This is a genomic window from Micromonospora chokoriensis, assembly GCF_900091505.1.
Taxonomy (GTDB): domain Bacteria; phylum Actinomycetota; class Actinomycetes; order Mycobacteriales; family Micromonosporaceae; genus Micromonospora; species Micromonospora chokoriensis.
On sequence record NZ_LT607409.1, the window covers coordinates 629,629 to 686,705 of the forward strand.

General features: G+C 67.9%; 56 protein-coding genes, 1 tRNA gene and 1 pseudogene (2 of these 58 only partly in view). 45 read left to right on the plus strand and 13 right to left on the minus strand.

Features of this window, described 5'->3' with window-relative positions; translation table 11 throughout:
- On the minus strand, positions 1-531 hold the 5' portion of the coding sequence (locus GA0070612_RS02920) for a DivIVA domain-containing protein (protein ID WP_088986507.1). The gene continues 90 nt to the left of window position 1, outside the view; only the first 531 of its 621 coding nucleotides appear in the window; the start codon lies at positions 529-531; its stop codon lies beyond the left edge, outside the window.
- A gap of 154 nt (positions 532-685) precedes the next feature.
- Here GA0070612_RS02920 and folP point away from each other — a divergent pair, with 154 nt between their 5' ends.
- Complete coding sequence (folP, locus tag GA0070612_RS02925) at positions 686-1,555, plus strand: dihydropteroate synthase (protein ID WP_088991234.1); 870 nt, start codon at positions 686-688, stop codon at positions 1,553-1,555.
- A 67-nt stretch (positions 1,556-1,622) separates the two neighbouring features.
- Here folP and ndhC read toward each other — a convergent pair whose 3' ends face one another.
- Positions 1,623-2,000, minus strand: coding sequence for an NADH-quinone oxidoreductase subunit A (ndhC, locus tag GA0070612_RS02930; protein WP_088986508.1), 378 nt, complete (start codon positions 1,998-2,000; stop codon positions 1,623-1,625).
- 130 nt (positions 2,001-2,130) lie between these two features.
- On the opposite strand from ndhC, the gene GA0070612_RS02935 reads away from it, so the two are divergent.
- From GA0070612_RS02935 to GA0070612_RS02945, 3 genes are all read left to right on the plus strand, one after another.
- The gene (locus GA0070612_RS02935) at positions 2,131-3,528 is read left to right on the plus strand and encodes a hypothetical protein (RefSeq protein ID WP_088986509.1); all 1,398 of its coding nucleotides are present in this window, start codon (positions 2,131-2,133) and stop codon (positions 3,526-3,528) included.
- Between the two features lie 288 nt (positions 3,529-3,816).
- Positions 3,817-5,664: a 2-oxoacid:acceptor oxidoreductase subunit alpha gene (locus GA0070612_RS02940; protein ID WP_088986510.1), complete on the plus strand. Its 1,848-nt coding sequence runs from the start codon at positions 3,817-3,819 to the stop codon at positions 5,662-5,664.
- Positions 5,657-6,691 (plus strand): 2-oxoacid:ferredoxin oxidoreductase subunit beta, encoded by a 1,035-nt coding sequence (locus GA0070612_RS02945; protein WP_088986511.1) that lies wholly within the window; start codon positions 5,657-5,659, stop codon positions 6,689-6,691. Before GA0070612_RS02940 ends, GA0070612_RS02945 begins: the two co-directional genes overlap by 8 nt.
- A gap of 69 nt (positions 6,692-6,760) precedes the next feature.
- On the opposite strand, the gene GA0070612_RS02950 is transcribed toward GA0070612_RS02945, so the two are convergent.
- Positions 6,761-7,405, minus strand: a complete 645-nt coding sequence (locus GA0070612_RS02950) for an FMN-dependent NADH-azoreductase (protein ID WP_231924445.1) — start codon at positions 7,403-7,405, stop codon at positions 6,761-6,763.
- Between the two features lie 82 nt (positions 7,406-7,487).
- On the opposite strand from GA0070612_RS02950, the gene GA0070612_RS02955 reads away from it, so the two are divergent.
- Complete coding sequence (locus tag GA0070612_RS02955; protein ID WP_088986513.1) at positions 7,488-7,967, plus strand: MarR family winged helix-turn-helix transcriptional regulator; 480 nt, start codon at positions 7,488-7,490, stop codon at positions 7,965-7,967.
- A gap of 46 nt (positions 7,968-8,013) precedes the next feature.
- Here the strand turns inward: GA0070612_RS02955 and GA0070612_RS02960 are convergent, their stop codons facing one another.
- Complete coding sequence (locus GA0070612_RS02960) at positions 8,014-9,027, minus strand: potassium channel family protein (protein ID WP_088986514.1); 1,014 nt, start codon at positions 9,025-9,027, stop codon at positions 8,014-8,016.
- 176 nt (positions 9,028-9,203) lie between these two features.
- Between GA0070612_RS02960 and GA0070612_RS02965 the strand changes: the two genes are divergently transcribed.
- The 8 genes from GA0070612_RS02965 to GA0070612_RS02990 all read left to right on the plus strand — a co-directional run bounded on the left by GA0070612_RS02965 (position 9,204) and on the right by GA0070612_RS02990 (position 17,499).
- Positions 9,204-9,791, plus strand: a complete 588-nt coding sequence (locus tag GA0070612_RS02965) for a helix-turn-helix domain-containing protein (RefSeq protein WP_088986515.1) — start codon at positions 9,204-9,206, stop codon at positions 9,789-9,791.
- A gap of 136 nt (positions 9,792-9,927) precedes the next feature.
- Positions 9,928-10,527, plus strand: coding sequence for a ClpP family protease (locus GA0070612_RS02970; RefSeq protein WP_197699300.1), 600 nt, complete (start codon positions 9,928-9,930; stop codon positions 10,525-10,527).
- A 440-nt stretch (positions 10,528-10,967) separates the two neighbouring features.
- Positions 10,968-11,318 (plus strand): DoxX family protein, encoded by a 351-nt coding sequence (locus GA0070612_RS02975; RefSeq protein ID WP_088986516.1) that lies wholly within the window; start codon positions 10,968-10,970, stop codon positions 11,316-11,318.
- A gap of 1,284 nt (positions 11,319-12,602) precedes the next feature.
- On the plus strand, positions 12,603-13,274 hold the full coding sequence (locus GA0070612_RS31285) for a hypothetical protein (protein ID WP_157742407.1): 672 nt from the start codon (positions 12,603-12,605) through the stop codon (positions 13,272-13,274).
- Between the two features lie 255 nt (positions 13,275-13,529).
- On the plus strand, positions 13,530-13,691 hold the full coding sequence (locus GA0070612_RS31290; RefSeq protein ID WP_157742408.1) for a hypothetical protein: 162 nt from the start codon (positions 13,530-13,532) through the stop codon (positions 13,689-13,691).
- 630 nt (positions 13,692-14,321) lie between these two features.
- Positions 14,322-16,151 (plus strand): IS481 family transposase, encoded by a 1,830-nt coding sequence (locus GA0070612_RS02980; protein WP_197699398.1) that lies wholly within the window; start codon positions 14,322-14,324, stop codon positions 16,149-16,151.
- Between the two features lie 24 nt (positions 16,152-16,175).
- Complete coding sequence (locus GA0070612_RS02985; protein ID WP_088986518.1) at positions 16,176-16,754, plus strand: SMI1/KNR4 family protein; 579 nt, start codon at positions 16,176-16,178, stop codon at positions 16,752-16,754.
- A gap of 181 nt (positions 16,755-16,935) precedes the next feature.
- On the plus strand, positions 16,936-17,499 hold the full coding sequence (locus GA0070612_RS02990; RefSeq protein ID WP_088986519.1) for an HD domain-containing protein: 564 nt from the start codon (positions 16,936-16,938) through the stop codon (positions 17,497-17,499).
- Here GA0070612_RS02990 and GA0070612_RS02995 read toward each other — a convergent pair.
- Together GA0070612_RS02995 and GA0070612_RS03000 are read right to left on the minus strand one after the other, a co-directional pair.
- The gene (locus GA0070612_RS02995; protein ID WP_088986520.1) at positions 17,487-17,957 is read right to left on the minus strand and encodes an NUDIX hydrolase; all 471 of its coding nucleotides are present in this window, start codon (positions 17,955-17,957) and stop codon (positions 17,487-17,489) included. The two genes, GA0070612_RS02990 and GA0070612_RS02995, sit on opposite strands and share 13 nt — an antisense overlap.
- A 4-nt stretch (positions 17,958-17,961) precedes the next feature.
- Positions 17,962-18,720: an XRE family transcriptional regulator gene (locus tag GA0070612_RS03000; protein ID WP_088986521.1), complete on the minus strand. Its 759-nt coding sequence runs from the start codon at positions 18,718-18,720 to the stop codon at positions 17,962-17,964.
- Between the two features lie 176 nt (positions 18,721-18,896).
- Here GA0070612_RS03000 and GA0070612_RS03005 point away from each other — a divergent pair, with 176 nt between their 5' ends.
- The 15 genes from GA0070612_RS03005 (at position 18,897) to GA0070612_RS03075 (ending at position 28,319) form a co-directional block, all read left to right on the plus strand.
- Positions 18,897-19,214, plus strand: a complete 318-nt coding sequence (locus GA0070612_RS03005) for a hypothetical protein (RefSeq protein WP_088986522.1) — start codon at positions 18,897-18,899, stop codon at positions 19,212-19,214.
- 247 nt (positions 19,215-19,461) lie between these two features.
- Entirely contained in the window at positions 19,462-19,890 is a 429-nt protein-coding gene (locus GA0070612_RS03010) for a DUF3307 domain-containing protein (protein ID WP_088986523.1), read from the plus strand.
- A gap of 32 nt (positions 19,891-19,922) precedes the next feature.
- Positions 19,923-20,105, plus strand: a complete 183-nt coding sequence (locus GA0070612_RS03015; protein ID WP_088986524.1) for a hypothetical protein — start codon at positions 19,923-19,925, stop codon at positions 20,103-20,105.
- A 106-nt stretch (positions 20,106-20,211) separates the two neighbouring features.
- Positions 20,212-21,156 carry a hypothetical protein gene (locus GA0070612_RS03020; protein ID WP_088986525.1) on the plus strand — a complete coding sequence of 315 codons (945 nt, stop codon included), beginning with the start codon at positions 20,212-20,214 and terminating at the stop codon, positions 21,154-21,156.
- An 83-nt stretch (positions 21,157-21,239) separates the two neighbouring features.
- Positions 21,240-22,109, plus strand: a complete 870-nt coding sequence (locus GA0070612_RS03025; RefSeq protein WP_088986526.1) for an FtsK/SpoIIIE domain-containing protein — start codon at positions 21,240-21,242, stop codon at positions 22,107-22,109.
- Positions 22,106-22,315 carry a hypothetical protein gene (locus tag GA0070612_RS03030; protein WP_088986527.1) on the plus strand — a complete coding sequence of 70 codons (210 nt, stop codon included), beginning with the start codon at positions 22,106-22,108 and terminating at the stop codon, positions 22,313-22,315. The genes GA0070612_RS03025 and GA0070612_RS03030 overlap by 4 nt, the downstream gene beginning before the upstream one ends.
- 86 nt (positions 22,316-22,401) lie before the next feature.
- Positions 22,402-22,800 carry a DUF6197 family protein gene (locus tag GA0070612_RS03035; protein ID WP_088986528.1) on the plus strand — a complete coding sequence of 133 codons (399 nt, stop codon included), beginning with the start codon at positions 22,402-22,404 and terminating at the stop codon, positions 22,798-22,800.
- Positions 22,797-23,099 carry a hypothetical protein gene (locus GA0070612_RS03040; RefSeq protein WP_088986529.1) on the plus strand — a complete coding sequence of 101 codons (303 nt, stop codon included), beginning with the start codon at positions 22,797-22,799 and terminating at the stop codon, positions 23,097-23,099. Before GA0070612_RS03035 ends, GA0070612_RS03040 begins: the two co-directional genes overlap by 4 nt.
- Positions 23,100-23,119: 20 nt before the next feature.
- Positions 23,120-23,506 (plus strand): RRQRL motif-containing zinc-binding protein, encoded by a 387-nt coding sequence (locus tag GA0070612_RS03045; protein ID WP_088991236.1) that lies wholly within the window; start codon positions 23,120-23,122, stop codon positions 23,504-23,506.
- Entirely contained in the window at positions 23,503-23,799 is a 297-nt protein-coding gene (locus GA0070612_RS03050) for a hypothetical protein (RefSeq protein WP_088986530.1), read from the plus strand. The genes GA0070612_RS03045 and GA0070612_RS03050 overlap by 4 nt, the downstream gene beginning before the upstream one ends.
- Entirely contained in the window at positions 23,786-24,643 is an 858-nt protein-coding gene (locus tag GA0070612_RS03055) for a DUF2637 domain-containing protein (RefSeq protein WP_088986531.1), read from the plus strand. Before GA0070612_RS03050 ends, GA0070612_RS03055 begins: the two co-directional genes overlap by 14 nt.
- Complete coding sequence (locus GA0070612_RS03060; RefSeq protein WP_088986532.1) at positions 24,640-24,903, plus strand: hypothetical protein; 264 nt, start codon at positions 24,640-24,642, stop codon at positions 24,901-24,903. Before GA0070612_RS03055 ends, GA0070612_RS03060 begins: the two co-directional genes overlap by 4 nt.
- Positions 24,903-26,699, plus strand: coding sequence for a replication initiator (locus GA0070612_RS03065; RefSeq protein ID WP_088986533.1), 1,797 nt, complete (start codon positions 24,903-24,905; stop codon positions 26,697-26,699). Before GA0070612_RS03060 ends, GA0070612_RS03065 begins: the two co-directional genes overlap by 1 nt.
- A gap of 25 nt (positions 26,700-26,724) precedes the next feature.
- Positions 26,725-26,913, plus strand: a complete 189-nt coding sequence (locus GA0070612_RS03070) for a helix-turn-helix transcriptional regulator (protein ID WP_088986534.1) — start codon at positions 26,725-26,727, stop codon at positions 26,911-26,913.
- Complete coding sequence (locus GA0070612_RS03075) at positions 26,910-28,319, plus strand: tyrosine-type recombinase/integrase (protein WP_088986535.1); 1,410 nt, start codon at positions 26,910-26,912, stop codon at positions 28,317-28,319. The genes GA0070612_RS03070 and GA0070612_RS03075 overlap by 4 nt, the downstream gene beginning before the upstream one ends.
- A gap of 187 nt (positions 28,320-28,506) precedes the next feature.
- Here GA0070612_RS03075 and GA0070612_RS03080 read toward each other — a convergent pair.
- The 4 genes from GA0070612_RS03080 to GA0070612_RS03095 all read right to left on the minus strand — a co-directional run bounded on the left by GA0070612_RS03080 (position 28,507) and on the right by GA0070612_RS03095 (position 30,594).
- Positions 28,507-28,579: transfer RNA gene (locus GA0070612_RS03080), tRNA-Arg, on the minus strand.
- Positions 28,580-29,000: 421 nt separating this feature from the next.
- Positions 29,001-29,456: a SitI3 family protein gene (locus GA0070612_RS03085; RefSeq protein ID WP_088986536.1), complete on the minus strand. Its 456-nt coding sequence runs from the start codon at positions 29,454-29,456 to the stop codon at positions 29,001-29,003.
- A gap of 14 nt (positions 29,457-29,470) precedes the next feature.
- Positions 29,471-29,881: a CdiA C-terminal domain-containing protein gene (locus tag GA0070612_RS03090; protein ID WP_088986537.1), complete on the minus strand. Its 411-nt coding sequence runs from the start codon at positions 29,879-29,881 to the stop codon at positions 29,471-29,473.
- Positions 29,882-30,066: 185 nt separating this feature from the next.
- Entirely contained in the window at positions 30,067-30,594 is a 528-nt protein-coding gene (locus GA0070612_RS03095) for a DUF6244 family protein (RefSeq protein ID WP_088986538.1), read from the minus strand.
- 172 nt (positions 30,595-30,766) lie between these two features.
- Between GA0070612_RS03095 and GA0070612_RS03100 the strand changes: the two genes are divergently transcribed.
- Positions 30,767-31,636 carry a hypothetical protein gene (locus GA0070612_RS03100; RefSeq protein WP_231924446.1) on the plus strand — a complete coding sequence of 290 codons (870 nt, stop codon included), beginning with the start codon at positions 30,767-30,769 and terminating at the stop codon, positions 31,634-31,636.
- A gap of 215 nt (positions 31,637-31,851) precedes the next feature.
- On the opposite strand, the gene GA0070612_RS03105 is transcribed toward GA0070612_RS03100, so the two are convergent.
- From GA0070612_RS03105 to GA0070612_RS03115, 3 genes and pseudogenes are all read right to left on the minus strand, one after another.
- Positions 31,852-32,286 (minus strand): NUDIX hydrolase, encoded by a 435-nt coding sequence (locus tag GA0070612_RS03105; protein ID WP_088986539.1) that lies wholly within the window; start codon positions 32,284-32,286, stop codon positions 31,852-31,854.
- Positions 32,287-32,454: 168 nt separating this feature from the next.
- Positions 32,455-33,432 (minus strand): GNAT family N-acetyltransferase, encoded by a 978-nt coding sequence (locus GA0070612_RS33115; RefSeq protein WP_456299241.1) that lies wholly within the window; start codon positions 33,430-33,432, stop codon positions 32,455-32,457.
- 76 nt (positions 33,433-33,508) lie between these two features.
- Positions 33,509-33,712 (minus strand): annotated as a pseudogene (locus tag GA0070612_RS03115) (NUDIX hydrolase); the annotation flags it as partial.
- 74 nt (positions 33,713-33,786) lie between these two features.
- Between GA0070612_RS03115 and GA0070612_RS03120 the strand changes: the two are divergent.
- From GA0070612_RS03120 to dpdK, 16 genes are all read left to right on the plus strand, one after another.
- Positions 33,787-33,993: an A24 family peptidase gene (locus GA0070612_RS03120; protein WP_231924449.1), complete on the plus strand. Its 207-nt coding sequence runs from the start codon at positions 33,787-33,789 to the stop codon at positions 33,991-33,993.
- 432 nt (positions 33,994-34,425) lie between these two features.
- Complete coding sequence (gene queC, locus GA0070612_RS03125) at positions 34,426-35,130, plus strand: 7-cyano-7-deazaguanine synthase QueC (protein ID WP_088986540.1); 705 nt, start codon at positions 34,426-34,428, stop codon at positions 35,128-35,130.
- Positions 35,131-35,135: 5 nt separating this feature from the next.
- Positions 35,136-35,774, plus strand: coding sequence for a 7-carboxy-7-deazaguanine synthase (gene queE / locus GA0070612_RS03130; protein ID WP_231924450.1), 639 nt, complete (start codon positions 35,136-35,138; stop codon positions 35,772-35,774).
- A complete protein-coding gene (gene queD / locus GA0070612_RS03135) occupies positions 35,774-36,130 on the plus strand; it encodes a 6-carboxytetrahydropterin synthase QueD (RefSeq protein WP_088986542.1) in 357 nt (118 codons plus the stop codon). Before queE ends, queD begins: the two co-directional genes overlap by 1 nt.
- On the plus strand, positions 36,130-36,930 hold the full coding sequence (folE2, locus tag GA0070612_RS03140) for a GTP cyclohydrolase FolE2 (protein WP_088991237.1): 801 nt from the start codon (positions 36,130-36,132) through the stop codon (positions 36,928-36,930). The genes queD and folE2 overlap by 1 nt, the downstream gene beginning before the upstream one ends.
- Positions 36,931-36,944: 14 nt before the next feature.
- Positions 36,945-37,880, plus strand: coding sequence for a hypothetical protein (locus GA0070612_RS03145; protein ID WP_231924451.1), 936 nt, complete (start codon positions 36,945-36,947; stop codon positions 37,878-37,880).
- The gene (gene dbpB / locus GA0070612_RS03150; protein WP_088986543.1) at positions 37,880-39,022 is read left to right on the plus strand and encodes a DGQHR domain-containing protein DpdB; all 1,143 of its coding nucleotides are present in this window, start codon (positions 37,880-37,882) and stop codon (positions 39,020-39,022) included. The genes GA0070612_RS03145 and dbpB (GA0070612_RS03150) overlap by 1 nt, the downstream gene beginning before the upstream one ends.
- Positions 39,019-40,257 carry a tRNA-guanine transglycosylase DpdA gene (gene dpdA, locus GA0070612_RS03155; RefSeq protein ID WP_088986544.1) on the plus strand — a complete coding sequence of 413 codons (1,239 nt, stop codon included), beginning with the start codon at positions 39,019-39,021 and terminating at the stop codon, positions 40,255-40,257. The genes dbpB (GA0070612_RS03150) and dpdA overlap by 4 nt, the downstream gene beginning before the upstream one ends.
- The gene (gene dbpB / locus GA0070612_RS03160; protein ID WP_088986545.1) at positions 40,254-41,414 is read left to right on the plus strand and encodes a DGQHR domain-containing protein DpdB; all 1,161 of its coding nucleotides are present in this window, start codon (positions 40,254-40,256) and stop codon (positions 41,412-41,414) included. Before dpdA ends, dbpB (GA0070612_RS03160) begins: the two co-directional genes overlap by 4 nt.
- Positions 41,415-41,673: 259 nt before the next feature.
- Positions 41,674-44,940, plus strand: a complete 3,267-nt coding sequence (dpdE, locus tag GA0070612_RS03165; protein WP_231924452.1) for a protein DpdE — start codon at positions 41,674-41,676, stop codon at positions 44,938-44,940.
- Positions 44,933-47,515, plus strand: coding sequence for a protein DpdF (gene dpdF / locus GA0070612_RS03170; protein WP_157742409.1), 2,583 nt, complete (start codon positions 44,933-44,935; stop codon positions 47,513-47,515). Before dpdE ends, dpdF begins: the two co-directional genes overlap by 8 nt.
- A complete protein-coding gene (dpdG, locus tag GA0070612_RS03175; RefSeq protein WP_088986547.1) occupies positions 47,516-48,424 on the plus strand; it encodes a protein DpdG in 909 nt (302 codons plus the stop codon).
- Entirely contained in the window at positions 48,417-51,470 is a 3,054-nt protein-coding gene (dpdH, locus tag GA0070612_RS03180; protein ID WP_088986548.1) for a protein DpdH, read from the plus strand. The genes dpdG and dpdH overlap by 8 nt, the downstream gene beginning before the upstream one ends.
- Positions 51,467-52,144: a hypothetical protein gene (locus tag GA0070612_RS03185; RefSeq protein ID WP_157742410.1), complete on the plus strand. Its 678-nt coding sequence runs from the start codon at positions 51,467-51,469 to the stop codon at positions 52,142-52,144. Before dpdH ends, GA0070612_RS03185 begins: the two co-directional genes overlap by 4 nt.
- Positions 52,141-56,607 (plus strand): protein DpdJ, encoded by a 4,467-nt coding sequence (gene dpdJ / locus GA0070612_RS03190; protein ID WP_088986550.1) that lies wholly within the window; start codon positions 52,141-52,143, stop codon positions 56,605-56,607. Before GA0070612_RS03185 ends, dpdJ begins: the two co-directional genes overlap by 4 nt.
- Positions 56,607-57,077: the 5' portion of a phospholipase D-like domain-containing protein DpdK gene (gene dpdK / locus GA0070612_RS03195; protein WP_088991240.1), read on the plus strand. 51 nt of this gene lie beyond the right edge of the window; 471 of the gene's 522 nt are visible here — the first part of the coding sequence; its start codon is at positions 56,607-56,609; its stop codon lies off the right edge, out of view. The genes dpdJ and dpdK overlap by 1 nt, the downstream gene beginning before the upstream one ends.

Here is a 57,077-nt window from a genome sequence, read left to right on the forward strand (position 1 = left end):
GCCGGTGGGTGCCACGGCCGGCGCCACGCCGTCGGAATCCGCCGGGGACGCTGTGGCGGCGGGCAGCTCCGCCGCGCCGGCCGATCCGACCGGTGCCGAGCCGGAGCCGGCGTCGCCGTCCAGCGGCGCGTCCGCGCCCGGCCGCGGTGCCGCGTCGGCGTCCGTCACCCGGCTGGCGGACTGCTCGCGGGCCTGCCGCAGCGCGTCCGCGTCCTCGATGCGCCCCTCACGCAACGCGATGACCTCCGACTCCAGTACGCCGATCAGCTCGGACTTGTAGCCGATGTCGTAGGCGGCGCGGCGCAACGCCTGATCGACCTGCGCCATCCGGTACCCGCGCAACCCGGTGTCGAAACGGACCGCCCCCACGTCGGATTCGCGCAGCGGTCGCGTGCCGGGCAACGCCACGGCCTGCGAATCCGGTTCGACGGCCACCAAGCCGGGATCACGGCCGCTGACCAGCACCGTCACGCCGAAGACGACCGCCGCGACAGTCAGTGCCACGACCAGGAGGAGCAGAAGCTGACCCATGCACTGATCGTGGCACGGCAGACGGCCGGGAGCGACCCCGCCACCCGTCCCGATCATGATCTGTGCCGACGCCCGCCCACAGTTCCCCTCCGACGACCGACTAGCGTCGGGTTCGGCCGCCGCGGGCGACGGCGCGGACTCTCAGGAGGCGGGCATGGCGGGGGCGCTTCGACTGGGTGGGCGCACGTTCGCCCCCGGCGAGCTGGTCGTGATGGCGATCGTCAACCGCACACCCGACTCGTTCTTCGACCGGGGCGCCACCTTCGCCGCCGACACCGCGCTGCGCGCGGTCGAGCGGGCCGTGGACGAGGGTGCGGCCATCATCGACATCGGCGGCGTCAAGGCCGGCCCCGGCGACGACGTCGACGTCGCCGAGGAGATCCGACGCACCGTGGACACCATCGCCGCCGTCCGGGCCGCGTTTCCGGACGTGGTGATCTCCATCGACACCTGGCGCGCCGAGGTGGCGACGGAGGCCGTGGCCGCCGGCGCCGACCTGCTCAACGACACCTGGTCGGGCGCCGACCCGGCGCTGGCCCGGGTGGCCGCGCGGACCGGCGCGGGGCTGGTCTGCTCGCATGCCGGCGGCCTGGTCCCGCGGACCCGGCCGCACCGGGCGGCCTTCGACGACGTGGTCGCCGACGTGGTCGCGACGGTGACCGGGCTCGCCGAGCGCGCTGTCGCGGAGGGGGTACGCCCCGACGGGATCCTCGTCGACCCGGCACACGACTTCGGCAAGAACACCCGGCACTCCCTGGAGATCACCCGCCGGTTGGACGAGTTGACCGCGACCGGCTGGCCGGTGCTGGTGGCGCTCTCCAACAAGGACTTCGTCGGTGAGACGTTGGACCTGCCGGTGGCCGAACGCCTGGAGGGGACGCTCGCCGCGACGGCGGTGTCGGCCTGGCTGGGCGCTCGGGTCTTCCGGGCCCACCAGGTCGGCCCGACCCGTCGGGTGCTGGACATGGTGGCCTCGATCCGGGGTGACCGCCCGCCGGCGACGACCCGCCGGGGCCTGGCCTGACTGTCGAGCGCGGTCACCGACCGCGAACGGCCGGGCCGACCGGCACGATCGCCGGAGGTCGCGACGCTCAGGTCCAGCGGAGGATGTTCCTGCGCCAGGCGTAGAGGATGCCGAGCGCGAGCACCGCCACGAACACCGCCATCTCCACCACCGTCACCAGACCGAAGCCCGGCCGGTCGAAGACCACCGCCCAGGGGAAGAGGAACACCGCCTCGACCGCGAACAGCACGTACAGGTAGGCGTAGACGTAGTAGCGGATCTGCATCTGCGCCCAGTCCGCACCGACCGGGTCGAGCCCGCACTCGTAGCTGGCCCGCTTGCCGGGCGGGTCGGCCGGACGGGCAGGACGTAACACCCGGTTGGCCGAGAACGCCGTAACGAAGAACAGGACGCTGGCGAGCAGCAAGAGCCCGAGCGTCGCGTACGAGCCCAGGTATCCGGTCACAGTTCGGGAGCCTACCGCCCGGCCGGAAGTGCCGTCCCGAACACGTTACGGATTTGTTTCCAGATGGGACTAGTGCACCGAGGCAACTGTTACCGAATACTGGACCCCCACCCATGGCACCGGAGGACAGATGGCCCGCCTGAAGGCATCGCCCGGTCTCCGGGCCGAGGGGCGGCGTACCGCACCCTGGCTGGCGACCGCGCTCGCGCTCGGCCTGCTCACGGCGCTCGCCGTGGGGCCGGCCTGGGCCAACGCGGCGACGCCGGACCCGACGGTGACCACCGGTCCGGTCAGCGAACCCGAGGCCACCACGTCCGAGGAGCCACCCCCGACCGAGGGGCCGACCGATCCGGTGCCGACCGAACCGGCGCCCGAGACCACCGCTCCCGCTCCGGAGACGACCCCACCGGCACCGGCGACCACCGCCCCTGACCTGCCGCCGGCACCGACCACCGCAGCGCCCGCTCCGGGCGGACCGACCACGGGGGCGCCTCCCGTGCCGTCGGCGCCTCCGGTCCGCCCGCCCGCCTCCGGTCCGGTGCCGCCGCCGAGTCCACTGGGCGTCCAGGTCACCACCCAGGACGTCGCCCTGCGCGAGGCGTACTGGAACACGGCGAGCACTGCCACCACGTTGCAGGTCACCGTCCACAACACCGGCACGACGACGGAGCGGATCCGCCTCTCGTACCGGCTGCCGGCCGGGCTCTCCGACGCCGGGACGAAGGGCTGCGCCGCCGCCGGCGCCGGCACGTACGGCTGTGGGGCCTGGACAGCCGAGGCGGGCGCGCGCTTCAGCGCGCTGATCCGCCTGCGTGTCGACGGCGACGCGTGGAGGCGGATGCCGCTCGCCGGCTCGGTCCAGGTCGTCGCCGACGCGCCGGGGCGACCCGGGGAGGCGTCCGACGACCAGGGCTTCGCCGTGCTCTTCCCGCCCGGTCCACCGGTGCCCGGGATCGCCCTCGCGGCCGACGAGGTGACGTTCGACATCAGCGGTGCCGCCAGCACCCTCGCGCTCCGGTTGGGCAACACCGGGTCGGTGGACGCCGCCGGCCGGGTGGAGGTCGTCCTGCCGGCCGGGGTGACGGTGCCGACTCCACCGGACGGCTGCGTGGTGGTCGACCCGACCCGGACCCGCTGCGACGCGGGCGTGGTGGCGGCGGGCCGGACCGCCGAGGTGCGGTTGCCGGTCGAGGCGACGCCGGAGGCCCAGCGGGAAGCACCGTTGTCGGGCGCGGTGATCGGTCAACTCGACCCGCGCAGTGGAGCCACCCGCCAGGTGCAGATGAGCTTCCGGATCACCGCGGCGGCCGCGCTGGCCACACCGGTGGTCTCGCCGCCCGCGCCGACCGGCTCCCAGGGCGTACTCCCGGGGGGTGCCGCCGGCGACGGTGGCGGGACGACCCCGGTGCAGCGCACCGCGATCATCCTGATCGTGGTCTCGGCGCTGCTGGTGGTGCTCGCCCTCACGCTGGCCACCACCCTGCTGCGTCGCCGGCTCAACGGGCCGGTGCCCGACCCGGCCGACTGACCGACGGGGGTGGCCCCGGCCGAGCGGGACGGGGCCGCCGGAGCGATCCGGTGGTGATCTGAATTACGGCGGCCGGGGCGTAAGCCCGCAAATTGGGTCAATACTCCATCGAGTCTGATCCCAGTCGGCGGACCTCCGGGGATTGTTAGGGCTCCCTTAGAAGTAGGCTCTGAGGTGAGGTACGACAACGGCCGGACCAGCCTGGGGCGGTGCGGTGAGACGTTGCGTCGAGGAGGTTCCGTGGCCGGGCAAGGCGAGAGCCCCGCAGTCGCGAACGAAGGTGGCACAGTGACCAAGCAGATCCGTCAACTCGACCGCGTGGTCATCCGGTTCGCCGGTGACTCCGGCGACGGCATGCAGTTGACCGGCGACCGGTTCACCTCGGAGACGGCGCAGCTCGGCAACGACATCTCCACACTGCCAAACTTCCCCGCCGAGATCCGTGCCCCCGCCGGCACCCTGCCCGGTGTGTCGAGCTTCCAGGTGCACTTCGCCGACTACGACATCCTCACCCCGGGCGACGCGCCCAACGTGCTGGTGGCGATGAACCCGGCGGCCCTCAAGGCCAACCTGGCCGACCTTCCGCGCGGCGCGGACATCATCGTCAACACCGACGAGTTCACCAAGCGCAACCTCGCCAAGGTCGGCTACCAGACCAGTCCTCTGGACGACGAGTCGCTCGCCGGCTACGTCGTGCACCCGGTGGCGCTGACCTCGATGACCGTCGGTGCGCTCGCCGCGTTCGAGGTGTCCAAGAAGGACGCCGAGCGGTCGAAGAACATGTTCGCCCTCGGGTTGCTCTCCTGGATGTACTCCCGGCCCTACGAGTCGACGCTGCGCTTCCTGGAGCGCAAGTTCGCGTCCCGTCCGGAGCTGGTCGCGGCGAACGTCGCCGCCTTCAAGGCCGGTTGGAACTTCGGCGAGACCACCGAGGACTTCGCGGTCCGCTACGAGGTCAAGCCGGCCAAGATGAAGCCGGGCAACTACCGCAACATCACCGGCAACGCGGCGCTGTCGTTGGGGCTGGTCGCCGCCGGCGTCCGGTCCGGGCTGCCGGTCTTCCTGGGCGCTTACCCGATCACGCCCGCGTCGGACATCCTGCACGAGCTGAGCAAGCACAAGCGTTTCGGTGTCCTCACCATGCAGGCCGAGGACGAGATCGCCGCTGTCGGCGCGGCGCTGGGAGCGTCGTACGGCGGTTCGCTCGGCGTGACCACCACCAGCGGCCCCGGCGTGGCCCTCAAGAGCGAGACGATCTCGCTGGCGGTCGCGTTGGAGCTGCCGCTGGTGATCGTGGACGTGCAGCGCGCCGGCCCGTCGACCGGCATGCCGACCAAGACCGAGCAGGCCGACCTCAACATGGCGCTGTTCGGTCGGCACGGCGAGGCGCCGGTAGCGGTCATCGCGCCCCGCTCACCGTCGGACTGCTTCTTCGCGGCGCTAGAGGCGGCCCGGATCGCTCTGACCTACCGCACGCCGGTGATCCTGCTGTCCGACAACTACGTCGCCAACGGCTCGGAGCCGTGGCTGCTGCCCGACGTGGAGTCGCTGCCCGACCTACGGGTCGAGTTCGCCACCAGGCCCAACGGCGAGGACGGCACCACCTTCCTGCCCTACCTGCGCGATCCGGAGACCCTGGCCCGCCCCTGGGCGATCCCCGGCACCCCCGGGCTGGAACACCGCATCGGCGGTCTGGAGAAGGCCGACAAGACCGGGGACATCTCCTACGACCCGGCCAACCACGACTTCATGGTGCGCACCCGCGCCGCCCGGATCGAGACGATCCCGGTGCCCGACATCGAGGTGGAGGACCCGGACGGCGACGCCCGGGTGCTGGTCCTCGGGTGGGGCTCCACGTACGGGCCGATCGGCGCCGCCTGCCGCGGAGTACGCCAGCGCGGGCTGTCCGTCGCCCAGGCGCACCTGCGGCACCTGGCCCCGATGCCGGCCAACCTCGGTGAGGTGCTGCGCTCGTACGACAAGGTGGTCATCCCGGAGATGAACCTGGGTCAGCTCGCCCACGTCATCCGGGCCCGCTACCTGGTCGACGCGATCAGCTACAACCAGGTCCGCGGTCTTCCGTTCACGGCCGCCGAGCTGGAGACGACGCTGGAAGAGGTCCTGAAGAATGTCTGAGCCCGTCGCCCTCAAGCTCACCGCCAAGGACTTCAAGTCCGACCAGGAGGTGCGCTGGTGCCCCGGCTGCGGTGACTACGCGATCCTGGCGGCCATCCAGCAGTTCATGCCGGAGCTGAACATCCCCCGGGAGCGCACCGTCTTCGTATCGGGGATCGGCTGCTCGTCCCGCTTCCCGTACTACATGAACACCTACGGGATGCACTCGATCCACGGGCGGGCCCCGGCGATCGCGACCGGCCTGTCGGTGTCCCGGCCGGACCTGTCGGTCTGGGTGGTCACCGGCGACGGTGACGCGCTCTCCATCGGCGGCAACCACCTGATCCACGCCCTGCGGCGCAACGTCAACCTCAAGATCCTGCTGTTCAACAACCGGATCTACGGTCTGACCAAGGGTCAGTATTCTCCCACCTCCGAGGTCGGCAAGATCACCAAGTCGACCCCGGCCGGGTCGGCGGACGCGCCGTTCAACCCGCTCTCGCTCGCTCTCGGCGCGGAGGCCAGCTTCGTCGGCCGGACCATCGACTCCGACCGCAAGCACCTGCAGTCGGTGCTGCGGGCCGCCGCCGAGCACGAGGGTTCGGCGTTCGTGGAGATCTACCAGAACTGCAACATCTTCAACGACGGGGCGTTCGACCAGCTCAAGGACCCGTCCACCCGGGACGACTACCTGATCCGCCTGGAGCACGGGCAGCCGATCACCTTCGGCGCCGACGGGCGGTTCTGCGTGGTGCACCCGCCGGGCGGTTTCGGCCTGGAGGTCCGGGAGACCAGCTCGGTCAGCCCGGAGGAGATCGTCGTGCACGACGCGACGGTGACCGACCCGGCGTACGCGTTCGCGCTGTCCCGGCTGCCCGGCCTGGACCTGCGCAACACCCCGATCGGGGTGTTCCGCTCGGTGGACCGGCCGTCCTACGACAGCGTGGTGCAGGGTCAGCTCGCGGCGGCCAAGGCGGCCGTCACCGAGACACCCGAGCAGCAGCTCGCCGGCCTGCTGGGCAGCGGCGACACCTGGACGATCCTCTGATCAGCCGTTCCTGACGAGAGCGGCCGTCCCCGGTCCGGGGGCGGCCGCTCTCGTCATACCAGTGCGGAGTCAGCGCTGGGCGGAGGCCGGCAGCCAGAGGTTGTCGATCTCCTTCTCGGCCGCCGCGAGGCTCGCCTCGTGCAGCGGGATCAGCTCGGCCATCGCCGGCACCGACGGTGCCAGGGTCAGCTCGGCGCTGATGAACCGCGGCTGCAGGCCGGTCATCGACAGGCCGTGCGGAAGCCATGGCTCGGCGTGGTCCCAGCCGTTTCGTGGGGTGCCCTCGCCGTAGCCGCCACCTCGGGTGGCCAGCACCACGAACTCGCGGTCGCCGAGCAGGCCCTGCTGGGTCGTCGGGTCGTAGGCCAGCCCGGGCACGATCAGGTGGTCGACCCAGGACTTGACGCTGCTGGGCGCGCCGAAGTTGTAGAGCGGCAGGCCGAGCAGCACCACGTCGGCCTGCTTGACCTCGTCGACCAGCCGCGCGCTGAGCTCCCAGGACTCGCGCTGCGCCGGGCTGTGCTGGTCCGGGGGCGTCATCCGGGCCAGGCCACCATCCGCGTCCAGGTGCGGCAGCGGGTCCTTGCCCAGATCTCGGTAGGCCACGGTGCCGTCCGGGTGAGCCGCGCGCCAGTTGGCGACGGCGCGGGCGGTGAGCTTCCGGCTGACCGACCAGTCACCCCGAATACTTGAGTCGATATGCAGCAGATGCATTATTCTTCCTCCAAGGATCGTATGTGCAGCACCAACTATTTATAGCAGGCCGATGTTCCTGAGAGTCGGTAGACTGGGTCACATGTCCGCGCAGCCGCTCGACACCTCGGAGCACCGCTCGGGCGCACTCCTGGACCACCTGGCCCGGCGCATGCGGCTGCGGTCGGAGTCGGTGCTGGCGCCGCTGGGGCTCCGCCCCCGGCACCTGGTCGCGCTCACCGTGCTGCGCGCCGGCGGCGGCACCGGTCAACAGGCGCTCGCCACCATCCTGGAAATGGACAGCACCAACATCGTCGGGCTGCTCAACGACCTGGAGGCGAAGCAGCTGATCGAGCGGCGCCGCTCACCCGAGGACCGCCGCCGACATGTCGTCGAGCTCACCGAAGACGGTGCGAAACGCCTCAGCGAGGCGGAATGCGCCCTCGCCGGCGCCGAGGACGAGGTGCTGGGGGCGCTGGGCCCCGACGAACGGGAGACGCTCTACGAGCTGCTCAGTCGGGCTTCCGCCGGCACGACCGTCAACTGCACCGAGACGATCTGCGCCGGGGACGAATCGCTCTGACCGCAGGCCGTCAAGGCCACCGCGACGCCAGAGCGGCGGATGACGATCAGGCGGTCGTGGCCGACTGGGGGCGGTCGTCGCGTACGTGCACCAGCATGTCGCCCGTCTCGATCACCGCACCCGCGCGATCGGCCAGGGTGACCACCTTGCCCCGGCGCACCAGGGCGATCACCAGTGAGTCCAGCTCACGAGGCGAGCGGCCCACCTCGTCCCGCTCCGCCGAGCGCATCGCCAGCGCCATGCCCTGCCCGGGCGTGAGCAGGTCCTCCACCACGTCGATCAGCGGCGGAGCCGAGGTGGACAGGCCGAGCAGCCGCCCCGCTGTCGCCGAGGAGACGATCACGTGGTGCGCGCCGCTCTGCTTGAGCAGCGGGGCGTTCTCCGCCTCCCGCGCCGCCGCGATGATCCGGACCTGCCCGGCCGTGAGCTGCCGGACCGTCAACGCGACCAGGACCGACGCGTCGTCACTGTCGGTCGCGATGATCACGGCCTTCGCGGTCTTGACGTGCGCCTCGTTCAACACCGACGACCGGGTCGCCGAACCCTCGATGGCCACCAGCCCGGCGGAGGTCGCCTGCCGCAACGCTGTGGCGCTGCGCTCCACCACCACGATCCGGGAGCGGTCCAGACCGTTCTCCATCAGGGCGGACACCGCGCTGCGCCCCTTGGTGCCGTAGCCGCAGATGATGACGTGGTCCTTCACGGCTCTCCTCCACCGCGACAGGCGACGGCCGGTCCGGTACTGCTCGGTCAAGACTTCCAGGGTGGTGCCGACCAGGATGATCAGGAAGATCACTCGGGCCGGGGTGATGAAGAGGACGTTCACCAGCCGAGCCGACGGCGTCGCCGGGGTGATGTCCCCGTAACCGGTGGTCGAGAGCGACACGACCGCGTAGTAGAAGCAGTCGAGCAGGGTAAGGCCGTCCTCGTTGACGTCGCGGTAGCCGTCCCGGCCCAGGTAGACCGCGGCGACCACGGCCAGGACCAGGCCCAGGGCGGCGGCGAGCCGCAGGCTCAGCGCGCTCAGTGGGCCCCGACGTTGCGCGGGGAAATGGATCACCGTCGAACCTGCTCCCCCGCCGTCGCCTGCACGCCCACAACATAGCCGGTACGACGCCAGCCGCACGTCCGGGTTGCGTCGGACGAAACAGCGCGGTCCCGCACGGGTCGGCCCGGACGGCCGGGGACAGGCATGATGAGGGTGTTCCCGACGACGACCGCGAAAGTGAGGCCGCCATGTCGTTGCTGCGACGAGTCATCGGCGGAGTGTTGCGCCGACTACGTCAGAGCCAGGGCCGCACGCTGCGCGAGGTCGCCGCCGTCGCCGGGGTCTCGGTGCCCTACCTGTCCGAGGTCGAACGCGGACGCAAGGAGGCCTCGTCGGAGGTCCTGGCGGCGATCTGCCGGGCGCTCGGCATCCAACTCTCCGACCTGCTCGAAGCGGCCCGCGACGACCTGCGCCGGGTCGAACGGCGCATCCCCGCAGCACCCCGGGCCGCCCTGGCCCGGCTGGAACAGGTGCCCGCCTCACGCAACGAGACCAGGCCCGCACCCCGCATCGGCTTTCAGCCCGGTGGGGCGACGCCACCCGTGGCCGCCGTCGGGGCACCCGCACGACAGCCGGTCGGGCCGGCGCTCCGGCTGGGCGGGCCGATCCTGCACGTCGGCGGTCCAGCCGACCCCATCGGGTCGACCGTCTCAGGAGCGGGGCTGCGAGTTCGACTGATCGCCTCCGCACCGGCCGGGCGCCCCGGTCCGCGTACCTCCAAGATGCTGGCCTGCCGCCGGGCCCGGACGGGCCTGCGGCGGCTGACCCGGGCGTAGGCCGGCCGGGGTTCTGCCCTGGGCCGATCTGCCGCCGGCAGAATGCCTGGGCCGCGACCGCCGCCGCGCGCACGCTGGAGGAGCCGGTTCCCCGGGCGGTCCCGTCGCCCGCCGGCACGGTGGAGGGTGGCGGCACATGATCTGGTACGACACGACCATGCGCGACGGCGGGCAGCCGTCCTTCGGCGATCAGGTGTTCGAGCGGCTGCTGCGGGAGCGGATCGTCTTCCTCGGCACCGAGGTGACGGAGGAGTCCGCCAACCAGATCTGCGCGCAGATCCTGCTGCTCGCCGCCGAGGACGCCGATTCGGACATTTACCTCTACATCAACTCGCCGGGTGGTTCGGTGAGCGCGGGGATGGCGGTCTACGACACGATGCGCTACGTCCGCAACGACGTGGCCACGCTGGCGCTCGGGTTCGCCGGCTCGATGGGGCAGTTCCTGCTCTGCGCGGGCGCGGCGGGCAAGCGGTACGCGCTGCCGCACTCGCGGATCATGATGCACCAGCCCTCCGGGGGGATGGGCGGTACCGCTTCGGACATCACCATCCAGGCGGAGAACATGCTGCACGTGAAGCGGACGATGCAGGAGTTGATCGCCCAACACAGTGGACGGACCCTCGACGAGATCCAGCGCGCCTGGGACCGGGACCGGTGGTTCACCGCCGAGGAGGCGCGGGAATACGGTCTGGTCGACCATGTGCTCAGCCGAGCCGACCAGTTGACGACCGTCTGATGCCGGCATATTCGCCCTGGCCACCGCGGGGCGGCAGCTGCCGCCGCCAGCACGGACGGCGGAATGCGCGCCGGCCACGAGTCCACCGCCAAACTGGCGAAGGACGCGAAGGCGATCCCGTTCGAGGCGACCGTCGACGCCGACGGCCGGCTGACCGCACGCTCCTAAACGATCGCCACGAAGACCCTCGGGGACCTCGTCAGCGAGATGCGGATGAGCGACTTCGCAAGCCCGTCACGGTGGAGGCACCACCGGCCGGCGAGACCGCGGCCGAGGACATGTACACGTTCCTCTGACGCGCCGGCACGTCCCCGGCGTCACCTGTCGAGCGTGGGCTGCGGAACCCCCGCAGCCCACGCTGTGTCACAGGTCACAGCGCCCCTCGTAACATCGCACCGCCCCGCCCCGTCCTTGAGGCAGACAGCCACAAGGGAGGGCACATGTTCGCCACGTACGTCACCGTCACGATCCTCGCCTCGGTCTTCACCGGCATCGCCGCCGTCACCTACCTGATGGGCCACGACTACCCGAAGGCCCAGGCGGACATGAAGCGGCTGCCGCACTCCTGGTTACCGAGGTTGGGCGCGACGCTGGCCGCCGGCTCCCTGGGACTGCTGGCCGGGTTCGCCGTTCCACTGCTCGGCACACTCGCCGCCGCCGGTCTCGTCCTGTACTTCGTCGGCGCGCTCGTCGCACACCTGAGGGTCGGCTCCCGCAAACTCGTGGGATGGGCGGTCTTCTTCGTCACGTCGATCGCTGCGCTGGCGGTGAACCTCGCCCACCACTGGTGACCGGCTCAGACGGCTGCGCGACGCCTGGACTCCTACCCGCCGGAAGGACCCCCGGTCAGGCCACCACCGCCGACGGAACAGGCGCCGTCCGTACGCTGGGCGGGTGATCGACATCTGGCGCACCGTGGCGGGCATTCTTTCCGTGGCCGCACTGTCGGTGTCACTGGCCGGCTGCTCCACGCCGTTCAGCTGCCCGGAGCCGACGGTGACAGTCGACGCGTCCGTGCACATCGAGACCACGCCGATCGAGCCGGAACTACAGCCGTTGGGTCAGGTCCTGGAGGTCCACTGGTGGGAGTGGACGGAAAGCGGCGGCTGCGACTTCAGCGTCGGTGACCTATTGCTGCTGCGGGAGGGAGTGGTCAAGGTGGCGCCGGCCGACGTCGCCAGGCTGACCGAACTCACGACGGCCCTGGCCGTGGAGATCCCCGACGATGTCGCGCCACACCCACGGCTGTCGTCCTGGCTGCCCGCCGACCCGAAGTGGCGGGGCGGGACCGGGCTGGACTGGAGCGACGGCGAGGAGGCACGTCCGTGTCGGTCTCATACCTGCTCGACTCCGCGAGCGGCGTCGTCTACTTCCGGTCGGACGCCGACTACGACCCGGCGTCGAGTCCGACCGCCTCGCCCGCGCGACGATGACGGCGGGCCTCGCCGACCTGCGGTTCGCACAGCTGTTCGCATAGGGCGGAAGGCGTATCGCCGGCTCGAAGGACGTTCTGGGTGCCCCCGGCAGGATTCGAACCTGCGACACACGGTTTAGGAAGGGTATAGCCCTTACTGGAACACCCCTCGTCTTAGCAGGGGGTACACCCGACGGTCCACCAGCGGCACGCTTGATCGTTCCGCGTATTTTCCGGATCTTGATTACCTCCGCCCTCCGGCTGGCAGAAACCTCGAATGGTGACTGAACCATCCGACCGCGCAGCGCCGAAGCCAGTGTCCAGCCGGGATCTCGCCGTGCCGATCGGCGTCATAACGCTGCTTGATGGTGAGCTGGGCTGGCGAGGTGTCCAGCACGGCTGCCATCGTCGCCGCCCGTTGCTGTCACTGCCGTCAAGAGCATCTATCCGCGACACACCCCGATATCGACGGTCCTGCAGACCTGCAGCAGCCTGAGGGGCCACACGGCCGTCAACGTTTGTGTATGTTTGCGCTACCGGCCGGCAACACCCTGTAAGTGGCACAAAGCAACTCTGCGTTGCAGATAGCCGAAGTGCTGACATGGATGCGGCTGCAGGATGCACCCTGCAGCCGCGCGTCCCCATCCAGAACGGAGATTCCATGAGGACTGCACCATCCTACCGCCCCACCTGGGCCGTCACACTACTCTCACTGCTAGCGCTTGTCGCTGCGATGCTGGCAGCCCCGAATGCGGCTTCAGCGAACGCGACGGGCAAGCAGTGCTACAAGGTAGGCGATGCGCAGTACACAGAGTTTCGCTCGGTGGTCAAGCAACTGAAGGCAGAGGGGAAGCTGAGCGCCACCGACGCGGCGACCCTGGAGTGCGACCCTCGCCGCGCCAACGAGCGCATCACCTACAAGGTCAGTAGTGAGCCGGTCATGGGCACCTTGGCGTCCGGTTGCAGGTCCAGCGCGAACTGGATTATCAGTTTCAGCATCTGGGGCGCAGAGGCAGGCAAGCACAACCAAAGCCTTAGCTGGTGCTGGAACAACACCACCAAGAAGGTCTCAGATTGGGGCGGACCATGTGGTGGATCCACCACTGCTTGGGGGACCGCCAACGCCTGGAATTGGGAAGGCTGCTCACAGAACGATTTCATCCCGTACACTCTGGGTGGTTCGTACCCCGGCGGCATTCACCACAAGACACAGGGCAGGTTCACGAACAGCGTCCCGTATACGCCAGCGGTCTTCTTGAACCTCGAAATCTGGGGTCACTACGACGGCGGCTGTGACACCAGGTACAACAGCACCACGCGCAATTACTGCTAGCTCCAACCTCCGGCCAGGGCTGGGCGGCTCCCAGCCCTGGCCGGACTTTGATCGGGAGGTCCTGTAATGCTAGGTCGCATCTCGCGCCGGGGTCTGACGATCGCATTAATTGCCTTTGCTGGAGTGGCCGCGCTCTTAGTGGCCAGCACTAGACCCACGTCTACCGCCGTTTATCGAACGGGCCAGACCGGGGAAGCTTTAGAGCAATCCATTACTAGCCCCTTGAATCTAGCATTGATAGCATGGTCGGTAACCGTGGCCATTCTTGCCGCATGGGCAACGATCGCCTACTTGCGCGGAAGCGCAAAGGCTACCCAGCGGGTCCTTCTGATCGCCGGCATCATGGGCCTGATCCCTGCGATCCTGCCAGGAATTAGCGCATTAGTCGCGCGTGCCTTCATCATTCGAGAGAAGTGAATCGAACGGACGGCTACCAGCGCCTCCCGTCTGCCATCGACCCGCCCCTTGGGGAGCGGGCCGCCGCCCGGCCCGCCACGTCAAGCGGACCTTGACGCCCGGTCGGACGCTGGCGGGTCGGGCGGTGGTCTGCTCGGCTTGCCCGGGTCGATGGGAGGCGGGATGGGCCTACCTCAACCACCCACCGACCGTGACGCGCCGACGGAGCGCCGGCCATCCTGGAGCCGGAGCGCCCCCGCCGGAGGCGCCCTAACCGCACCCCCGTGACCGCCGCCAGCTCGCCGGCGTGGCCGGCGTGCGCTCCCCTACGCCGCGCGGGCTCGTGGCCGCGCGGCCCGGCCGGCTGCCGGCCCACCACACCACCGGTCAACCGCCCTTTCATTCTACGGCGGCCCCTTGGGCTTCCGCTCTCCGCGCCAGCCGTCGGGCGTGTCGCGTGGCCGGAGTCGGAGCGCCAGCGGAGCGACGGACGCGCGCCCAGGCGGCGGCGCGTGCGGCCCGTTCAGGGCCGCCTTGAAGACGTACAGAAACTTTGCACAACATCGCCGGCAGTCCGGCTGTCCGGTATCGGGACCTGCGTGACACATCGGTATCAGGACCTGCGTGACACTCCGCCAAGTGTTGGTGGAGATGAGCGTGATGGAACAGCGGTATCGAGCGGTCCAAGACGTGCTGGCCGGATCCTCGGTCACGGACGTCGCGGAACGCTTCGGAGTCTCCCGGCAAGCCGTGCATCGCTGGCTGGCCTGGTATCAGGAAGAGGGTTTGGAAGGGCTGGCCGATCGCTCCAGCCGGCCGCGCTCCTCACCTGGCCAGACTTCTACTGAGGTGGAGGCGCTCATCTGTGAGCTGCGTCGGAACCACCCACGATGGGGCGCCCGTCGCCTCGTCTATGAACTTGGCCGACGCGACTGCCCCGGCTCGATCCCGTCTCGGATCACCGTGCATCGGGTGCTGATCCGACACGGCCTGATCGACCCGACACCCCGCCGCCGGCGACGGGAGGACTACCGGCGGTGGGAACGTGGCCGACCAATGGAGCTGTGGCAGCTGGACATCGTCGGTGGCATCCAGCTGGCTGACGGTGGTGAGGCGAAGGTCGTCACCGGCGTCGACGACCACTCCAGGTTCTGTGTCATCGCCGCCGTCGTCCGCCGGGCCACCGGCCGAGCCGTCTGCATCGCCTTCGCCGAGGCCCTGCATCGGTTCGGGGTGCCCGAGGAGGTCCTCACGGACAACGGCAAGCAGTTCACCGCCCGGTTCGGCCGCGGTGGCGGGGAGGTGATGTTCGACCGGATCTGCCGGGAGAACGGCATCACCCACCGGCTGACCAAACCCCGCTCACCTACCACTACCGGCAAGGTCGAGCGGTTCCACCAGACCCTGCAACGCGAACTCCTCGACGACGTCGAAGTCTGGGCCGACCCGGAAGAGGCTCAAGCGGCCATCGATGTGTTCCGGCACGAATACAACACCGAACGACCACACCAGTCCCTCGGGATGGCGTTCCCGACCAACCGATTCACCGCCCAGTCCACCGAGAAGCAGATCCCACTGCGGCTGCCGCCAACGCTGGACACCACCATCCCCGCACCCCGAAAGCCGCTGCTAGCGCCACCGCCGGTGCCTCCGTCAGCCGCCGTGTCGGCCACCGTCGCAGCAGCATCATCGGCAACCGGCGACGACGTCGGCCTGGCCGTGGAGGTCACCCGCCTCGTTCCCGCCTCGGGCAACCTCACCATCTGCGGGCAACAGTTCTGGCTCAGCCCCACCCGCGCCGGACTCCCGGTCACCCTCTGGGCCGACACCACCGTCGTTCACCTGCTCATCGACGGCGTCCGGCTCAAGACCGTGCCGTCCCGGCTCACCCCCACCCACCTGCGCCAACTCCTCGCCGACGACGCCCAACCCGCCGGGCCACCACCGATCACCACCGGCCCCGTCCAGGCCGGCGCCCCCATCGAGGTCGAACGCCTCGTCAACGCCACCGGCCTGATCAGCCTCGCCGGACGGCAACACCCTGTCGGCTACCACTTCGCCGGCAGGCGCGTCACCGTCCGACTCGACCGCGGCCTCCTGCAGATCGCCGCCGACGGCGTCCTGCTGCGCAACCTGCCCAACCCCCTCACCGCAGCCGAGGCCGCCAGCATCCGCGACGCCCGCCCCGCCGGACCGCCACCCACCCCCAGCCCCGAACCCGTGCGGGTCGAACGCCGCGTCAGCTGCCGAGGAGCCCTCGTCATCGCTGGTCAACGGATCCACGTCGGCAATGCCCACGCCGGTCGAACGCTCGTGGTCGAAGCCGCCGACACCACTTTCCGCATCCTCGATGGTGACCAGGTCGTGGCCGAGGTGCCTCGCACGACTACCAAGTCGATCGCTCGTTTCAAAGCCCGGAAACCGGAGCCACCACGTTCAAAGAGGCCATCAACGCCACCGGCAAAAGCAACCGTAGGCTGACAGCACCGAACCAGGATGAGGAACATGTGGGACGTCGAGGACATTCGAGCCCGGCTCGCAGCTATGCGCGCTGAAGACCGCGAACTCCAACGCTTCGGGGCGCGGCACCATCGATACCGCTTCGGCCCCACTCTCAGCGAAGCCGACCTGGCCGCGTTCGAGGGCCGCCACCACATCACGTTGCCAGACACCTACCGCAGCTTTCTGCGGGAGGTCGGAAACGGCGGCGCGGGCCCTTACTACGGGCTATTCCCCCTTGACGGCGAGGGCCTGAGCGACCAGGACCGAGAGGAACGTCTCCGGCCCGGTTACCTAGCCACCCCCTTCCCGCACACGCAGGCATGGAACCCCGCCTACCACGTGCCAGAACCGGGCGTCCCCGGCCCAGGCAACATGATGACCGAAGACGAGTACTTCGACGAGCGATGGACCGCTGGCTCTCTGGTCATCGCCGAATTCGGCTGCGGCGCCTTCCACCGCCTGATCGTCACGGGGGCAACCCGAGGCCAGGTCTGGTTCGACGACCGAGCCGCCGACGGCGGCCTCACCCCCGAGGCTGACTTTCCCGACTGGTACCAAGACTGGCTACACAATCCCAGGTAACCCAGTGGCGGCAGCCCAACCCAGGCCAAGCAAACAGAACTAGATCGTCTAGCCGGACGTGTCACCCACGTCCCGAGACTGATCTGTCACGCAGGTCCTGAAACCCGACATCGCCGGCAGTCCGGCCGGCACGTGGACACGGGATGGTGCGCGGACCCGGTGGCTCCGTACCCTGGGAGATATGGCCACCCTCGTCGACACCGCCCGGGAAGTTGCGCGACAACTGCTGGAAGCGCCGCTACCGCGTCGATGGAGTCACGTCCAGGCCGTCGCCGCCAAGGCGGACCGGATCAGCGGAGCAGTCCCGAGCGAGGATCGCGAGGTGCTCGTAGCCTCGGCCTGGCTACACGACGTGGGTTACAGCCCAGACCTGATCGACACCGGCTTCCACTCGCTCGATGGTGGTCGCTGGCTGCGTCGTGAGCGCTTCAATGAGCGGATTGCCGCCCTGGTCGCTCATCACTCTTGCGCCTGGTTGGAAGCCGACGAACGTGGGCTCGGCGAGGTCCTGGCGGCCGAGTTCCCTCGGGAGGAGACCGCGGTAACCGACGCCATCTGCTGCGCCGACATGACGACGGGCCCAGATGGCCAAGACTTCGAGGTGTTGGACCGGCTGGCGGAGATTCGGTCTCGGTATGGGCCGGAGCACCTGGTGACCCGGTTTATCGGCAGGGCGGAGGCGGAGATGGTCGCTGCCGTGCAGCGGACTCAGTTCCGGCTCGCCGGCACTCGTCAGCCGATGTAGGGCTCACGGCGTTCCTCGTAGCCGTGGGTGATGCGGAGCAGGGTCGACGGGTGAACGTCGAGCGCGGCCAGCTCGTCACGGTCAACCCACCGGACTTGGTGTGACTCGTCGCTCGGGGTCGGAGTCCCGCTGATCGATTTGGCGCGGAAGCAGAGCGAGAACTGTTGCCGCACCTCGCCGTCCGAGTACTCGATGACATGACCAGGGTCGGAGTAGACACCGACCATCCCTGTCACCTCGACACTGATGCCGGTCTCCTCGCGGGTCTCTCGGACTGCCGTTTCTGCGACCGACTCGCCGATCTCCTGGCCACCGCCAGGCAGGGACCACAGACCGTTGTCGGTGCGCTGGATGAGCAGCACCCGGCCGTGCTCGTCCCGAACGAAGACAGAGACGGCGACGACGATGCTGTTGGCCTTCGGCGCGTTCGGGTCGTGGTAATGCTCGGTTCTCGCCATGTCTCTAGGCTGCCACCTCGTCGCCTGGCCGAGACTTCGAGGCACCGAGGACCCGGTCGAAGCTGTCGGAGTAGGTGCGGAACAGATCGCCTCCGTTGAGCTTGCGCAGGTGCATCACGGGCGCGTGTGGTGCCGGAAAGCCGAGGACGTGCATGTTCACCAACATCTCGTCATCGAAGCGGTAGATCGAGTTGTACAGCGTCGTGTCGTGGTAGAGCACCTTTACCCCGGGCGCACCATCAAGCCGCTTGTAGTACTGCTGAACCTGCCGGATCTTCGCCGCCATGACACCGGGTGCGCCTTCCTCGACACTCCTCCGCTGAATTGCGTCGCTGGTTGGATCGCCGAGCAGAATATTGACTTCGACCCCGTCAATACCCTTTTGACGCAGAACGTCGATAAGCCTCGGGTCCTGTTCTAGGAGAAACAGTCCAGCGTAGGCGAGCACGTCGATGCGCTCCATGGCGCGTTCGATCAGTCGACGCCACAGGTCGTACGGCACTGATGATCGCCGCGAGTAGAGCTGAACCATCTCGCTCTGCCCGATCTGCGATGCCTTCTCGGGCGTGACCGCGTCGGGCCACAGGTATGGCACGTCTTCCCGCACCATCGCCGCAATCGCATGTCGGTGACGCGGGTAGGGCGTCCGATCTTGCGTGATCCACCGTTCCACGGTCTTCGCGTCGACCCCGACCCTCTCGGCCACGACGACCGGGGTCAGGCCGTTACGCAGGATCGCATCTCGTAGCCGCTCGTTCGGCATCCGACACTCCTCAAGGGACGGCTAGGGACGTGTTTACGGTAAAGCAGACGTCCCTTAGTTGTCTAGCCCATCGGATGGGTCGTCCTCCGGAAAACGGGAGCCTTATCCGCAGAGGCCACGAGCAACAGTCCACCGGGGACTAGCTCAAGAAATGGCCAAGACACAGGAGGTCTGTTGTGAAGCTGTACGTGGACACCACGAGCAAGCAGGTGACGGCGTCGAAGGACCCGGAGCCGAAGAACGACCAGAACGGCAATCAGAAGTCCGAGAAGAACACGGGCCGGCTCATGTGGTCTACCCAGGTCTTCGTGCTCGACGAGAACGGCGGGGAGGTCATCACCATCACCACGGCGGGAGAGAAGCCGGGCGTGAAGGTGGGCGACTTCCTGGCTGTCGAGCAGTTGGAGGCCATTCCGTGGGCGACCAACGGGCGTAACGGCGTCGCGTTCCGGGCGGTCTCGCTGAAGCCGAAGACTGGTTCTCCGGCCAAGTAGGTCCCTCGCACCGCTGTGCTGTGTGAGCCACTGGTGTCCGTGGCTCGCTGTAGCGGCCTGATGGTCCGCTGAACCAAATCCACATCTCTGATTCGTCCGGGAACGGTTCTGGCTCGCACGTTCCCGGCCGGTGACCACATCAGGTGGTCACAACCCTCAAGGCACGGGGTCGGTACTGGCTCGCATACCTGCCGACCCCGTCTGCCTTTCCAACCTGTCTGCCCTCGTCATAGGGAGTGGTTGTCTCATGCTCGTTTCCGCCATCGTGTTCGCCGTTGTCGCGGCGACCCTCTACGCCGGCCACCAGGTGGCCGATCACGTTCTCGGCCAGTCCGACAAGCAGGCCGCGCACAAGGCCGCCCCGGGTTGGGACGGCTGGCGTCACCTGTTGGGCCACGTGATGGCCTATCACCTCGTGGTGGTGGTCATGCTGGCCATTACCATCGCCGCCCTGGACCTGCCGATCACGGTCCTCGGGCTTGCCGCTGGGCTCGGCTTCTCCGCCGTGTCGCACGCGTTTCTTGACCGGCGGTGGCCGGTGCGTTGGCTGCTCACTCACACGGGAAGCGGCGACTTCGCCGACCGTCAGGCCCCGATCTGCGGGATGTACCTGGCCGATCAGTCCCTGCACGCGGCGTGCCTCTGGGCGTCCGCGCTGCTCATCGCCTGCCTCTAAACCCCTCACTCTGATCAAGGGAGATCCCTGCCATGGGCAAGAAGTATCTGTTCAGCGAGGACACCAACGGTCGTGTCCATGAGGTCAAGGTCGACCCGAAGCACCTGGACAAGCAGCTCCGCGAGGAACGCGCCGCTGGCCGCACCCCGACCGTCCTCGACGAGGACGACCGCATCCGCTTCGGCCTGCTCGGCAAGAAGCTGCGCGACCGCTGACCTCGGTCAGCTCTAGGAAGTTCGAGCGCGGGGCCGGTACTGGCTCGCAACCTGCCGACCCCGCTCTCTCCAACCCATCCAACCCAATCGCTTGGGAGGACGTGTCATGTCCAAGTCTAGCCCTCGCCGCTTCGCTGGCAGGTCAACCGGAACGGTGACGGTCATCGAGGCCAAGGTCCACCGCTCCTCCGCGCGCAACGCCCGCATGGCGTTCATCCTCACGGCGGTCATCGTCGGCATCCTGTCGACCGTGGTGGCCGCTTCCTACATCCACCCGATCCTCGCCGTCTTCATCGGCGCACTGATCGGCATCCCGACCGGCGGCCTCGTCTGGCTGCTCGTCCGGATCTGGCCGGTCATCCGGCTGCTCTGGTGGTGGACCCCGGAAACCATCCTCGGCATCTTGCTGCTCACCGCGTGGGTGCAACTGGCCAACCACACCCCAACCCTGGTGACCCTGCTAGTGGTCGCCCTGGTCGTCGGCGTCCCCGCCGCCATCCGCCCGGCTCGCCGCCAGGTCATCGCCTGGACCTGGTGCCTCGTGGTGAGGCATCGGCTGCGGGTGTGCTTCGCGCAGTTCATCATCGCCAACCAGTCCGGCAGCCTGCCGCTGATCCTGTGGGCACGTCCCACCCCGGTCGGCGAACGCGTCTGGGTCTACCTGCGCCCCGGCCTGTCCGAGAAGGACCTGGAGGGTCGCCTCGACAAGATCGCGGTGACCTGCCACGCCTCCACCGTGCTCATCGAGCGTGCTTCGGAGAACAACGCCGCCTATCTGCGGTTCGACATCAAGCGCCGTGAGGTGCTGACCGCTCACGTCGGTTCCCCGCTGGTCGACGTGATCGACCCGACCGCGCCCGTCTCGGCATCGCCGCTGACGGTCCCCACCGCCCTGGACCTGCCGGACGTTCACATGCCGACGGTCACCCTCCCGGCCCAGGGAAAGCCCGCCGGCAAGAAGCCGGCCGCCACCACGACGGCCAACGGCAGCAAGCCCGCGGCTTCGTCTGCGTCGTCCGTGGAAGACGACGACACCTCCGACTGGATCTGACCTTCACCCATCCCGGGACGCGAGGAGCCATGGCGGCTCGTTCGTGTGGCCCCTCGCGCCCACAACGCCCAGGAGGGCACCTCATGACCACCACGATTCCCACCACTGCTGAGGCGGTGCCGGTGGGTCCTGGCCTGTCGATGTTCGACCCGATCTTCATCGGGATCGACGAGTTCGGCCAACCCGTCTACCTGGACGTCGTCTACCGCAACCTGCTCACCGCAGGCGAACCCGGTGGCGGTAAGTCCGGCCTGATCAACAACATTTGCGGTCATGCCGCCCTGTGCGACAGCACCCGCCTGGTGCTGTTCGACGCCAAACTCGTCGAACTCGGCCCCTGGCGCGACCTCGCCGACGCGTTCATCGGCCCCGACATCGACCAAGGCATCGAGGTGCTGCGTCGCCTCCTGGTCGTCGCCACCAACCGCTACGCCTGGCTCCTCGCGAACCGGCGCCGCAAGCTCGCCGAGGGCGATGGCATGTCCGTCATCGTCACCATCATCGACGAACTCGCCATGTTCTCCACCGTGCTCGGCACCAAGCAGCAACAGGAAGAGTTCTCGACCCTCCTGCGAGGGCTCGTCTCCCTCGGCCGGGCCTGCGGCATGCCCGTTGTCGCCGCGACTCAGCGCCCGTCGTGGGACATCATCCCCGCCAGCCTGCGGGACCTGTTCGGCTACCGGGCCGCGTTCCGATGCACCTCGCTGAACAGCTCGAACATCATCCTCGGCCAGGGCTGGGCCGAGCAGGGCTACACCGCCTCCGACATCTCGCCCACCAACCAGGGCGCGGCCTACCTCCTGGCCGAAGGCGGCGTTCCCCGCCGTATCAAGGCCGCCTACCTCACCGACACCGACATCTACAACATCGCCGACTACGCCGCCTGGACCCGCCGCCCCACCGGCACCAGCACCCCGGCGGTCAACCCCACCGAGTGGGACATGGCGGCATGACCACCCGCGAACGCGCCTACGCCCGCGCGAACAACCAGCGGGCCGCGCAATTCACCGAACTGTGGGTCATCGGCCGTCCCGAGGACATCGCCGCCATGGTCCGCGTCGCCGGGATGTCCGGCCGACTCGTCTACGTGTCCTCGCCAACCCCGATGGGCGGCGACGACAACCGCCAACGCCGCTACCTGCGGCTGCGCATCAACTGATCGGCCGACAGGACCGGACGACGCCTGGCAGCAAATGCCGGTCCTGCCGACCTCCCACCAAGCCCTTCTGAAAGGACGTGGCTGCCATGAAGGCTACCCACAACCCACCCACCACAGCACCGGTCACACCGGCCGACCTGCTGCGGATGGCCGCCCTCTACCTGCGCCGGCACGGCTGGTCCCAGGGCGACTACTACACGATCATCTTCGACGCCCTCACTCCCCGGGCCTGCGTCTCCGGCGCTGTCGCCATGGCCGCCTACGGCACTGCCACCGACTTCCCGTTTGGTGTCGACCGGCCCGAGCGAGCCGATTTCCGCGCCGCCTTGGGCGTCCTGCGCGACTTCCTCGACCTGGGTTGCACCTCCCGCCTGTTCGGGTGGAACGACAAGCCCGGCCGCACCGCCACCGAGGTCATCAACGCCCTCACCGCCGCCGCTGACCGGTGGGACTCCCTCCACACCCAGGAGGGCAGGAACCGATGAGCACCGTCAAGAAGCCCTTGACGCCGAAGCTGCCTCGGCAGAAGCGCCGCACCGTGGTCGAGAACGACGAATTCGCCGCGTTCGGCCGCCGGATCATCCGGGCTCACGGCCGTCGTGTCGCCACCGGCGATGTGGAAGCACTGCGCGACCTCGTCTCCTTGTCGTCGGTCATCGACGACGCCATCGGTGAGGCCGTGATCGGTCTGCGCGCGTTCGGCTACTCCTGGTCGGAGATCGGTTCCCGGCTCGGCATCTCCAAGCAGGCCGCCCAGCAGCGCTGGGGCGGTGACAAGCCATGACCGACCTGCGCAGCGTCGACCTGGACAACCTGGCCGAGCGCACCGGCATCCGGGTCGAGTTCTACGACCCGCTGGGCACCCGTTACGGGTTCCCCACCTTCCCCTACCACGCCGCACCTTCCGGCCTGGCCACCGTGCGGCAGCTCCGCGCCGCCGGCCTTCGCCCCAATGGCCAAGACCCCATCGCCCAGATCTATTGGCGGCACCGCACACAGCGTCGGGTCGCCTACCTCTACCGCCTGGACCTGGCCGCGCCGAAGCGCACTGCCACGCCCGCTCAGCGGGTGGCCATCGCGAAAGCCCTGCTGGCTCGCCGGACCTGCCGGATCTGCGCCCAGGTCAAGCCCTACTACATCCCCCGCCGCTACGGCGAATGCCTCGACTGCCACGAAGGGAACCCGTCGTGAGCTTCCACCTGTCTGACCCCTGCCTGTGGTGCATCGAGGGCAGCAGCCCTGCCGGCATCCACGACATCCTCGGCCCGGTCTACAAGCCCTGCCCCGTCTGCCTCGGTGCCTGCGCCCTCTGCGAGGGCGACGGACTGTTCCCGGCCGACTTCGCCTGCCTGCCCTGCTTCCGGCAGCAGCTCGCCGCCCAAGGGCTGGCCCCCATCATGTGCGCCCACTGTTCCGGCGTGGTCGACCTCATCCCCCTCGACGCCATCCCGGCCCCGGAGGTGACTCCCCATGGCCACCACTGACCCCGCTGCCGTCACCGAGCAGTTCGCCGCCGAGTACGCCCGCAACGCCGTACCCGCCATGCTCACCGCGATCAAATCAATCAAGCGGTACAACCGCTTCGTTCTCCTCGGTGCGCTGCTGACCAGCTACCTGCACCAGGCCCACTACCTGTGGACCCAGAACGCCGGCTACTTCGCCTACCTCGTCCCGCTGATCTTCGACGCCGCGATGGTGTCGATGCTGACCGTCGTCCGCACCTCCGGCATCGCCAAGGACGCCAAACGCGGAGCCATGGTCGTCTTCGCCGCCGCCGCGATGCTGTCGGCCACCATCAACTTCGCCTCCCCAGGCAGCCTCGGCCTACGCCTGGTCTTCGCCCTGGTCGTCGTCCTCGTCATTGGCGTCGAACTCGTCGCCGGACGCATCCGCCCCGACTTCGCCGCCATCCAAGCCGAAGCCGCCGCCCTCCTCGCCGCCGTCAACGACCTCACCGAAACGACACCGGCCACCGAGCCGACCACCACCCCTACCGTCAACGCCACCCCGGCTCCTACGCCGACCGTCGACACCACGCCGGAGACCGCTCCGGTCGTCGACATCCCGCCGGCACCTGCGCCGGCCGCCATCACGGCACCCGCCTTCACCCCGATTCCAGTCACCCGACCCGAGGTCCCGGCGCACCTGATGCCCACCGCCCGATTCGTCATCGGACGCCACGAACAGAGCACCGGCCGACCCATCACCACCGATGAACTCGCCGGCCTGCTGTCGGTCACCCCGGACATCGCCCGGGAACTGCTGCACACCATCACCGGCCACACTCCGGCCGTCAACGGCACCCCCGTCACGGGTGGTGCCCGATGACCATCCACGTCGTCGACATCGAGCAGGTCACCCACACCTGCCCGGCCTTCGCTGAGGCGCACCCCTACGACACCCGACGCACGGTCATCGACGTCATCCCCGGCGGGGAATGCCGGACCCCGGTCACCGTCCGCTGCGGCGACACGACCGCTACCATCGCGTGCCACCGGCACGAACCGGCTGATCGCCAGTGCGGTGCCTGCCGCATCATCGTTACCCAACACACCATCACCACCTGGCACCTCTCCGAGGCTGCCTGATGGTTTCGACGCTGGACCTCACACCCCGCGCTTCGGCCCGGGGTGTGGGCTCGAACGCCGACACCGTCCCGTTCGTCGGCTACACCGCTGCTGGCTCCGCGTTCACCCGCGCCCAGCAACCCGACTACTTCGGCTGGCTCGAACACGTCCGCGCCGCCGCCGGCTGCACCCGACCCATCCGCCTCGCCGGGCAGCTCCTCACCGTCGAACCTGCCACCGGTCGACTTCTCGACGCCCGGCACACCGACGCCATGCCCGACGCTGCGATCTACAAGGCGTGCGGCAACCGGCGGGCCACCGTCTGCCCGACCTGCGCTGGCGTCTACCAACGCGACGCGTACCAGCTCCTGCGCGCCGGCCTCGTGGGCGGCAAAGGCGTCCCCGACAGCGTCTCCCGCCATCCAGCGGTGTTCGCCACCTTCACCGCCCCCTCGTTCGGCCCTGTGCACGTCCGCGCGGTCAAGCGGCACACCTGCACCAACCGCAAACGCTGCGACTGCCGGCCCGACCCCTGCCACGCCCGCCGCAGCACCGACCCCACCGCCGGACTCTGCGCCCACGGCCGCCCAGCCGTGTGCTGGGCCCGCCACGAACCGGCAGATGCAGTCCTTGGTCAACCGTTGTGCCTGAACTGCTACGACCACGACCACCAGGTCGTGTGGAACGTGTTCGCAGGCGAACTGTGGCGGCGGACCAAGCAAGCCGCGGAACGGCACCTCGCCCAGCTCGCCCGTCGACGCGGCATCCCCCCGACCCGGATGGTCACCGACTCGGGCAAGGTCCGTACGCTCGCCCCCGTCCGGCTGTCCCACGGCAAAGCCGCCGAGTTCCAAGCACGCGGAGCAGTGCACTTCCACGCCCTGGTGCGCCTGGACGGCGTCGACCCCACCGACCCCACCGCCGTCATCCCACCACCGGCCGGGTTCACCGCCGCCGACCTCGACGACGCCATCCGTCATGCCGTGTCCCAAGTTGGCTACACCACCCCTACCCACCCCGACCGGCCCGAAGGCTGGTCGATCGTCTGGGGAGACCCGTCCAAGGGCCTCGACATTCGGCCCATCAGCCTGACCGGCAGCGGTGAGGTCACCGACGGCATGGTCGCCGGCTACCTTGCCAAGTACGCCACCAAGAGCACGGAGGTAACTGGGCACCGTTCTGTCAGGCTCGACGCCGACACCATCGGCGACTACGCCGACCCCGACGGCGACCACACCGCCCGCCTCATCGACGCCTGCTGGCGACTCGGCCGACCCACGAGCACATCCATCCCGCTCTCGCAGCGGCCCAGGGATCACCGGCCCCGGCCCGGCTTCGTCAAGCGCTGGGAATGCCCCGACTGCGGCACCCACACCCGTTACCGCGCTTGCCCCGTCTGCGTCGCCGAACGTCAAGCCAGCCTTGACGCCGAACCGGCGAAACCAGCAACGACCAACCCGTACGCCCGGCTGCGCCGCTGGGCACACATGCTCGGCTTCGGCGGCCACTTCCTCACCAAAGCCCGCCGCTACTCCGTCACCTTCCAACTCCTGCGCGACACCCGCGTCACCTACCGACGCAACGACGACCAAGACCAGGCCGTCACCGACCCCATCAAGGCCGTCGACCACCTCGACGACACCACCCTGATCGTCGGCACCCTCACCTTCGCCGGCGTCGGCTGGCACACCGCCGGAGACGCACTCCTCGCCAACACCGCCGCCGCCATGGCCCGCGCCAGACACGCCACCGGCCGCGAAGAACTCGCCCACGAACTCGGCACCACCCCCGCCGGCACCGTGCCGGTTGCTGCTTGATTCGACAGGAGGAAGGACCCCACCCGTGGATGACGAACTGATGACCGTTCCGGAGGTGCTCGCCGCGCTTAACAACGTGTCCCGCCGGACGTTCTACCGGTGGCGCGAACTCGGCATCGCCCCGGCCTGCATCCGGCTCCCCAATGGAGAGCTTCGGATCGCGAGGAAGGACCTCCGGATCTGGCTGGAGCAGCGGCGCGAGGTGGCGGCGTGAAGTCCCATCGCGTCCGCATCTGGGCGATCAAACCGAACGCCGGAGGTGTCGGGTCGAAGAAGGCCAAGCGGTCGTACACCGTCCGGTGGGTGGTGGCTGGCCGCGAGAAGTCCCGCACGTTCGTCACCCGCGCCTTGGCCGACAGCTTCCGCTCCGACCTGATGCAAGCGGCCAACCAGGGCGAGGCGTTCGACACCGCCACCGGGCTACCGGACTCTCTGACGGAAACCCCGGCGGCCACGACCTGGCTGGACTTCGCCACGAAGTACGTCGACATGAAGTGGGCAGGCGCGGCGGCCAAGTCCCGCGACAGCATGACCGAATCGCTCGCCGCCATCACGGCGGCACTCGTCAAGGACGCCCCCGGCCGGCCACCGGTCGAACTGCTTCGCCAAGCCCTGCGCAACCACGTGCTACCGCCGCCGGCTCGTGGCCTGGACATGCCGCCGGACATCGCCGACGCGACGCGCTGGCTGCGCCACGCCTCCCTGCCGCTGCCTGAGCTTCGCGAGGCGGGAACCGTTCGGAGTGCGCTCGACGTCCTGGTGGTGAAGCTCGACGGCAAGCCGGCCGCCGCGACCACCGCGCGTCGGAAGCGGTCGGTCTTCTACAACGCGCTTCAGTACGCGGTCGAGCTGGAAGAGTTGGAGTTCAACCCGATCGACAAGCTTCGGGTGCGGTCGCAGCGGAAGAAGATTGCCGAGGTCGTCGATCGCCGGGTGGTCGTCAACCAGCGCCAGGCGTTGGAACTGCTGATCGCCGTCACCTACGTCGGCCAGCGGGGACGGAAGGCCAAGCGTGGTGAGCGCCTGGTCGCGTTCTTCGCCTGCCTGTACTTCGCAGCGCTCCGTCCGGCAGAGGCGTTGGCGTTGCGTGAGCAGGACTGCGACCTACCCGAGAAGGGATGGGGTCGATTGACGCTGGCCAAGAGTCGACCCCAGGCGGGCAAGCGGTGGACCGACAGCGGCGAGGTTCACGACGATCGAGGGCTGAAGCATCGAGCCGAGGATGAACCGCGTAGCGTGCCGATCCCGCCCACGCTCGTGGCGATCCTGCGTGCACACATCGAACGGTTCGGGGTCGCTAAGGATGGCCGGCTGTTCCAGAGTGAGCGGGGCAACGTCGTTGCGGCCTCGACGTACTCGCGCGTCTGGGATGAGGCGCGTCGACTGGCGTTGACGCCGCGTCAGGTTGACTCGCCGATCGCTGGTCGGCCGTACGACCTTCGCCACGCCGCCGTGTCGCTGTGGCTCAACGCTGGTGTGCCGGCGACCGAGGTAGCCGACCGGGCCGGACACTCCGTGGACGTACTGCTCAAGGTCTACGCCAAGTGCATCGACGGCGCGGAGGCCACCGTCAACGACCGGATCTCTGAAGCTCTGACCGGCGTGGCCTGGGCCGTATGATTGTCGCCGTTCCGGATCTTGCCTCGGACGTGCCAACTGACCTGCGCAAATGCCGCCAAGGTCATTCCGCGCCGGTTCCGCGAGCTGCGACAAACGGCGGCTTCCGGTGACCTACGGCTGCACGCCTGTTCTAATTGACCGGCATGCGTACTGCCAGCTCAGGAAGCGTTTCGGCTGTGTATCGAGGTGCCCCCGGCAGGATTCGAACCTGCGACACACGGTTTAGGAAACCGATGCTCTATCCCCTGAGCTACGGGGGCGCGAGGGCCCAGTCTAGCGACCTGGGGGTCGACCTGGGGTGGCAGGGAGTGGCCCACGTTCACCCACGTCACCCGTATCCCGGTTCTCCCAGCCCAGGAGCACACCCGGAGCACACGAACCGCGGTTTGCGACCGGCGGTCGCTCCGCGCGACCCACGTTGGCACCGGTTCACCCGGATGGCATCCGCTGGAGAGCACACACCGCGCACATCATCGAAGATCATGTGGGGCTAGCCGTTCCCCCGGCTGGGCACCGCCTCCCACGGGAGATGCCGGGAACGTCGCGATCAGCCGCGCGGCGGCCGGGTCGTCGTTGTCGCGAGTCAGGTCCGCCGGGTCGAGGAAGACGACGTCGACGTCACCCACGGACGACGGGTCGAAGCCGCGTCATCCGTCAGCAGGTCACCCGCGCTCGGCTGGCTCATGGGGTGATGAGGTCGTTTATGCCGTAGTGGCTCCACCAGGTCGGCCGGTGTCTGCGGAGTTCGCCCCCGACGCGGGTCAGCAGGAGCCAGTTGCCGTTCTGGACCAGCGCCGCGTCCTCCTGCCGGGCGGCCAACACCCGGGCCACGGCCTGCATCATGTTCGGGATCCCCTTGTCGACCAGGTCGTCTGCCCGCATGGAGAAGTCGATGTCGACGTACGTCTCCGGCTCCCACTCCCAGCGGGCACCGTCGTCGGCCTCGGCATCGAAATAGCCCTGGCTGCCTGAGGAGACGGTCAGCGCGTACCCGCGGGTGTCGTAGAGGCGGGCACTGAGCAGCCGTGGGTTGGTGCCGCTCGGTCTGGGCTTCTCGGCGGGTTCGGCTGCCACGAGATCAGCCACGTGGTCCAGGGGCAGGTCACCGGCGAGGGTCAACCTGAACTCGACAGCCATCTCTGCGCCTCTCCTCAGTCTCGACGGACGATCTGCACGATCGCGCCGCTCGGCGTTACCGCGACGAGTTCTTTCAGCCTCTCGACGGGCCAGGTATCGAACTGTGTCCGCAGGGCCGCGAGGTCTCCGTGCCAGTCGTGCAGGTTCAGCACCACGCGTTGGGTCTGCTCCTTGTCGACCTTGGCGCGGACCTCGCTCCAGACGCCCCGTACCGGCTTGCCGAGAGTGGGCGAATAGCAGTCGAACACGTGACCCTCGATCAGGTAGTCCGGGTCTTTGTTCGGGTTGCCGGAGTCGCCGGTGCGGAGCCGGGCGTCGGCGATCTCCTGCCTGGTGGGGTTCTGGTGGACCCGGTAGCTCTTGCTGGCGACTATATCGGCGCATTCGTTCTCGAGCTCCAACGGACGCCGCCCTTCGTCGTCCAACCGCGGCGGAATTCTGGCTCTCGGACCGGTCGGCGTCCCGCCCGGGACGCCGGTTGGCTGTCTGGTCCAGGGCGTGCCGTGGTCATGGTCAGCTGATGGGGTGTCGCCGGCGGCATGAGGTGTCGGCGGCGGGTCACCGTGCTGGGAAGGGGTGGGGCTGGCCGGTGGGTGACCGCCAGCCCCTGTCAGTTTCCCGACGACCCCAACTGCCGGGCCTGCGCGATCGCCGCTTCGATGGCCTGCCGGGCCCCGCCGGTGCGCCCAACGACCAGCACCAGGACCTGCTTGATGCCGTCCAGGGCCTGCAACAGCGGCCCGGGCTGCCCGCCCTGCAGGACCATGGCGACGAGTTGCTGCGCCTCACCCACTCCGGTGATGGCCCCGGTCGCCGCGTCACGAGCGGCGTCCACGGCGCTCAGCACGGGCGCCAGCCCGGCGATCGTCTCCTGCGGGGTGGCCTCGTTCGGCACCGCCGCGGTGGCCTTCGTCGCTTCACCGATCGAACCGGCGAGACTTCCCAGGCCGCCCTGGATGCCCGTGATCGCGTTACGCACCCGCGCCACACCCGCCGCCACGGCGACGAAGCCCGCGCCCGCGGCCCGCAACGCCACCTCCTGCGCCTGACTGTCAGCGGCGGCCGCCAACCCCTGCGCGCGTTCGACCCCGGTCATCAACGCGCGGAACTCACCGGTGATCGTCTCGATCTGCGACACGTGGCCGGCACCCCAATCGATGAGAGCGAAAGTGCTGGACAGCTGAACCTACCGGGCTCCTTGTGAGGCCACCAGACATCGACGAGGCGGTTGGCACCGCAGACAGCCACCGCGATGCGAGTAGTCGCACGAGCGGCTTCCGGTCCAGATTCCAGCTCGGGGGGTGGGGTCTGTGGCTGTCGTGTCCGGCTGTCGACGTGTCAGCATCGACGGAACGGCGGTGCTGGTGTTCGCGTCGGGAGGCTCGGTGGGTAATCGCAAGCGCAGTGGCCGCCGGCAGCGGCGGGAGCCGATCCGCCGGATGATCCCGCCCACCCGCGTGCCCGGCAGCCGGCGCCCTCACCGCCCGGACGAGACGGCACTGATGCCGAAATTTGAGTACAGCCCGATGTTCGGACGGCTCGTCGACGCGCCGGTGGAGATGGTGCCGCTGCTCGCGGTCCTAGCCGTTCTGCACCAGGCGCAGAGCGGCATGCCGGTGGGCACCTGTGTCCCGACGAGTCATCAGGTCAGTGGGGCGCTGCGGCACCTTGGCTTCGAGGCCGAGGTGGTCGCCGCGTACGCCTCGCTGTACCGGGTGACCGACACGTTTACCGAGGTGTCCGAGGTCGGCGTGTGGAAACGACCGCCGGTCGTCCATGCCGATGGCACCACGAATGGCCACATGGTTGTTTGGACGCCGTCGTTCGCGCAGCTCGTGGACGCCACCCTGGTGCAGGACCCGCTTCTGCTGGCCGCCGCCCAGGTTGATCCGGTCTACTCGACGCCGGTGTTCGTCGAGGTTCCCACCAACCGGAGGGAGTTTTTCGCGGCTCGGCCCGTCGCCTGGCTCGACGATCACCTGTACGCGTCCTGGGTCCTGCTGCCGGAGTGGACCCGGCTGATGGCCGCGGTTCTGGCAGGGGAGGCCAGCACGGTCGTGGAACTCGGCGCACTCGGTCTGGCCACCGACGCGCTCCGCCTCATCGCGGCCGTCGCGGAGGAGCGGGATCTGAGCGCGATGCTGGTCCAGTGCCCGCGGCTCGGGGCGCTGCTCCGATGAACACCAGCTACCGGAGTTGCCAGTCGAGCCACCGCCGCATCTTGCTTCAGGGGTGTAGAACGTTCCGACCGGCCTGCATCCGCACCCGGGTCTCGCGGTCGTCTCACAACGCATGGCGGGATATTGGTATGACGGCATTGCCAATGATCAGGCAATGCCGCTGGCGCACTTCGGTCCCATAGCCGCGCATTGCCAACCTCGCGATGTACACCCGATCACGAACATAGTTTGGCCAGGAGAGCACCCTGGCCAGCCTGCAGGATATGCGCAGCCTTCAACGGTATCCAGAAACACTCGAGGTGGGTGGGTTCCTGGGTACCGTCGTGGTCTTCCTGACTAGCCCACCGCTCGGGCGTTGGCCCTACGAGTTCCAACTGAAAGACGTGACGGTACTGAATCTCGAACCGGAGCGGTGTGATGTCGTACTCAACCTTCCCCAGCTTGCGGACAACGCGAAAGCCCGTCAGCCCGGTCTCCTCGCGGGCCTCGCGCAGCGCGGCGTCCTCCGGCGCCTCACCTACACGAACGGTGCCTCCCGGCACCTCGACGCCCACCTGCTCATAGCTGTAGTCGGTGTGACGGAAGACGAGCAACCGCCCCTCTCGCACCACGTAGCAGAGAACCTTATCCACCACGACCTTCGCCACCATATGACCTCCCGTATTGGCATTAGCAAAACAAGGGCAGCCCGCGGAAACTGCGGCCCAGCCGCACGGCTCCCGACAATAGGTAACAGGGTGTAACTCATGGACAGGCTATTGGACTCCTATGGATACACCAGGCGCGCAGGCCACGAGTCCATCGGCGATGAATATTGCCTATCTCGCCAACGGTGCGGGGCGGGCATTGGTCGACCATGACATCGCCGTGGGCGCCATTCCCGTCAGCGGACGATGACGAGGTTGGCCATGTCTACCACCGGCCGGTAGCCAAGCGCGGCGTAGATTTTGTTCGAGGTTAGGTTTGCTTGATCGGTGTACAGGCACACCCGCGCACCGTCGGCCTGGATCCGCCGGGAAACCTCGGCAACCGCGTTGCTGGCCCATCCACGCCCGCGCTGGGCTGGTGGCGTGTACACCGGACCGATGCGCGCGACCCCGAACGATGGGGGGGTTGGCACCGGTGAGGTGCACCCGCTCTCCAGTCCCGTCGACCCAGAACCACAGATGCCCGGCCAGCAGTCGGCGCAGCACTTCCGCGCGGTCGGGCACCTCATGTGCGCTGGCACCCCGTCGGCGGCCCGCCTGTTCGTCAGCGTCGCCCACGAACTCGCCGAACCACTTCATGACCAGCTCGACGTCCTTCTCGACCGCGAGCTCCAGGCAGCCAGGCACTGCCGCCGGACGAGCCAGCTTGCCGAGTTCGTGCAGCCGCGTGTGCTGGTTGACCTGGACCCTGCCCCCGCCGAGCCGGGTCAACTCGGTGGCGCACAGCGCAACGGCAGGAACGGCCCCGTTGACCGCAAGGACCTCCTCCCCGCGCTCATACAGAGCGCAGGCCAGGGCCACGGCCGCCTCGTCGGGCATCGGCAGCAGGAACGGCGGATAGGGTGCGAACGGCGCCGCTCGCATACCGGCGCCGACGACCGTGCCGGATGCACCCCTAACCACCAACCACCAATTGCGGTCGGGCTGCGCGATTCCATCGATTTGCGGCGCCAGCAGCCGGTGCGCGACGGTAGTCACGACGGTGCTGACTACCGGGTCGGCGGCCAGATGTTCGCCAGCTACCGCGAGGAACTCGGTCGGGGTAGTGCAGAACTGCAGGCGCGGCGCGGCTACCGAGGTTGCGCTCATCTGCGCAACCCAACCGTCACCATGGGCTATGGGCACGGGATTTTCCGCGTCATCAAGGTGACACGCCCCTCCTTACTCAACCGATGTACGGCGTCGCCCGCTCCTTGAGGGCGTGGTCGATACGCAGCCGCATCGAGGGGTGGATGTTCAACTGGTTGAGCTGGGCGGGGTTCATCCAGCGGACCTGACGCGACTCACTGGAGGTCGTCAGTTCCCCGCCGACGGGCCGGGCCGTGAAGCAGATCGAGAACTGCTGGCGTACTTCACCGTCGTCGTAGGCTCGTCACCTCTGCGGCGGCCGGCACGGCACTCGGCGGTGGATACCTGCTGCTCGCCCTCATCGTCGGCACCGGCATGGAACTCGGCGATGTAAGGCTCGCCGCCTTCCTAGGCGCCGCCCTTGGGACGCTCGACTGGGACGCGGTGCTCCTCGGCGCAGTCCTGCCATACCTCTTCGCCGCGCCCGCGGCCCTCACGCGCCTGGTCCGCGGCCAGCACAGCATTGCCTTCGGGCCATACCTAGTAGGCGGCGCTCTCGCCGCGTTCCTGCTCGCTGCTTAGGCATCGGTAGCCGCAGGCAACTGCGTCAGTGAACTGACAGGTCAAGCTTGGTCACTCACCGACGGACACTCCGCCGGCTTGCCTAATGTGCAGATTCGTACAAAGGTACTATCTTGACCTACTGGACAGGCGGGGGGTTTCTCAGAGATTTCACCGTCGCCGGCGCAAGAAAGTGCGACGTCCTGCCGCAGCGTTCTACTGCAGTTAGCAAGAGGTGCCCCTTGAAATATCGACCGTGCTCACCCGTCACAGCGGCAGCAGTTGCGCTGGGTAGTCGACGCGACCCGCCACTGCCAGTGATCGACTGCCCCTCCCCCAGGCGCGTTCCATCGTTCCCAGTAATTCGGTAGGCTAACGGCCGAAACTGCAGCCGACCATCGGCGCGCAACCCTGCAGTTTCTCGGACCCGAGTGGAGAGGCGGAGGCCGGCATATGTCTGCGGCGAAGCGCAGGGCTGTGGTGCTACTTAGCGGAGGGCTCGACTCGGCCACGGTACTGGCGATGGCGGTGCACGAGGGGTACGAAGCGTACGCGCTGAGCTTTCGCTATGGCCAGCGGCACACGGTGGAACTCGAAGCCGCGAGCCGTGTAGCCGCGAACCTCGGAGCGGTCAAGCACGTCGTCGCTGACATCGATTTGCGCGTCTTCGGTGGCTCGGCGCTGACCGACGACGCTCTCGCCGTGCCGCACCACGACAGCGCCGACGACCTCGGTAGCGACATTCCGATCACGTACGTGCCCGCCCGGAACACGATCTTCCTGTCCTTCGCGCTGGCGTGGGCAGAGACCCTGGATGCCTCGGATGTGTTCATCGGGGTCAGCGCACTCGACTACAGCGGCTATCCCGACTGCCGCCCGGAGTACATCGCCGCCTACGAGCAGATGGCCAACCTTGCCACCAAGGCCGGCGTTGAGGGTCGCCAACGGCTGCGTATCCACACACCGCTGATCCAGCTGACCAAGGCCGAGACGATTCGCCGAGGTCTGGAGTTGGGCGTGGATTACGCCTGGACACACAGCTGCTATGACCCGGTCGACGGGCGGGCATGCGGCACCTGCGACTCCTGCCTGTTGCGCGGTCGCGGCTTCGCGGAGCTCGGCCGCACAGATCCCGCTCTGGCGCCGACGGCTGGGTGAGGTCGGTGTACCGCGTTAAGGAGATCTTTTACACGTTGCAGGGTGAGGGAACCCATGCGGGCCGGCCCGCGGTGTTCTGCCGGTTCACCAGTTGCAACCTGTGGACCGGGCGTGAGTCGGACCGGCATCGCGCTATCTGCCGGTTCTGCGACACCGATTTCGTTGGCACGGACGGCCCAGGTGGGGGTCGTTTCCGGTCTGCGGCTGATCTGGCCGCGGCTGTGGCCAAGACCTGGCAGGGGAAGTCCCATCCTCGTAGCCGCCCCTACGTCGTCTGCACCGGCGGTGAACCGCTGCTGCAACTGGACGAGGCCGCTGTGCAGGCCCTCCACGCCGAGGGCTTTACGGTCGCGGTCGAGACGAACGGCACTCGGCCGGCGCCAGCCGGGCTTGACTGGATCTGCGTCAGCCCCAAGGCGGGCGCCGACCTCGTGCTCACCCAGGGCCATGACCTCAAGCTGGTCTACCCGCAGGTCGGCGCTGAGCCGCAACTGTTCGAAGACCTCGCCTTCGAGCACTTCCTGCTGCAGCCCATGGATGGTCCCGACAGGGCGGCCAACACCGAGGCTGCGGTGCGGTATTGCCTCGACCATCCGCAGTGGCAGTTGAGTCTGCAGACACACAAATACCTAGGAATTGCTTGATGGAAATCTTCCGGGAGTTCACCTTCGAAGCCGCGCACCGGCTGCCGAACGTGCCAGTCGGGCACAAGTGCGCCCGCCTACACGGCCATTCCTACCGGGTTCAGGTCCATGTCCACGGCGACGTCGACCCCGAAGCGGGCTGGGTCATGGACTTCGGCGAGCTCAAGAAGGCGTTCCAACCGCTCCTCGACCAACTTGACCACTACTACCTCAACGAGGTGCCCGGCCTGGAGAATCCGACCAGCGAAGTACTGGCCCGCTGGATCTGGGACAGACTAATCGATCAACTCCCCCTGTCGACTGTCATGGTCCGGGAGACGTGCACCTCCGGCTGCATCTATCGAGGAGAGCGGTGATGCTTCCCGACGTGCAGGCGCTGCCCGACCGGCGGGGGGTTTCCCTCGATGAGGTCGGCATCGAAGGGCTGCGTTACCCGCTGCTGATCGCTGACGGCCAGGGGGCTAAACGCGAAACCGTCGCCACCATCGACATGTCGGTCAGCCTCGACGCCGAGGTCAAAGGCGCCCACCTGAGCCGATTCGTAGAAGTGCTGCACACCTGGCGAGACGAGGTCGCGTCGGACAGTGCGCTGCGCCTGGTGGAAGACCTCCGTACGCGCATGGGCAGCAGCAGCGCCCGCGTCCGTCTCACCTTCGCTTACTTCTTGGAGCGGCAGGCCCCGGTCACCGGCGCGCGGTCCTTCAGCGAGTACCAGTGCGCGTTGACCGCCAGCGTGAGCACAGCCAATCCGGTCCTGACATTGCAGGCCCGCGTGCCCGTAACGAGCGTGTGTCCCTGCAGCAAGGCCATCAGTGATCGAGGGGCGCACAACCAACGCGGCTACGTCACCATCGAAGTCCACCCGGTCGGCCCGGGAGAACTATGGTTCGACGACCTCATCGATGTCGCCGAGGCTTCGGCGTCCTCACCGGTCTACGCGCTGCTCAAACGGCCGGACGAGCGTCACGTCACCATGGCCGGCTACGACAATCCGGTCTTCGTCGAAGACATGACCCGCCACGTTGCCCTGGCGTTGCGCGATGACCCTCGTGTGAACCGATTCCGGGTGCGCGTGGTCAACGACGAAAGCATCCACAACCATGCCGCCTACGCGCGGCTCGAGTGGACCGACTCCGCGACTGGGGGCGACGCGTGAGGTCGAGATCCGGCATGGCCGACCGTCCCGTGCACCTCGTGGTCACCTGCGCCAACCGCAAGACCCGCGTTGTGCCCGATGACCTGCGGCTCGGCAGTCTGCACGAACAGCGGCCAGGGCAACGTTTCGCCACCTGGGCCTCCCGGCTGTCCACCTTCGATGCTGACCGAGTTGCCGCCGTGGACCTGTATGCCGGCGAACACTGGCAGGTTGCCCGCAGCCTTCCCGCAACGCTGCCGCAGACTACGAAACTGTGGGTGTGCTCCGCTGGCTACGGGCTGATCGCAGCCGACACGCCGGTTGCGCCCTACGCGGCCACCTTCACCGCGGGGGAGGCCGATTCGGCCGGCTCCTCGTCGGCCGCCATGCGTGACTGGTGGAGCAGACTCAACCGATGGAGCGGCCCTGACACCCATGCCCCTCGCTCCTTCACAACGCTGGCTCGCCGAAATCCCCACGCGGTCGTCATCGCCGTGCTGTCCGAGGCGTACCTACGCGCCTGCGCCGACGACCTACGCCAAGCCGCAGACTGCCTGGCCGACCGCGAACAGTTGGCCATCATCGGCCCGCCCGGGCGGTGCCCGGACGTCGACGACCTCATCGTGCCGGTTACCGCCGCACTTCGGCCAGTGGTCGGCGGCAGCCTGCAAGCGCTCAATGTTCGTGCCGCCGCCCACCTGCTCACCGCAGCAGCCGACGACCTGTCTTACGCCAACCTGCGCAAACTCGCCGAACAAGCCACCAGCACCGCGCCGCCTGACCCTAGCCGGCGACCCATCGGGCAGAAGCTCAGCGACGAAGCCCTGCGCGACCTTATCCGGCGCCACCTGACCAACGGACCCACCACCGCGAGCAGCCTGCTGCGCCAATTACGTCAGTCCGGGCAGTCCTGCGAACAGTCCCGATTCCGCACCCTGTTCGCCGACGTCGCGGCCCAGGTGAGGCGCTGATGCCCGCCGCCCCCTCCGTCAAGAACCTTGTCCGCCGGGCGCTGCGGATCGACCAGAGCAGCACCTACCCCTTCTTCATGTTCGCGTTGCGCGCCGACGAGGTCCTGCAAATCGCCGACATCTCTCGAGTGAGTCGCGACGAGGCCGGCAACCTCATCGGCTACCAGCGCCCCGAGGTACGCCGGCACGTCGAGGAGATCATCGACTATCTCAACACCGACGGCGCGCTGTTCCCGAACCCGATTATCCTCGCGCTGTCCTCACGCGCGAAGTTCGAGTCAAGCCGCGGCCCCAGCGTCGGCGACGGTCTGGCCACCTCCGGCAAGCTGACCATTCCATTACCGGCGAAGGGCAAGCCGAAGCCAGCTTGGATAGTTGACGGCCAGCAGCGGGCCCTCGCCCTGGCGCGGGCCCAACGCCGCGGCTTTCCGGTTCCCGTCACTGCCTTCGTCGCCGACAGTGTCACCCTCCAGCGCGACCAGTTCCTGCGGGTCAACAACACCCGACCCTTGCCGCGCGGGCTCGTCACCGAACTGCTGCCCGAGGTCGACAGCCCACTGCCCCCTCGTCTGGCGATCCGCAAGGCGCCCGCCGCGCTGTGTGACGTCCTCAACACCGATCCGAACTCACCCATGTACGGGCTGATCAAACGGGCCTCCACGAGCCGGGAACAGACACCCCACGCGGTGATCACCGACACCGTGGTGGTGAACATGCTCAATGAGAGCCTGACCTCATCGTCAGGCTGCCTGTTTCCGTACCGCGACGTCAGCCGCAACGAGACCGACTTCGAAGCGATCCTGAAGGCCTTGTACGTCTACTGGGCTGCGGTGCGCGACACCTTCCCCGACGCCTGGGGACTGCCGGCTACCAAGAGCCGCCTCATGCACGGTGCTGGGATCCGCGCGATGGGCCGGCTGATGGACCGCATCCTAGGCGCCGTCGATCCCCGCAGCCCCAACGCACCGGAGACCATCCGCCAACACCTTGCCCTCATCGCACCGCACTGTCATTGGACCGCTGGCGTCTGGGACGACCTAGGCCTGCGCTGGAACGAGATTGAAAACATGCACCGGCACATCCAGGAACTGTCCAACTACCTCATCCGCCTGTATCACAACACCCGGGCAGAGCTGTCGTGAGGTTCTTCTTCCCTGACAGTCAGGACCAGGTCGACCCGGGCTTCGACTTCGTCACCGAAGAACGCGACCCGTTCCGCGTCCGGCAACGCGACGACCTGTACGCCCACGAGGTACTCACCCAAGCCCCCTTCGACGGGCTGCTGGTCTCCAAGGCCATCGTCGACGGCAAGGCCGGCGGAGGAACCGGCAAGTACACAGCCGCGCAACGCCACCGCCTTTACCGCGAGGGCGCCCGACGCTTCTTCCGCCTCGACCGCGGCCACACACCACTGAAGATCATGGGCGATTGTGGAGCGTTTTCCTACGTCGCTGAGGAGTACCCGCCCTACAGTGTCGACGAGGTCATCGACTTCTATGACGGCTGCGGATTCCACTACGGCATCGCCGTAGACCACGTCATCTTTCAATACGAGCCCAAGACAGCCCGCGACGACGAGCGCGCCGCCGAGTGGGTACGTCGCCAGGAGATCACCCTTGCTCTGGCTGCGGACTTCTGGCAGCGCTGCAAGGCCCGCCGAGTTTGTTTCACACCCCTCGGCGTGGCCCAAGGTTGGAGCCCGCAGTCCTACGCCGACGCCGTCGTCGCACTACAACGCATCGGGTACCAACGCATCGCGCTCGGGGGCATGGTCCCTCTCAAGACCCAGGAAATCCTCGCCTGCCTCACCGCGATCGACCAGGTCCGTGAGCCCACCACACAGCTGCACCTGCTGGGCATCAGCCGCTGCGACGACGTCCCCACCTTCGCCACCCATGGCGTCACCAGCTTCGACAGCACCTCACCGTTCCGTCAAGCATTCAAGGACGACCGCGACAACTACTACACACCCACCGGCACCTACGTCGCCTTGCGCGTACCCCAAGTCGACGGTAACCCCAAGCTCAAGGCCCGCATCCGCTCCGGCGAGATCAGCCAAGCCCAGGCACTCGCCCTGGAACGCACCGCATTGAACCGGCTCCGCCAGTACGACGCCGATGAGATCGAGGTCGACCCGGTCGTCCAAGCACTTGTCGACTACAGCGTCGTGTGGGACGGCAAGTCCGACCGAAGCGCGCAGTATCGTGCGACCCTGGCAGACCGGCCCTGGCGGGACTGCCCCTGTGACCTGTGCAAGGCGATCGGCATTGAAGTCGTGATCTTCAGAGGCACCGAACGCAACAAACGGCGCGGCTTTCACAACCTCTACGTGTTCGAACAGCGACTGCGCCCACAACGAGAAAGGACTCGCGCGTGACCACGACCCGACGTGACCTCCCCGCAGGCACCCCTTCCGAACTCCGGCTGCCCGCGCTGAAGATCCAGCAGGGTCGCGGACGCAGCCTCTACACCTTCGCAATGGACGGTAAACTCGTCCCGCAGATCGCCACCGTCTCGCGCATTCGACGCGACGAGACGACCGAACTGCACGGCTACCAGCGACCCGAAGTTCTCGCCCACGTGGCGGCTATTCGCCGGTACATCGAAACCGACGACAGCCCGCTGTTGCCCAACGCCATCGTCATCGCCTTCGACGAACGCGTGCGCTTCGAACCAAACCCCGCCACCGCCGCTGGCCCCAGCTACGTGGAGACGGGAACTCTGGTAATCCCGCTCATCGACGGACCGGAACACAACCGGCCAGGGTTCATCGTCGACGGCCAACAGCGCTGCGCCGCCATCCGCGACGCCAACATCGACGCGTTCCCCGTGAGCATTAGCGCATTTATTGCCAACGACACCGCCGACCAGCGCTCCCAGTTCATCCTGGTCAACTCCACCAAGGCACTCCCCAAGGGCCTCATCCACGAGTTGCTGCCAGGCGCCTCCGGTGCGCTGCCCACCCCGTTGCGGGTCCGCCAACTGCCTGCCACCCTGCTCGAAAAGCTCAACTTCGATGAGCTGCGGTCCCCGCTCTACCGGATGATCCAGATGCCCACCAACCCAGGCGGCCACGTCAAAGACAACTCGGTATTGCGGATGCTAGAGAACAGCCTGTCGGACGGAGCCCTTTATCGATTCCGCAACGACGAAGCGCTGCCGTACACCGGCGAGATGTTCACCCTACTCTGCAACTTTTGGGCGGCGGTGAAGCAGGTCTTTCCTGATGCGTGGAACAAGCCTCCTCGCAGGTCACGTCTGATGCACGGTGCCGGGATTATCAGCATGGGGTACCTCATGGACGCGATCAGCCACGTCCGCGACGATGGCAACGGCATCATTGAGTCGGACGAGTTCGCCGCTGATCTCAAGGTTATCGCTGACGACTGCCACTGGACCGAGGGTGAATGGGTCTTTAGCGATGGCGTTGCACGCAAGTGGAACGACATCCAGAACACTCCCCGAGACATCCACCGTGTCGCGGACTTCCTCCAGAGCCGCTACCGATCCAGCCAGGTGGCGCGAGGACGATGAAGTGGGTGGCTGTGTGCGGCTCGTTGGGGCCTCCGGCCGACACCAACAAGCCGTACGCGGTCCGGCTGCATGCACTACTCGAAGGGCTCACCTTCCCTAAAGGGCTGGGGCGGCCGAGGGCTGGAACTCGTCTGGCTGAAGACGGTCATCCGTTTTCCGTGCTGGTCTGCCTGATGCGCGCAGGTCAAGTCCTGTTTGGCTTGTCTTGTGATCTTGTAGGCGGGTAAAGGCTGTCGGCACCGTCGGATAGCCTGCGTGGGTGCCTTCTCGCACCCCTTCGGCGACCCTGATGATCGGCCAGTTCGTGGAGCACGCCCGCATGCCCGGGATCGGCCGGGTAGCGGAACGGGCCGGTGACCTGGTCCGGGTCGACGCGTTCGAATCGGTGGCCTCGCCGGTCGCCGCGTCGTGGTGGGTGCTGGCCGAGGAGTGTCAGCCGGTGCGCCTGCTGGAACAAACCCGGGTGTATTGGCACGACCCCGACACCGGTCGCTGGCTGGCCGGGCGGGTGATCGGCGGTGGTCCGGATTTGTACTTCGTACGCATCCGGAACCGTGACCGCGACTTCCAGGTACCGCAAGAGGAACTGCGGGTGCGGTGGGATCGCCGGATCCAGTCTCCGGTGGAAGTCCTGGCCGCAGGCGCCCACGAGTCGCCTCATTTCCGGGACGCACGGCTGCCCATGCTCGGTAGCCTCGTGGCGCAGCGGGCAGCCTGCGCCAGTCTGCCGGCACTTCTCTCCGCAGGCGTCGAGATCTATACCCACCAGGTTCAGGCCGCCATGACCGTGCTCAGCGACCCTGTCCAGCGGTACCTGCTGGCCGACGAGGTGGGGCTCGGGAAAACCATCGAAGCTGGTCTGGTCATCCGACAGCATCTGCTCGACCGGCCCGCGTCCCGGATTCTCATCGTCGCGCCCGACGTGCTGCGCCGGCAGTGGCAGGCCGAACTGAAGACCAAGTTCTACATCGATGACTTCCCGGCCGCCACCGTGCGGATCACCAGCCACGAAACCCCCGACCGGTGGCCGGACTACCATGGCTTCGACCTCGTCATCGTGGACGAGGCACACCGCCTATGCCGCACCGACGACCCGAACCAGAGCCCGTACCGTGACTTGACCCTACTGGCCCACTCGACGCCGCGGCTGCTGCTGCTGTCGGCCACCCCGACCACCGCCCGCCCCGAAACGCACCTGGCCCTGCTGCACCTGCTCGACCCCACCCTCTACCGATGGCAGGACCGTGCCCAGTTCACGGCCCGGTTCCAGGACCGTAGAACGCTGGCGAGGGCGGTGCACAGTCTCGACGCGGACTTCGAACCACTGATACCCAGCGCCATCGACGAGATCGCGGCACTGATCCCGGAAGACACCGCCTTCCGACGGCTCGCCGACGACGTGACCGGCCTGCTCACAGCCCACGGGGACCTGCAGGACGAGGCCCTTCGACCCGTGCTGCGCGTGCGGGTGGATGGCCTTCGCGCGCACATCAGCGAGACCTACCGGCTGCACCGCCGCGTCATCCGGCACCGCCGCCACAATGTCCTCGCCGCCAGCGCCGACTCCGAGGCGCTACCGTTCGAAGTCACTGGACGTCGCCGACCCGAACCCATCGCCATGCCAGCCGGGCGTGCCATGCGCGCCTGTGACGTCCTGCTGGGCTGGCAACAGCAGGTGAGCCACTGGCTGCTGGACCAGGGAGCAGAGCAGCACGCCGACGCCTATGGCCAGGTCCTGGCCGTCCTGTCCTCTCGCGTAGACGACCTGACCCAGGACCTACACGATGCGCTGCGCTGGCGGGTGCACCGCGACGAAGCCGCAGCCACCCGCGCCGGCCTCACCGCCGACGAGCGGCACCTGCTCGCATCGCCCGCAGTCCTGGCAGCGGACGAGCTCGCTCTCGACAAGCTCGCCGACGACCGCGGCGAAACCGAGTTCGACCCGCGCCCACTGGCGCGTGCGGCGGCCCAACACTGCCGGACAGTGGTCTTCTGCGGTGCCGGTAGCCTCGCCGGCCGACTCGCGGACTGCTTCAACGACCGGAAGGGCCTCAACATCCACGAGCACTCCCACCGGCGCAGCGCAGAGGACAACGCGGCGGCCGTCGACCAGTGGCGCGCAGACGGCGGCGTCCTCGTGGCCGACGACAGCGCCGAGGACGGAGTGAACCTGCAGGACGCGGACGCTGTCATCCACGTCAGGCTGCCTTGGTCACCGAACCGATGCGAGCAGCGACTCGGCCGGATCGACCGGTTCGCCGGAGTCTTCGGTGCAGCGCGGCAGCCGGCACCGCAACTCGTCGTCCAGGTCGGAGTCGACGATCAAGACTTCACTACGGCCTGGTCCGCGCTGCTCACCCACTGCCTCAGGATTTTCGACGACTCGGTCTCCGCCCTGCAGGAAGCCTTGGACGGGATCGCCGGATCGGTCTGGGAAGCAGCCCTCCGCGATGGCCCTGCCGCCATGCTCCGCACCGCGACCAGTGTGACAGAGACCCTAACCCGGGAGCGCCGGGACATCGACGGCATGGACATGCTCGAGGCCGTGCACCAGGCGGCGCTCGGTCGCAGTGTGGCGGAGTCCACAAACGCCCTGGAAGTCGAATGGCGGCAACACGAGCGGGCGATGCGCGGTTACGCCGGCGACAACCCCGGTGGGTTGCGCTTCCGCTGCCGGACCCGGGTGGACGTCCAGCACGCCCTCCGGTTCGAGCGTGGTCCGCTGCTGGTGTCCCCCCGGCTGCTGTCACTCGCCGGGCACGCTGTGCCCACAGCGGCGATGGAGGGCACCTTCAACCGCAACACGGCGCTTCGCCACCCTGAGCTTCGACTCCTGCGGCTGGGCAACCCGTTCGTCGACGTGCTGGCCCGCGTGGTCACCGTCGACGACCGTGGGCAGGCAACGGCGTACTGGCGGCGTGGGTATCACGGTGTCGCCCCTCAGCCATACTTCGGCCTGGACTTCCTGGTCGAGGCCGACATCGATCCGGCGTTGGAGACCGTCGCCGACCGGGCCGACGCCCAGCGGGCACTGCGCCGGCAGGCAGACGCGATCTTCCCGCCGTTCCTGCAGCGCGTCTGGCTGACGGCAGGTAGCGAAGTCGCCATCGTGGACCGACAGTTGCTGGCATGGCTCGACGCCCGCTACAGCCCAGAGCGCGGAGACGTCAACCTCAGCGACGCCAGAGTCAACGCACTATGGGAATGGTTCGGCGGCCCCGACGCGTTCGCCGCCGCCGCCCGGCAAGCCGAACAGCACGGCCGGATCGAACTGATTCGCTCGGCAGACCTCCTCGCTCGCGGACAGCAGGCGCGAGCGGAGGCAGAGCGCGCCCTGGCGATCCGGCAGGCACAGGCCCAGGCCCGGCAACGAGCGGGCCGGTTGCTGTCCGACACCGAGAGTTATCTCGACGACGTCAATGTGACCTCCGCGCTGGTCAGCGGGCTTGGCCGGCCCCGGTTGCGACTGATGGCGATCACCTGTCTCGTCGGCGGCCCATTGCCGTTGGAGCCGCCGAGTGTCTGACGCCTGGGCCGACGCGCAAGCACTGTGGTCGCTGTGGCCCGACCCTGAAGCCGCCCACCCCACGGATGCCACCGTCACCCGGCTCCGCGACGCCCTGAGCGGTCTGGCCAACGGTGAGACGGGTTGGCGTGACGCGGCGGCCCTTACCCGCCAGATCCTGTTGGAGCAGCAGGCACGCCGCCACGGCAGTTGGCCCTTGGAGGTGCCTATCGGCCCGGCGTTGCCCGGCCGAGAACAGTGGGAGCAGGCTGGCTGCCAGGCGTTGACTACACCGGCCGGGCTATCGCTGACCGCCCAGGCATGGCATCCGCCCACCCCATCGGGGGAGGCGAACCAGGCTGCCGACCAAGAGATGGCCGAGGTCTACGCCGGACAAGCAGGCACGCCGCCGCCGCATCCTGCCGATCCGTTCTGGACGCGAACCCTCGGCCCGCGCTACCAGCACTACACCTCCGTCGGACAGCGGGAAGCAGCGCGCTCCATCGTGACGGCGCCGCCAGGCAGTTGCCTCATCGTGTGCCTGCCCACCGGCCAGGGCAAAACCGAACTGGCCTGGGCGGCAGCCATACCCGCGACACGCCAGCGTGGAGTGGCCGTCATCGTCGTGCCCACCATCGTGCTGGCCATGGACATGGAGCGTCGACTCCGCGGACTGCTCGCCGAACGCGGCGAGCACGCCAGCCCCAGCGGTCACTACGCCTACACCGGCGGCCTCGCCGCCGACATCAAGCAGGCCATCCGCCGGGACATCCGACAGGGCCGCCAGCGGGTGGTCATCGCAGCGCCCGAAGCGCTGCTGGGTGGCCTCAACTCAGCGCTTGACACCGCAGCGCGCCAAGGCCATCTCACTCACCTCATCATCGACGAGGCGCACCTCGTCGAACAGTGGGGCAACGAATTCCGCCCCGAGTTCCAGGCCATCGCCGGACAGCGCCGCACCTGGATCACGCTAGCACCGCCGGGGCGCGCGCCGGTCACCCTGGCCATGAGCGCCACCCTGACCCGCCAGCAGATCCACACCCTCCAGCACCTGTTCGGCACAGCAGGATTGACCGAACTGGTATGGGCTGCACAGACCCGGCGCGAGCCCAGCTACTTCATCGACGAGTACGAGACGGAAGCCGCTCGCAACGCTGCCGTCCTGCACGCCGTCAGCGCCCTGCCCCGACCGATGATCCTCTACACCACGCGTAAGCGCGACGCGCAGGCATGGGCACAGCGGTTACGCGATGCCGGTTTCCGGCGCCTGGTCGTGGTCACCGGCGACCTCGACGACACCGCGCGCCGCGCCGCCGTGATGGGTTGGCGCGGTGAAGACGCTGACGGCCGCCCAGCACGCACTCGCTACGACATCGTCGTGGGCACGTCCGCCTTCGGACTCGGGCTCGACATGGCCAACGTCCGCACCGTCATCCACGCCTGCGTACCGGAGACCCTCGACCGCTACTACCAGGAGGTCGGCCGTGGCGGCCGAGACCGCCGCCCGGCGATCGCCTACCTAGCCAGCGCACCCTCCGACTACCCGCTCGCCACCCGGATCAACCGAGAGGTCGTGATCAGCGCCGACAAGGGCTGGGACCGCTGGGGCAGCATGCGCCGATCTGCGACCAACCTCGGCCACGGCACCTACGACATCGGCCTCGACACGCTGCCGACCTATATCCCCGAGGAGTCCGGCCACAGCCGCCAGTGGAATGTGCGCACGCTCAACCTGATGGCGCAGGCCAAGCTGATCGCTCTGGAAACGCCACAACCTCCGAAACGGCAGACCGAAGAACCCGAGGAACAGTGGCAACGCCGGCTCGACGAGTACCACGAGCGCTCAGACGCCCGCGTCATCGCGCATGTACGGGACGGGCGCACCAACGACCACGCCTTCTGGCAGCAGACCTTTGAGGCACAACGGCGGCTCGTGACGACTGAACAGACGGCGGCGCTGGCACACCTACGTCAGGTGATCAAGGGCGACCGGTGCGTCGGTGAGATTCTCTCCGGCTACTACCGCGTACCGTGGTGCGGCGGCACCCTCCCCACCACCATCAACTGTCGGGGCTGCCCGGCGTGTCGACGGCGCACGCCGTCGCGGGCCGGCGGCGGCTACTACCGCAGTGCCGGCGAGCCGCTGCCCGGGATGGTGTGCTGGCCGAACCAGCCTGACCCTCTCGAACACCTGCGGGGCTCGACCAGTTGGATGAGCCTATGGTGGCGTGATAACGCCATTCGCGACGACCTTCTGCCGCAGCTGCTGACACAACTCGCCCGCCGCGGTGTGTCGGTGATCGTCGGACCCGGCGCCAGCACGGAACTGACCGTGAAGGTACAGCACGGTGCTTGGCCGAGGCCCGTCATCGTGGACAGCGATGCCAGTCTGGTTGACGGCTACGGCGGACCCCTGATCTGGATCAGCGACGAGCGGCCCAGCCTCCCGCTGGAGGTCCGAACCCGGCTGGCGGCCGGAGCGCCGACCTACCTCGTGCACCCGCGCGAGTTGCCGGATCCCGAACGTCCCCACCTGCGGCTTTGTCAGACCTGCGACGTGTCCCTGCCGATAACAACCGCACTCGGAGCGCTGTAAATGCCGTTGCTCAACGACCCGGCTTCCGTTCCTACCACGATGTGGATCATCACCCGGCACCTCGTAGGCTGCCCAGGACGACGGCAGAACCGTCAGACCTTGAAGGCCACCATAAGCCCGGCCAGCCTGCTCCCCCCAGACAAGAATGACAGCGACACCACTTTCGACTTCGCCGTGAAGACTCTCCTCGACCTCGATATCGCCGCCGAAGACGGGGAGCAGTTCGCACTCACCGACGTGGCGAAGAGGCTCACACCCGACGACGTAGCCGCCTTCGACGACCTCCTACGCCGACAAACGCTCGACCCCAGCCGAAACGAGAACATCGCCGACAGCGGCAACCAAACAGGTCCCAAGGATCTCGTCCGAGCGCTGTCCTGGTTTCTCACCCTGGACCCGTACACGCCGATGAGCCACGACGACGTCGTCCAGGAGCAACGCGGAGCGTTTACCGCGAATCTCGGCAACCCCCTCGTCAACAACTTCCGCTGGAATCGGTTCACGTACTGGGCCCCCGCACTAGGATTCGCCGCACCACCACTCATCCCACGCACCGGAACGAAGAGCCAGACACTGGTCCCCGACTGCACGACTGCAGTGCGGCGAACGATGCAGGCCAAATGGCCGCCCGGCACGCGCCTTCCCGCACGTGACGCGGTCGCCGTCATCATCGACGAGTTGCCCGTCCTGCCGGGCGGGCGCTACAGCGTGGCGCTTGGCCTGGCCGCCGACGCCCCCGACGTGTCCGCGGCGCTATCCTTTGCGCTGCTCTGCGCCGACGAGTACGGATGGCTGCAGCTGCGTCGCCGCTCCGACGCTGACGATGAAGTCCTGCTCGTCGACCCCGACCAATCCAACGGGACCCGGCGGGTGACGCACCTCGAGATCATGGAACCCATCGATGAGTGACTTCCGGCAGCACCTGTGCTGGTCCCCCCTCACCGCCGGGCACACCATCAACACAGAGGCGGTTTCCCCCTCTCGGGCAGTCTTCTTCGCTACCCACGCACCGCTGCGTATCCGCCGGCGTCACCCTGAGGGGCGCGTCGACGCCCGCACTACCGAGGTCACGGAAAAACAGGTTCGCCAGGACTTCCTGGAGCGGCCAACCGCGAACGGCGTCCTGCTCATGCCGGTCGTGGGCGAGTCGGGCGCCGGCAAGTCCCACCTGGTGCGATGGGTTCACGAAAAGACGCCCGACACCCCCACACGATCCGTCATCTACTTGCCGAAGACCAGCACCAGCCTTCGCGCCGTCGTCCGGACCTTGCTCGACAAGCCCGACATCGACAGCCCCGAACTTGCCCAGCTGCGCGCCGACGTTGATCGGATGAGCACGGAACTGGACCAAGCCGCCCTCGAACGCCGGCTGATCAACGAACTCTCCGAAGCGGTGAGCACTGCCGACCCCAAACCAGGCATCGCCAGGATGCTCGCTGGACCTCATCGGCTCGCCGCCGTGCTGCTCGATCCCTACATTCGTGACTACCTGCTACAACCAGGCAAGCTGATCCCACGCCTGGCCGCTGCCCTCCTGTCTGACCAGCACGACGGCCTGAACGACAGGCCGACCCACTTCACCGTCGATGATCTTCCCCTTGATGTGGCCGACATCAACCTGGCCTCGGACAAAGCTCGCCAGGTGCTAGGGCATTTGTATGGGAAGCCCGAGTTGCAAGTCGCTGCGGCGGAGATCCTCACCGAACAGTTACCGGCGGCTGTCACCGCGGCATGGAACATCGGCGGCGGGCGCCTTCAGGAGGCGATGCTCGAAGTCAGGCGGCAGTACGCCCGCCAAGGCAAGGAATTGCTACTCCTCATCGAGGACTTCGTGGTCCTACAAGGCGTTCAACGGGACCTTCTCGACGCCCTCATCGAGGTTGGTGTGCGCGAAGGTCGCACCGTGCTCGCGCCCGTACGCACGCTGATGGCCGTGACACCGGGCTACTTCGGCCGACTTGCCGAAACCGTCTTGACCCGGGCAAAAGCTGCGACACCTTACATCTACGATCTCGACATCGCCTTCGATGTGTCGGAACGCGGACAGGCGGAGGTCGCGGCCTTCGTCGGGCGCTACCTCAACGCGGCACGGGTGGGCCGGGAACGGCTCGAGGAGGCCGGCGTCGGGGCGGGTGCCGAAGCCCCGAACCAATGCGAGGATTGCCCGTACAAGCAGCCATGTCACTCGACGTTCGGCGTCTCGACCGAAGGACACGGGCTCTACCCGTTCAACCGGCATGCGCTGCGGCGAGCCATACACGCCCGCCCGGCACACAACAGCCCAGACTCTTTCAACCCTCGCGCCGTCATCGGGGAAGTCATTCGACCGGTACTGGTGGAACACGCCGAGGCGCTCGCGGCGGGAACCTTTCCGGATGCGAGATTCCGCGAGGACTACCCCACCGCCACCTGGTCCGGGGAAACATTCCTCTACGGCGCCATCAAGACACAGATCGACGAACTCGATCCGACTGGCAGTGAACGCCGCCAGACCTTCTTGGAGTTTTGGGGCGACGCTCCTGAGGAATTGGTCAATCTGTCACCCGACCTGCACCACGCCTTCGGCATTAATTTGCTTGACCTCGCCGAGCGATCGGATCGGATCATCCGCGGGCCGCAGCGCCCACCTGCCGGCAGATCGACCGCCGGGCGCGCGGCCCCGCACCCCTCCGGAGTGGATGCCCTGCCGGCGCGGGTGCGGAAGATGGTCGACGACCTGGAGAACTGGCAAGGCGGCGGAGGGCAGTTGCTGCAAGGTACGGCGCTGGAGTTGCGGACGATCATCAAGCAGGCGGTGGTGAGCCAGTGCGCGTGGATCGAGCCGGTGATGGCTGAGCCGCTGGCCGCGCAAGTCGAGAAGGCATGGCCATCACGCTCCATCGTGGTGTCGATCGAGGACGCCGAGGGGGAAGGCATGGTCGGCACCAGCGACGCGCCGATCAAGTTCAAGCGAAGCCCGCGCAACGCCACCTTCTTTCAGCAACTGCTGCTGGCCGCCAATGGCGCGACCGCCGGGAATGCGGGGGCCATCCGGCGCCTGCACCGCATCGCGAGTCGGCATCAGCGAGACCTGCAGCGCGCCGTCCTTCGCGCCCGGTCGTTCTCCGATGAGGACCTCGTCGCCGCCATGCGCGCCTCTCTGCTCGGCGCCGTTCTCGCCGGCCGCGCGTGGCCGGACATGGCAAGTCCAGCGTTGCTGGACGCCGTCCTCGATGACGGCGCCTCGTGGAAACGCAGCGACGTTGACGGCTGCGTCGCGCCGTGGGTGGCGCTCTGGGAAGCCCACCGGGCCGCACGGCGCGAACTCGTTGCGAGGTTGCGCGAGAGCGTCGGCTATCGCCGCGGCACTCGAGGCGATGTACGCATAGTAGACGCGGCCCGGGCCATGCCGATGCTCGCTCGCGCGGCCGAGGAGTGGGCCTGGCGACCCGATCGGCTGCCGGAATGGGTGGCCAAGGAGGCCGTAGCCGGATTCGCCAAGTTCGCCGACCTCGTCGAGGCACAGGCCGCGCGGCTGTGCGAGGACGTCGCCGACATCCGTCGCGGCCTTCCCGCCGGCGTCAGCGGCAGCGACACCGTGGCCGCGGTCGAACAGGCGCTTGACGACGCGCTGCGCGAAGGGCTCGGCCCCGACGATCTCACAGCCTTCCGTGCCCTCGTGGAGGCCGCCCGCCACTGCGACTGGCGCCGAGTCGATCGACTCGAACGTCATTTGAACCAGATCGAGTCGCAAGCCGATGCGGACGTGCGCTACAGGGCCACACTGAGGCTGGTCACCGCCTACCGGGGAGACGATCTGCGAGTCATACGTCAGTTCCTGACAACAAGCGACGCTTGGCTGACGCAACAACTTGCCACGGCCCAACGGCGGGCTGGCGGATCTGGTGCGATCGCTGCTGTGCGGGTGCAAGACTTCCTCCGCCGCTGGGGCACCCTCGGTGGAGGTGCGCGTTGACCCTGAACTCGGTGTTGGACAAGGCCCGGGCGTTGAGCGCCCAAGCGGACAGACTCCGGGTAGGCGCAGCGGCGGAGGAGAACGCCAAACGGATCCTGACCAGGCTGGAGGAACTCAACGCCGTGTTTGACGAGGTCGAAGCGGCGTTGGGCGCAGCGGATCGGCTTCGTGAGCGGGGCGTGGACCTGCCCGTGGTTCGCCTTGACCTCGGACGTGAGGCGCTTGCACGATCGGCCGGGGACGCCGGCCTACCCCCCATGCGGGCCTTCACCTCTGCCAAGGAGAAGATCGAGGGCGTCCGCCGCGACGTTCGCCTCAGCCTGTCGCAGGCTTGGTCGCAGTGGACCACCGCGCGGACGGCGGAATTGGCCCTGCATCGCATGGTCATGCTTCCTCCCGTGGAGCGGCGCACGGAAGAAGCGCGGTTGAGTAAGCTAAACAAGCTCAGAAGGGTCGATGTTCCGTCTCGCTCTGACGTTGTCGAGTTTGCCGCCGTCCACGCTGGCCTCAAGGAAGATCTCGATGCGCTCAAGGATCCGGCTCCCGAACTGCAAACGCTGCTGAACCGCCTGGGGCAGCGGACAACGCTGGCCCACCTGTCGGACGACGACATCGCGCTGCTGCGCCGGTACGAGGTCGCCGACCAGATCGAAGTACAAAGGAGAAGTGGGTGACACTGCGGCGTAACGGTGGCTTCCTGTCGACGATCCTCGACGACTTGGAAGACCTCGAACTGCCGCTACTGACGTGGGGCGTCACCACAGGCAGCTTGGCCCACGACGAGGTCATGACCGTCATCGCCGAACGGCTCGGCGACCCGGACGCACCCACCGACGTCAGCGCCGAAGAGATTCGCGAGGCTTTGCTCGACGCCGCGCTGCTGTTCTCGGTGCCCAACATGTCCCCGAAGCGCTACCGCACCCGCATGGGTGAAACAGTCCGGCTCACCAGCCGACTCCGACAACTGTTTCCCCTACGTCAGCCCGCCGCGCCACCGCCCCGATGGTGGCAGCACGGCAAGACACTCGTCGCCGACTTCCGGCTGCACGTCAACCGGCGCCGCTACCCGAGTCGGAACATCTCCGCCGACGCTGCGCTGGCCACACTCGCTAGATTGCCGGGGTGGTCTGATCACGACACGGCCATCGCCCGAGCGCAACTGGGCGACTTCGACTTGGCTGGGTTCCAGATCGAAGGCACGACAGCTGTCCTGAGCGACGTCAGGTCTCGCCGCAACGCCGGAATCGTCGTCGGCGCAGGTACTGGTAGTGGAAAGACGCTGAGCTTTTACCTGCCGGCTTTCCTGGCCATGGCCGGCCACGCCCGGGCAGGTGGCACCGGCGTGCACACCCTCGCTTTGTATCCCCGCATCGAGTTGCTCCGTGACCAACTGCGCGAGGCAGTCAAGGCCGCGCTACGCGTCAACGCTGCCCAGGAGCAGCGCGGTGCTCGCCGCCTGCGGATCGGCGTTCTGTACGGTGACACCCCCCAAAGCCTGCAGCAGTTGGAGTCCGGTACCGCGGCGCATCTCAAGCGCGGCTGGGCCGAGCGCGGTAACGATTTGCTCTGCCCCTACCTGAGATGCCCCACATGCGGCGGAGAACTCGTGTGGAGCAGACAGGATCGCGCGGACCACCGGGAGCGGGTCCGGTGCACCAGCGCGTCGTGCGGCACCACGATCTCCGATCTGGCGCTCACCCGTGACACGCTTCGGCAGTCGCCGCCCGACCTACTGTTCACCACCACGGAGATGCTCAACCGCAACTCCACCGACCCCGGCCTCGGGACCCTCCTCGGCTGGTTCGGGCCACGGCGGCCCAGCCTCGTCCTGCTCGACGAGGCCCACACCTACACCGGAATGCATGGCGCCCAGGTCGGCCTGCTGCTACGCCGGTGGCGCCACGCACTGCGTGCCCCGGTGACGATCGTCGGGCTCAGCGCCACCCTTCGCGATGCCGCCGCGTTCTTCGGCCAGCTCACCGGGCTGCCCGACGCGTCGCTGGACTACATCACCCCCGGGGACAACGATTTCGAGGAGGAAGGACGGGAGTACGCCATCGCACTGCGATCCGACCCGGTGTCCGGCACCAGCCAGCTGTCCACGTCGATCCAAACCGCGATGCTCTACGGCCGAGTCCTCGACTTGCCCGGCCGAGAGTTCCTGCACGGATCGAGGGGGTTCCTCTTCACCGACGATCTTGACGTGACGAACCGCTTTTACGACGACCTTCGTGACGCCGAAGGGCAGCAGGGCATCCAGCGCGCACGTCGAGCCGGCAACGTGCTGGCAGGCCTGCGGTCGCCCGACGCGCAGCACTGGAGCGAGCGCTACACTGATGGCCAGTCGTGGGATCTTGTCAAGCAGATCGGCCGAGACCTCGACCCGATGGCCACCGTCGGCGAGCTCCAGATCGGACGAACCTCCTCGCAGGATGCGGGCGTCGACCAACACGCCGATCTCATCGTCGCCACCGCGTCGCTCGAGGTGGGCTACGACGACGACCGCGTTGGACTCGTCCTTCAGCACAAGGCCCCACATGACGCCGCCGCGTTCATTCAACGCCGCGGCCGGGCAGGCCGCCGCCGCGGTACCCGCCCCTGGACCGTGGTGACTTTATCCGACTACGGCCGCGACCGGCTGGCCTATCAGGCCTATGACATGCTGTTCTCGCCAGAACTGGCCGCCACCCGCCTGCCCATCGGCAACCGCTTCGTCCTGAAGATCCAGGGCACGCAGGCCATGCTTGACTGGCTCGCCGCTATGCTGCGTCGCAACCAGGTCGACGTGCGCCGCGTACTGACCGCGCCCGTTCCCGGTACCCGGCCGATGCCAGACCACTACGTCACCCCCCTGGCCGACCTGCTGGAGCAACTGCTCACCGACGCGGCGCTGCAAGACAGTCTGATCAACCATCTTCGTCGCGCTCTCGACATCAGCCAAGACGAAGCCCAGGCCCTGCTGTGGGAGCAGCCCCGCGCACTTCTACTCGGAGTCGTGCCAACTGCGCTGCGGCGGCTGCGTTCGGCCTGGAAGCCCGCAGCAGCCGTCGATCCCGGCGCGCATCCGCGAAGCCTGCTGCCCGAGTTCATCACCGGAACCCTGTACGAGCCACTCAACGTTCCCGAGGTCACCTTCGAGTTGCCGTTCACCGATGAGGAGGAGACCCTCTCGATCGAACGAGCACTTCGCGAGGCGGTGCCCGGCAAGGTCAGCCGCCGTTACGGACACCGCCGCAGCGACGACAGAACCTGGGTGGCACTACCCGACGCATCAGCGGGAGGGAACCTCGACGTCGGCAGGTTCGTCAGCGCGTTCACCCCGCAAGGTGTCTGGAGCCCGGACGGGCACCCACCGGTCCAGGTCGTACGACCCCACGTGATCGCGCTGCGCCGCCCACCCACCGACATCGACACCCGATCCCAGGGCATCCCGATCTGGGCCTCCCAGGTGCTCGCACCTACCAGCGGCCTGTTCTCGGCCGATGTTCCGCAGCCCTCCGCCTGGGGCACGCGCATCAGTGCCGTCGGGTTCGCTACCAGCGCGGCCGGAAACCCGGCAGAAGTCCGACGCATGACGATCGGTGCCGAGTGTGAGACCACGTACACGCGCCCGATCCGTACCGAGTCCAGCAGCGTCCGCTACACCCTGGACGGGCAACCAGCCGCACTCGGGTTCCGCCTTACCGTCGACGCGGTCAGCTTTCGTCTCGCATCCCTTGACCTGCAACGCGAAACGGTCGACACCTACCTGCGCTCACCGCAGTGGCGCCTACTCGCGTTCACCACAGCTATCGCCGAGGATGCTGAGCTCGATCAAATTGCGAACACCTTCCAGCGCACTTGGCTGAGCATGGTGTACACCACCGCGTACGCGCTTGCCGCTACCCAGCCTCACCGCACCATGCAGAGCAGCGAAGCAATCTACGCCGTGCTGCGCGGCGGGGCTTGGGGCGCTGACATCGACGAGATCCTGCGGGTGCTGTACCGGGACGCCAACCCCGGCAGCGCCGCGCCCGAGCGGCTCGTCACCACGCTGACCGAATTGAGCCGGCACCCCAAGGTGATCGAGCGGCTGGACCATCATGGGCGGTTGCTGTGGGCCGACGAGGTCGCCACTAGCAGCGGCGACCTCGCCCGCCGGGTCTACCGGGACACCATCGCCGCGGCCATCCTCGCCGCAGTGCAACGCGCCTGTCCTGATGCCCAGGACCGCGATCTCATCGTCGACATCCAGGAACCGGCTCAACCCGACGCTCCCGCCACGATCTGGCTCAGCGAGACCTCCCTCGGCGGCCTGGGTATCGTCGAGCAGTTCGCCACCTACTACGCGCAAGATCCACGCCGCTTCTGGGCCCTGGTCGACAGCGCGCTTGGCCCCAGCGACCACGAACATGTGCACGAGTCACTCGTGCGCCTGCTCGACCACGTCGTTACCCACCCCACCAGTGCGGCGGCGCAGGCCATGGACGGGCTCCGGCAGGCGCGGTCAGCGCACGACGCGGACCATGCCCTGCGCCAGTTGCGTGAGGCATGGACGGCGCTCGACGGTTACCCGCGCCATCAAGCAGTCGCCGCCCTCTCCGCGCGACTACTGCGCCCCGGCAGCACCCGCGCCATAGACGCCACCACCTTGGCCCTGGTACGGGAGTGGGATGCTCTGCAGGAGCGACTCGGCCTCGAGATCGACGCCACCGCATTGGCGTATCTGGTCGGTGCGGGCCGGGTGACGCTGCCCGGCGTGAGCGGGCCAACCCTTACCGCCGACCAGGTTTTTAGCCTGCTGTGGCCCCGCGGTAACCGTGCCCGCACCCAGCACCTGCAGCACTACCAGCCCTACGCCGGGCCGCCACTGCTCGACCGGCTTTTGGTCCAGGCAGCCCACGACGAGCGGCTGCCCACCGTCGATGTCACAGGCCCGGACTGGTTGGAGCAGTACACCACCGAGGTTGGCAAACGTGGTGCCCTAGCTCTCGTCGCACCCGCCAGTAGCGCGAAAGCGTTCAGGGCCGCCCTGCAGGCAGTGCCCGCGGTCGCGGTCGATCGAGACGTGCTGCGGGTATATGGGGAGGTCACCACTGTGGTCCGCGATGCCGGCCTGCTGCGGGCAAACGTCGAGATCCGGGAGGCACTGCAGTGATGCTGGAACGGATCGTTCGTACCGGCCGGACCACAGGGCTGCGCATTGACAATGTCCTGTCCTCCGTCCTTGTCGCCGAACTCGTGTCGCCCAGCCGACTGCTATGGCTGGTGTCGCCGTGGATCAGCGATGTCAACGCCATCGACAACACCACCGGCGGCTACGACAGCGTCTTTGTCGAGGCATCCAACCGCACGTATCAACTGTCGGAGGTTCTCGCACTGCTGACCCATAGCGGTGCAAGCCTTAATGTTGTCACCCGATCCGATTCCCACAATGACACCTTCCTGGGACGCCTGCGGCGCCTCGCCAAGGCTGAGAACCTTTCCGTCCTCCAGGATGACGACGTGCACGAAAAGACCTTCTGTGGCGACGAGTGGCTGCTCACCGGATCCATGAACCTTACGGTCCGCGGAATGCGAATCAATGACGAGGCTGTCACATACAAGATCAGCGAGCAGGTCGCCGCT

Excerpts from the sequence above, each read along its gene's own strand:
- folP (WP_088991234.1), top strand. The coding sequence starts at position 686 with ATGGCGGGGGCGCTTCGACTGGGTGGGCGCACGTTCGCCCCCGGCGAG.
- GA0070612_RS02935 (WP_088986509.1), top strand. The coding sequence starts at position 2,131 with ATGGCCCGCCTGAAGGCATCGCCCGGTCTCCGGGCCGAGGGGCGGCGT.
- GA0070612_RS02945 (WP_088986511.1), top strand. The coding sequence starts at position 5,657 with ATGTCTGAGCCCGTCGCCCTCAAGCTCACCGCCAAGGACTTCAAGTCC.
- GA0070612_RS02950 (WP_231924445.1), bottom strand. The coding sequence starts at position 7,405 with ATGCATCTGCTGCATATCGACTCAAGTATTCGGGGTGACTGGTCGGTC.
- GA0070612_RS02955 (WP_088986513.1), top strand. The coding sequence starts at position 7,488 with ATGTCCGCGCAGCCGCTCGACACCTCGGAGCACCGCTCGGGCGCACTC.
- GA0070612_RS02965 (WP_088986515.1), top strand. The coding sequence starts at position 9,204 with ATGTCGTTGCTGCGACGAGTCATCGGCGGAGTGTTGCGCCGACTACGT.
- GA0070612_RS02970 (WP_197699300.1), top strand. The coding sequence starts at position 9,928 with ATGATCTGGTACGACACGACCATGCGCGACGGCGGGCAGCCGTCCTTC.
- GA0070612_RS02975 (WP_088986516.1), top strand. The coding sequence starts at position 10,968 with ATGTTCGCCACGTACGTCACCGTCACGATCCTCGCCTCGGTCTTCACC.
- GA0070612_RS31285 (WP_157742407.1), top strand. The coding sequence starts at position 12,603 with ATGAGGACTGCACCATCCTACCGCCCCACCTGGGCCGTCACACTACTC.
- GA0070612_RS02980 (WP_197699398.1), top strand. The coding sequence starts at position 14,322 with ATGAGCGTGATGGAACAGCGGTATCGAGCGGTCCAAGACGTGCTGGCC.
- GA0070612_RS02985 (WP_088986518.1), top strand. The coding sequence starts at position 16,176 with ATGTGGGACGTCGAGGACATTCGAGCCCGGCTCGCAGCTATGCGCGCT.
- GA0070612_RS02990 (WP_088986519.1), top strand. The coding sequence starts at position 16,936 with ATGGCCACCCTCGTCGACACCGCCCGGGAAGTTGCGCGACAACTGCTG.
- GA0070612_RS02995 (WP_088986520.1), bottom strand. The coding sequence starts at position 17,957 with ATGGCGAGAACCGAGCATTACCACGACCCGAACGCGCCGAAGGCCAAC.
- GA0070612_RS03000 (WP_088986521.1), bottom strand. The coding sequence starts at position 18,720 with ATGCCGAACGAGCGGCTACGAGATGCGATCCTGCGTAACGGCCTGACC.
- GA0070612_RS03010 (WP_088986523.1), top strand. The coding sequence starts at position 19,462 with ATGCTCGTTTCCGCCATCGTGTTCGCCGTTGTCGCGGCGACCCTCTAC.
- GA0070612_RS03015 (WP_088986524.1), top strand. The coding sequence starts at position 19,923 with ATGGGCAAGAAGTATCTGTTCAGCGAGGACACCAACGGTCGTGTCCAT.
- GA0070612_RS03020 (WP_088986525.1), top strand. The coding sequence starts at position 20,212 with ATGTCCAAGTCTAGCCCTCGCCGCTTCGCTGGCAGGTCAACCGGAACG.
- GA0070612_RS03025 (WP_088986526.1), top strand. The coding sequence starts at position 21,240 with ATGACCACCACGATTCCCACCACTGCTGAGGCGGTGCCGGTGGGTCCT.
- GA0070612_RS03030 (WP_088986527.1), top strand. The coding sequence starts at position 22,106 with ATGACCACCCGCGAACGCGCCTACGCCCGCGCGAACAACCAGCGGGCC.
- GA0070612_RS03035 (WP_088986528.1), top strand. The coding sequence starts at position 22,402 with ATGAAGGCTACCCACAACCCACCCACCACAGCACCGGTCACACCGGCC.
- GA0070612_RS03040 (WP_088986529.1), top strand. The coding sequence starts at position 22,797 with ATGAGCACCGTCAAGAAGCCCTTGACGCCGAAGCTGCCTCGGCAGAAG.
- GA0070612_RS03055 (WP_088986531.1), top strand. The coding sequence starts at position 23,786 with ATGGCCACCACTGACCCCGCTGCCGTCACCGAGCAGTTCGCCGCCGAG.
- GA0070612_RS03060 (WP_088986532.1), top strand. The coding sequence starts at position 24,640 with ATGACCATCCACGTCGTCGACATCGAGCAGGTCACCCACACCTGCCCG.
- GA0070612_RS03065 (WP_088986533.1), top strand. The coding sequence starts at position 24,903 with ATGGTTTCGACGCTGGACCTCACACCCCGCGCTTCGGCCCGGGGTGTG.
- GA0070612_RS03085 (WP_088986536.1), bottom strand. The coding sequence starts at position 29,456 with ATGGCTGTCGAGTTCAGGTTGACCCTCGCCGGTGACCTGCCCCTGGAC.
- GA0070612_RS03105 (WP_088986539.1), bottom strand. The coding sequence starts at position 32,286 with ATGGTGGCGAAGGTCGTGGTGGATAAGGTTCTCTGCTACGTGGTGCGA.
- GA0070612_RS33115 (WP_456299241.1), bottom strand. The coding sequence starts at position 33,432 with ATGAGCGCAACCTCGGTAGCCGCGCCGCGCCTGCAGTTCTGCACTACC.
- GA0070612_RS03120 (WP_231924449.1), top strand. The coding sequence starts at position 33,787 with ATGGAACTCGGCGATGTAAGGCTCGCCGCCTTCCTAGGCGCCGCCCTT.
- queC (WP_088986540.1), top strand. The coding sequence starts at position 34,426 with ATGTCTGCGGCGAAGCGCAGGGCTGTGGTGCTACTTAGCGGAGGGCTC.
- queD (WP_088986542.1), top strand. The coding sequence starts at position 35,774 with ATGGAAATCTTCCGGGAGTTCACCTTCGAAGCCGCGCACCGGCTGCCG.
- folE2 (WP_088991237.1), top strand. The coding sequence starts at position 36,130 with ATGCTTCCCGACGTGCAGGCGCTGCCCGACCGGCGGGGGGTTTCCCTC.
- GA0070612_RS03145 (WP_231924451.1), top strand. The coding sequence starts at position 36,945 with ATGGCCGACCGTCCCGTGCACCTCGTGGTCACCTGCGCCAACCGCAAG.
- dbpB (WP_088986543.1), top strand. The coding sequence starts at position 37,880 with ATGCCCGCCGCCCCCTCCGTCAAGAACCTTGTCCGCCGGGCGCTGCGG.
- dpdG (WP_088986547.1), top strand. The coding sequence starts at position 47,516 with ATGCCGTTGCTCAACGACCCGGCTTCCGTTCCTACCACGATGTGGATC.
- dpdH (WP_088986548.1), top strand. The coding sequence starts at position 48,417 with ATGAGTGACTTCCGGCAGCACCTGTGCTGGTCCCCCCTCACCGCCGGG.